Here is a 51,585-nt window from a genome sequence, read left to right as displayed (position 1 = left end):
TGGAGTTCCATCTGCGCAACGCGCGGGCCTGGGCGAACCGGGCCACGGGGGAGGATCTCGCGGCGCAGATCGACCCCGAATTCGTCTTCGGGCCCCAGGTCACGGCCGCGGGCTCCCCGGTCTGAGACGCGGGATCGGCGTCAGGGCTTGCGGCCCACGCCGCACACGATCAGCGCCTCCGACGGGTCGTCGTAGAGCGGGAAGTCGTCGGGGCGCCACTCCGGCAGCCAGACGAGTCCTGGCCTGACCAGGTCGAACCCGTCGAACAGTTGCCGGATGTCCGTCCTGGACCGCAGGGTGAGCGGTGAGCTGGCCCGCCGGTAGACCTCCGTGCCCTTCCTCGCGGCCTCCCGGCGAAGGTCGTGGGTCCCGTGGGAGAGGACCAGGTAGCTTCCCGAGGGCAGGGCGTCCCTGAGTGTGGCGATGATGCGCCGGGGGTCGTCGGCCTCGGTGATGAAGTGCATGATGGCCACCAGGAGCAGGGCCACGGGCTTGGAGAAGTCGAGGTGGTCGTGGATCTCGGGGGCGCCGAGGATCTCCTCGGGCCGCCGCAGGTCGCCGGAGACGACCGTGACCTCCCCCTTCGCCCCTCGTAGGAGGGCCCTGGCGTGTGCCAGGACGATCGGGTCGTGGTCGACGTAGGCGACACGGGCCTCCGGGATGATCTCCTGCGCGACCTCGTGGACGTTGCCCTGCGTCGGCAGCCCGGTGCCGATGTCGAGGAACTGCTCGACGCCCTCGTGGGCGAGGAACCTGACGGCTCTGCCGAGGAAGGCGCGGTTCTCCCTGGCGGCGGTGCGGACCTGGGGGACGGAGGCGAGGATCTCCTCGGCGGCGAGGCGGTCGGCGGGGAAGTTGTCCTTCCCGCCGAGGTAGTAGTCGTACAGCCTGGCGACGCTTGGAGTGTTGACGTCGATCCCGCGGTGCGTCCACTCTTCGTCGGCCACGTTCACCCTCCGCCTGGACAGTCGTGAAGATCTCTAGCCTGAGCGTAATGCCCAATGTGTAGCCATAGGCAATATTTTCAGCAGCAAGCATTACCGGACTTGCGTCCGCCGTACCTGGGGAGATGTGGGAGCGCTACCACGATGCCGCCGCAGTGCTGTCGCAGTGCCGTCGCGGCGGGGCCGCGGGGGTGTCAGGGGGCCGGCCGTACCGGCGCGTGAAAAAGGGGCGGAAGCCCGGGGAAACCCGGGCTTCCGCGCCACGCGAGCCCGCCCGAGGGGGCGGACGTCGCGCTCCTTGCCGGAGGCCGTTGCTTCACGCGAGGGCCTCGGTGAGCCGTCTCAGGGACTCAGCGGTGCCAGCCGCCGCCCCAGACGCGGACCCGGACCGAACGGCTGGAGCTGTCCTCAAGCCTGTCGGTGCCCTCGAAGACGGCGCGGTACTCGCCGCTACGGGAGGCACGGGCCTTGGTGCGGAACTGGCCACGCCAGCCGGTGTCGGCCGAGGCGACCCACTTCCAGGCGCTGGAGCCGCGCGAACGGAAGTAGATGCCGACCTCCTCGCCGCGCGCGCCCGCCCAGTAGCGGTGGTTGCGAACCTCAAGACGGCCGGTGAAGTAGACCGAGCGGCCCTTGCGGACCGAGGTGGGGCTGACGCGGAAGCTGCCGACGCGCGTCTCGGTCTTCGCGGCCTGCTCGTGCTTGACGGAGAAGTTGACCTGGTCGGTGAGCTTCTTGCCGTCCCTGTCGTAGGCGTCGGCGATGGCGAGCCAGCGGCCCTCGAAGTCGTCGCTGTCGAAGCGCGTGCTGAAGCGCCACAGGTCGCCGTCGTGGAAGAGCTTGGCCTCGGGCGCCTCCTGGGCGGCGAGGGTGTTGACGGCCGGCCTGAGGCGGAGCTCGACGCGGATCGCCTCCGTCGTGCGGACCTCGACCGTGACGTTCGTGTCGCGGTCCTCGGTGACCACGACGGGGTTGGGGTTCACGCTGTCGATGTGCACGCTGAGGGACGCGCGCTGGGCGGAGGCCGGGCTCGCGCTCAGCAGGAGGGAGCCGCCCAGGGCCGCGGACAGGAGACCGACGGTGATTCGTTTCATGAAGATTTTTTCCTTTTCCCCGTTACCGAAAACGATCAGAGGCGATCGCTTCCACCTCTATAAGACAGGCAGCTGGGTGCAAAAGTTGCTACAAATCTCAAAAAAGCCCGAAGAAAGTTGCCTTCTAGTAACGTTTGCCGGTAAACCCGCAGGTCAGGGCGGTATCGGTAAGTCTCTCCTTTCTTCGACCTCGAAGTAAATCTTGTCCGTTTTGTCCGGAATATGCTTATTTGGGTGGTTTGGTGGTAAGGGAGTGCGGAGCGACGCGAGATCACGGATAGCGTTTCCCTCATGAGCGCCACCATCGTCGCCAAGGAACTCGCCGCCGGGCACGGCGACCGTGAGCTGTTCTCCGGCCTCGACCTGGTCGTCGCCCCCGGCGACGTGGTCGGTCTGGTCGGGGTGAACGGCGCGGGCAAGTCCACGTTGATGCGGATTCTGGCCGGGGCACTGCCCCCCGAGCACGGATCGGTACGGCTCAGCCCGCCCACCGCCGTGGTCGGCTACCTTCCGCAGGAGCGCGAGCGCAGACAGGGCGAGACGATCGCGGACTTCCTGGCCAGACGCACCGGGGTCGCCCAGGCGCAGCGCGCGCTGGACGCGGCGACCCAGGGACTGGTCGAGGGACGCCCCGGAGCAGACGACGACTACGCCGTGAGCCTGGAGCGGTGGCTCACCCTCGGCGGGGCCGACCTGGAGGAGCGCGCGGAGGAGATCGTCGCCGAGGTCGGTCTCGAAGCCGGGCCCGACCGGCCGATGACGGCGCTGTCCGGCGGCCAGGCGGCCAGGGCGGGAATGGCCTCGCTGCTGCTCAGCCGCTACGACGTCTTCCTGCTGGACGAGCCGACCAACGACCTCGACCTGGACGGTCTCGAACGGCTCGAACGCTTCGTGACCGGGCTGCGCTCGGGCACGGTCCTGGTCAGCCATGACCGCGAGTTCCTCGCCAGGACCGTGAACCGGGTCGTCGAGATCGACCTGCCCCAGCGGCGGATCCGCTCCTACGGCGGCGGCTACGAGGCCTACCTCGCCGAACGCGAACTCGACAGGCAGCACGCCCGTGACGAGTACGAGGAGTACGCGAACACGCTCACCGCGCTCAGGCAGCGGGCCGGGATGCAGCGCGCCTGGATGGAGAAGGGCGTCAAGAACGCGCGGCGCAAGGCCCAGGACAACGACAAGGTCGGCCGGAACTTCCGTACCGAGGCGACCGAGAAGCAGGCGGCCAAGGCCAGGCAGACGGAGCGGATGATCGAGCGGCTCGACGAGGTCGAGGAGCCGCGCAAGGAGTGGGAACTGCGGATGCAGATCGCGGTCGCGCCCCGCGCGGGAGCGGTCGTGGCGACGCTGCGGGGCGCGGTGGCCCGGCGCGGCTCCTTCACCCTGGGGCCGGTCGACCTGCAGGTCGGCTGGGCCGAGCGGGTGGCGATCACCGGGGCCAACGGCTCGGGCAAGTCCACGCTGCTGGCCGCCCTCCTCGGGCGGATCCCGCTGGAGGAGGGCGACGCCTCGCTCGGCCCCGGCGTGGTCGTCGGCGAGATCGACCAGGCGCGTGGCCTGTTCCTGGGGGAGGAGCCCCTGGCGGAGGCCTTCGCGGCCGCGGCAGACGGGATGACCCCGGCGGACGTGCGCACGCTTCTGGCCAAGTTCGGCCTGCGCGCGGCCCACGTGCTGCGCACGGGCGCGACCCTGTCACCGGGGGAGCGCACCAGGGCCGCGCTCGCGTTGCTGCAGGCCAGAGGGGTGAACCTGCTCGTCCTCGACGAGCCGACCAACCACCTCGACCTGGCGGCGATCGAACAGCTTGAGTCCGCGCTCGCCTCCTACCCCGGCACGCTCCTGCTGGTCACCCACGACCGCCGGATGCTCGGCGCCGTGCACACCACCCGGCATCTGCACGTCGCCGGGGGACAGGTGACCGAGCGCTGAGAGCCGCTCACTTCGACAGGTAGACGACCTTCCAGGTGCCGCCGCTGACGCAGTTGAGCGAGGGCTTGGCGGCCTTGGCCTCGGAGCAGACCTTGGCCTCGATCTCGTAGACGTTCCTGCCGGTGAACGTGAAGGACTTGGGCGTGCCGTAGGAGCAGTTGCGGACGCCGTGCTGCTTGAAGGGCAGGTTCCCGCCCGAGGTCCGGTAGGTGACGCGGAAGATCACCCAGCCGCAGGAGGAGCCCCTGGTCAGGTCGTGGACCTTGCCGGAGACACGGGCCGTGGCCGCGGCCGGGATGTCCGCGTGGTCCTCACCGGAGACCGTCAGGGAGCCTGCGGCCCGGGCCCGGTGCCCGGCGGAGTCGTAGGGGCCCCACGGGGAGGAGGCCTTCTGGGAGGCGGCGCTCGCGGCGGCGGGAGCGGCGAGAAGAGCGGTGGCGGTGAGGGCGGCGGCGGCGAGACCGGCGACGGTCCTGACGATCGTCATCGGGATGATCCTTTCCTGCGGTGGTGCCCGTAGTCTGCGCCGGGTCGCTTTCAGACGGGTTGACCGCCCGCTGCAAGCGAGTATCAGGGACATGCCGGGGGCAGGAGCCCGGGACAGGAGGAGGTCGTCATGGAGACGCTGGGAATCGACATCGGTGGGTCGGGCATCAAGGGTGCCCCGGTGGACGTCGCCAGGGGCGAGCTGACCCAGGAGCGGTTGCGGATACCGACCCCGATCCCGTCCAAGCCGAAGGCGGTCGCCGAGGTGGTCGCGGAGATCGTCGCGCACTTCGGCTGGACCGGGCAGGTGGGGGTCACCTTTCCCGGGGTCGTGACCGACGGCGTCGCGCGCACCGCCGCGAACGTGGACCACGAGTGGATCGGCACGGACGCGCGGGCGCTGTTCGCCGGGATGACGGGCCTGCCGACGGTGGTGCTCAACGACGCCGACGCGGCGGGCGTGGCCGAGGTGGCGGTCGGCGCCGCCAGGGGAGAGGGCGGCGTGGTGCTGATGCTGACCTTCGGCACCGGAATCGGCAGCGCGTTGTTCGTCGACGGCCACCTGGTGCCGAACACCGAACTCGGGCATCTGGAGATCAGGGGCAAGGAGGCGGAGAAGCGGGCCTCCGACCACGCCAGGGAGGAGGACGAGCTGAGCTGGAGCAAGTGGGCGGGACGGGTCGAGGAGTACCTGCGCCACGTCGAGGCGCTGTTCTCGCCCTCGCTCATCGTGATCGGAGGCGGGGTCAGCAAGAAGGCCGACAAGTTCCTGCCGCTGGTCAAGGTGAAAACCCGCGTCGTTCCCGCGACCCTGCAGAACGAGGCGGGCATCGTGGGGGCCGCCATGGCCGCGGCTTTGCCGTAAGGCCCTTGTGTCATATGCCGGAAAGGCCGCGAAGATTTGGATCTTCCTTTGACGGACACGCCCTCTGACCTGGGTAGGTAGCGAGAGTTGGCAAGATCGCACCTGCTGGGGGAGACGTGTTGCAGTCGACTGGCGTGCTGGCTCGCTGGGCGGTGGTCGCCGGGGTGGCCGCCCTCGCTGTCGCCGGAGCGGCGGGGACGGCCGTCGCGGACGGGGTGGGCGGCGAGGAGGTACGGCTGTCGCCCTACCGATCCGGACCGGGGGCGGACCTCAGGATCACGGCGTACGACTGTCAAGGGCCCGCCTACGCCCGCTCGGACGCCTTCCAGAACGAGCCCGAGCTGGAGGAGGACGACTCGGGCGTCGCCGTCGGCTGGGCGCAGGTCGACTACGGCGCCCAGAGCGGCCCGCACACCGTCGAGGTGGACTGCCGGGGCGACGGCGGCACCCTCTACGGCGAGTTCTACGTCGTCGACGGGTACGCCCACCGCGCCGTGGGCGGCCTGGCCCTGGCCAGGGGGGCGGCACGGGCGGCCGAGGGCTGGCAGACGGTCCCCCGGCACCGCGAGCCCGGGTTCACCCCGGGCTGGGAGACGGGCGTGGCCGCGGTGCTCGTGGGCGCGGGGGCGCTGGCGCTGCTGCGGCGGCGCGGCCCGGCCGGACGGGGCTGAGGCCGTACCGCGGCGGGAGCGGGCGCGATATTGGAGTGCGGCGGGAGGCGGCCTGGGGCACGATGGGCCGTTGGCCCGTGACCCACGAGCCGAACGTATTCTGGTCGCAGTATGGGAACGCCTCCGTTGACATCTCCACTCGCCGAACTCCAGGCACGCCTGCCCGAGCTCACGCTGCGTGACCAGCGACGGCTACGGCGCAGGCTCGACGGCGCGCGCCGGGTCAGGAACCGCGCGGCGCAGCAGAAGATCGCCGCGGAGATCACCTCCGACATCGAGCGGGCGGAACGCCGGGTCGCCGACCGCCGCGCCGCGGTGCCCGTGGTCACCTACCCCGAGGCGCTTCCGGTCAGCCAGCGCAGGGACGACATCCTGGCGGCGATCCGCGACAACCAGGTCGTGATCGTGGCCGGTGAGACGGGTTCCGGCAAGACGACCCAGCTGCCGAAGATCTGCCTTGAGCTCGGCCGGGGCGTCCGGGGTCTCATCGGGCACACCCAGCCCCGCAGGATCGCCGCCAGGACCGTGGCCGAGCGCGTCGCGGAGGAGCTGGAGACGCAGCTCGGTGAGGCCGTCGGCTACAAGGTGCGCTTCACCGACCAGGTCGGCGAGGACACCCTCGTCAAGGTGATGACCGACGGCATCCTGCTGGCCGAGCTGCAGACCGACCGCGACCTCGCCCAGTACGACACGCTGATCATCGACGAGGCCCACGAGCGCAGCCTCAACATCGACTTCATCCTGGGCTATCTCAAGCAGCTGCTGCCCAGGCGCCCCGACCTCAAGGTCGTCATCACCTCCGCGACCATCGACCCCGAGCGCTTCTCCAGGCACTTCGGCGGCGCGCCCATCATCGAGGTCTCCGGACGCACCTACCCCGTCGAGGTCCGTTACCGCCCTCTCGGCGAGGACGACGACCAGATCCAGGCCATCGGCAACGCGGTGGACGAGCTGTGCGCCGAGGGCCCCGGCGACATCCTGGTCTTCCTGAGCGGAGAGCGTGAGATCCGCGACACCGCCGACGCGCTGTCCAAACGCAAGGACGCCGAGGTGCTGCCGCTGTACGCCAGACTGTCGGCGGCCGAGCAGCACCGGGTGTTCCAGCGGCACTCAGGGCGCCGGATCGTGCTGGCGACCAACGTGGCCGAGACCTCGCTGACCGTGCCGGGCATCAAGTACGTCGTCGACCCCGGCTTCGCCCGCATCTCCCGCTACAGCCACCGCACCAAGGTGCAGCGCCTGCCGATCGAGGCGATCTCCCAGGCCTCGGCCAACCAGCGCAAGGGACGTTGCGGCCGTGTCTCGGAGGGCGTGTGCATCCGGCTCTACGAGGAGGACGACTTCCTCACCAGGCCGGAGTTCACCGACCCGGAGATCCTGCGCACCAACCTCGCCTCCGTCATCCTGCAGATGACCTCCATCGGCCTGGGCGACATCGCGGCCTTCCCGTTCGTCGAGCCGCCGGACCAGCGCCAGGTCAAGGACGGCTACGACCTGCTGCTCGAACTCGGCGCCTTCGACCAGGCCAGGCAGATGACCCCGCTGGGCCGCAAGCTCGCCGGTCTGCCGGTCGATCCCCGCCTGGCACGCATGGTGATCGAGGCCGACCGCAACGGCTGTGTCCGCGAGGTCATGGTCATCGCCGCCGCGCTGTCCATCCAGGACCCCAGGGAACGGCCCGCGGACAAGCAGCAGGCGGCCGACGAGAAGCACCGCCGCTTCGCCGACAAGGAGTCGGACTTCATCTCCTACCTGAACCTGTGGAACCACCTGCAGGAACAGCAGCGGGAGCTGTCGTCGAGCGCCTTCCGGCGGTTGTGCAAGAGCGACTTCCTGAACTACCTGCGCGTGCGCGAGTGGCAGGACGTCTACAGCCAGCTCCGCCAGATGTCGAGGTCGCTCGGCGTCACGCAGAACGACGTCCCCGGCGACGAGCAGAAGATCCACATCTCGCTGCTGTCCGGCCTGCTGTCCCACGTCGGCGTCAAGGACATCGACAGGAAGACCACCAACGACGGTCCTCGCAGGCCCATCACCGAGTATGTCGGCGCGCGTAACGCCCGCTTCGCGATCTTCCCCGGCTCGGCGCTGGCCAAGAAGCAGCCGCTGTGGGTGATGTCGGCAGAGCTGGTCGAGACCTCCAGACTCTGGGCCAGGGTCAACGCCAAGATCGAGCCGGAGTGGGTCGAACCGCTCGCCCCGCACCTGATCAAGCGCACCTACTCCGAGCCGCACTGGGAGAAGAACCAGGGCGCGGTGATGGCCTACGAGAAGGTCACCCTGTACGGCGTGCCGATCGTGGTGCAGCGCAAGGTCAACTACGGCCGCATCGACCCGGAGCTGAGCCGGGAGCTGTTCATCAGGCACGCCCTGGTCGAGGGCGACTGGGAGACCCACCACGCCTTCTTCAAGGAGAACCGCAAACTCCTTGAGGAGGTCGAGGAGCTTGAGGAGCGGGCCCGGCGCCGCGACATCCTCGTGGACGACGAGACGCTGTTCGACTTCTACGACCAGCGCGTCCCCGCCGACGTCGTCTCCGGACGCCACTTCGACGTCTGGTGGAAGAAGACCAGGGGCGACCAGCCCGACCTGCTGAGCTTCGAGAAGTCGATGCTGATCAGCGAGGCGGCGGGCGAGGTCAGCCAGCGCGACTACCCCGACGTGTGGCGCCAGGGCGGCCTGCGCTTCCCGCTGACCTACCAGTTCGAGCCCGGGACCGACGCCGACGGCGTCACCGCGCACATCCCGCTCTCGCTGCTCAACCAGGTCAACGTCGAGGGCTTCGACTGGCAGATCCCCGGCCTGCGCGAGGAGCTGCTCACCGCGCTGATCCGCAGCCTGCCGAAGCACATCCGCCGCAACTTCGTGCCCGCCCCCAACTACGCCAAGCAGGTGCTCCAGCGGGCCAGGCCGACCCAGGAGCCGCTGCTGGCGGTGCTGGAGCGGGAACTGCTCAACCTGACCGGGATCCAGGTGCCCAGGGAGGCCTGGCAGCCCGACCTGGTCCCGGAGCACCTGAAGATCACCTTCCGGGTGATCGACGGCCGCAAGCACAAGCTGGCCGAGAGCAAGGACCTGGCCGAGCTGAAACGGCGGCTCGCCCCCAAGCTCCGTCAGACCCTCTCGAAGGCGGCCGACGGCCTGGAACGTTCGGGCCTGACCGCCTGGAGTGTGGGGGAGCTGCCCAAGACGTTCGAGCAGCGCAGGATGAAGGCCTACCCCGCGCTGGCCGACGAGGGCGCGACCGTGGCCGTGCGGATGTTCGAGACCGAGGTCGAGCAGCGCAGGGCCATGTGGGAGGGCACCCGCAGGCTGCTGCTGCTCAACACCCCGTCCCCGGTCAAATGGGTGCTCGGCCGTCTGGACAACCAGGCGAAGCTCGCACTCAGCCGCAGCCCGCACGCGGGCGCCGTCGCGCTGTTCGACGACTGCGTCGCCTGCGCCGTCGACGAGCTGATGACGAGGTCCGGCGGGCCCGTCTGGGACGGCCCCGCCTTCACCGCCCTGCACGACAAGGTCCGCGCCGAGCTGTTCGACACCACGGCCGAGGTGGTCGACCGGGTCAGGGACATCCTGTCCGTCTGGCACACGGTCGTCACCCTGCTGCCCCAGGGAGCCTCGACTCCGGCCGTGGAGGACATCCGCGACCAGGTGGACGACCTCGTCCACGACGGGTTCGTCACCGAGACCGGCTACCGGCGCCTGCCCGACCTGCTGCGTTATCTCAGGGGGGCCCAGCGCCGCCTGGAGAAGATGCCGGACGACCGTTTCCGCGACGAGGAGCGCATGCACCGGGTCCACGACATCGAGGACGAGTACCACGAGCTGGTGGAGAAGCTTCCCCCCGCCCGCCGTACCGGTGACGACGTCCGGCAGATCCGGTGGATGATTCAGGAGCTGAGGGTCAGCTACTTCGCCCAGACCCTCGGCACGCCGTACTCGATCTCCGACAAGCGCATCCGCAAGGCGATGGAGAAGCTGTGAGCAGCTGATTGATCTTCTTTGTTTCGTGGTGCATTCATGATCGCTTCATGAGTCGTACTCGCTTTGCGCTCTACATTGCTCCCCGAAAGGCCGGATTGTCTGGCTATTTTTCCTGAGGAGCATTGTGAAACCGATTGTGCGTAAGGTCTTAGCGATCATGCTTGTCATGTCGGCGGCCGTGGTCTCCGCCGTCGTGGTCTCCGCCACGCCCGCCCTGGCGGACCGCCCGCCGGCGCGGATCGCCGAGGACTGCGCCAACGCGAGACCCGCGATGCAGGGCGACTACCTGTACTGGGTGCCCGACTGCCGGGTCGATGTGATCTCCGGCACGGAGACGTACGCCGCTCCCAAGGTCGTGGGCCAGGTGGCTCTCGCCTGCAACTCCAGCGGGGGAAGTACGACCGTCAACGCCTCAAGCACCACCTCGACCTCTTTCTCCTTCGGCCTCGACATCGGCGGCAAGCGCAAGTTCGGTGACCTTGAGGGGCAGGTCGGCGCCAAGCTCGGCTGGACCTGGAGCTGGTCCCAGAGCCGGGGCTGGGCCGTCAGCGTGCGCATCCCCGGCTGGTCCGTCGGCTGGATCGAGAGCAGGGACGCGGTGCGCAAGCTGGTCGTGAACATCAAGGCCGACTACGACGACGGCCGTGGCTTCGCCGAGAAGGCCAAGGACCAGGTCATCTACGCCCCGAACCCGAACAAGGACAACCTCTGGGTGCTGCGCAGCAGGCCGCTGACCGACTGGGAGATCAAGAACCGTTGCGGCAACGGCCTCGCCGCCGGCACCGGGCTCAAGGTCACCTCCGTTCCCACCTCCGAGGCCCCGGTCGCCGCCGAGGTCTCGGCGCAGGCGGCCACCTACGGCCCCGACTTCCGCTTCTGGACCAAGAGCCAGGGCCGGCTGCTCAGCACCTACAGCTTCAAGTGCATGACCGTGCACAACGGCGCCTCCGCCGACGGGACCAGGATCGTGCAGAACGATTGCAAGCCCGACCGGCCCAAGGAGCAGCTCTGGGAGACCGTGAAGCGCCCCGACGGCCCGGTCCCCTACGTCATGTACAAGAACTCCAAGACCAAGAAGTGCCTCGACGTCAGCGGGAACGAGCAGGCGGACGGGCTGCCCCTGGAGCTGTACACCTGTGTGCCCACGGCACCGGTGCAGAGCTGGCTGACCGAGTCCGTCACGGCCGGGATGCCGCCCTTCTACGAGGGCCAGCCCGCCTTCTTCCTCAGGAACAAGAAGACCGCCAAGTGCGGGTCCCTGGACTTCTACAACGGCCTGGAGGTCGAGGGCAGCCGGCTGATGCAGTACCCCTGCCACCGCTGACCGGCGAGTCCTGATCCGGGGCGGGCGTACGGCGGGCGGGGCGCCGGGGCCCGTTCCCGGGACGGAAAGTAGGATCGGGGCCGATCGAAGGGGGAGGGCCGTGGTCAAGGCGGTGGTGTTCGACGTGGGGGAGACCCTCATCGACGAGACGCGGATCTGGTCGCGCTGGGCCGACCGGCTGGGCGTCACCCGCTTCACCATGCTCGGCGTGCTGGGCGGGATGGCCGCGCTCGGCAGGTCCTTCGAGGACGCCTTCCAGCTCCTGAGGCCCGGCTTCGACCTTGAGAAGGAGCAGGAGGCCTGGCGGCGGGACGACCCGGACGGGCTGCGGGTCAACTTCGACGCCGACGACCTCTACCCGGACGTACGGCCCGGCCTGGCCGCGTTGCGCGACCTCGGCTACGAGCTGGTCGTCGCGGGCAACCAGCCGCCGCAGGCCTACGACGCGCTGGTCGCGATGGACCTTCCGGTCGACTCCATCCACACCTCCGACGGCTGGGGGGTGGCCAAGCCGGAGCCGGCGTTCTTCGCCAGGGTGGGGGAGGTCTGCGGCCGTGAGCCGGAGGAGATCCTCTACGTGGGCGACCGGCTCGACAACGACGTCCTGCCCGCCCGTACGGCGGGCATGCGCACGGCGCTGATCCGCCGGGGTCCGTGGGGCCACCTGCACGCGCTGAGCCCCGAGGCGGTCCTGGCCGACCACGTGGTCGACGGCTTCCCCGAGCTGGTCGAAGCCCTCTCCTGAGTCCGGGCTCCTTTTCCCCGGGTCTGGGCCGGGTCAGTCCGGCTCGATGTGGATCGCGCGTTCCTCGGCCGACAGGTCGCCGCTGTCGGGGCCGACGTCGGTCGCGTACTCCTCCGAGGTCTCGTCGGGACCGATCCCCTCGTCCGGCGCCACGAGGCGGTCCTCCGGGCGCGGGACGTGCTGACGGTCGGGCGCCTCACGCCAGAGCCGCTCGTCGAGGGTGTCGCGGTGCTCGGGGTCGTCCGGGGCGATCTCGTGCTCGAAGCCGAGGTCGTCGGTCCACTCCTCGACCTCGTTGGCCTGCTCGTCGCTCAGACCTTCACGGTCCGGAGGCATCTCACTCATACTCCCGCCCTACCCGTTTTGTGAGGCGAAACCCCGCCCTGGAAACTGTACCGGTCGGCCGGTACAGTTCGGGCATGCCACGACCGAGTTCGAAGGAACGGCTGCTCGACGCCGCAGCCGAGGTGTTGCTCACCGAGGGGGCCGAGTCGCTGACCCTGGAGGCCGTCGCACGCCGCGCCGGGGTCTCCAAGGGCGGGCTGTTCTACCACTTCCCCACCAAACAGGCCCTGGTCGCCGGGATGGTCGAGCGCCTGGTCGGCGCCTTCGACGCGGCGCTGGCCGGCGCGGGAGAACGCCCCGGCGACGCCCTGCGCGCCTACGTCACCGCGACGATCCCCGAGGCTCCGGAGCCCGCCGGGGGCCTGCCCGCCGACCGGGTCACCGCCGCCCTGCTCGCCGGGGTGCTCGTCGATCCGGCGGGCCTGGCGCCGCTGCGCGAGCGCTACGCGGCCTGGCAGCGCAGGCTCGTCGAGGACGGGGTCGATCCCGCCGTCGCCACCCTCGTGCGCCTGGCCGTCGACGGCTGGTGGGCGGCCCGGCTGCTCGGCCTGGCCGTACCCGAGGCGGGGCTGCACGAGCGGGTCCGCGGACACCTCATGGAGATGATCGACAGGGTGGTCGACAGTGGCCGGTAAGGGTTTCGCCGTGACCAAGAGGCTGATGTTGCTCACCGACGTGGGCTTCCTGGTCTACTTCTCGGTCACGGGTCTGGGGCTCGTCCCGGCCGCCTGGGCCTTCGCCGACTACACCGAGCCGCTGATGGTCTCCTGGAACTGGTCGTTCCTCTGGATCGACTTACTCGCGAGCGCGACCGGCCTGCTCAGCCTCCACCTGCTGCGCCGGGGGGCGCCCGAGGCGGAACGGCTGATGCTCGTCTCCCTGGTCCTGACCTCGGCCTCGGGGCTCATGGCCGTCGCCTTCTGGACGCTGCGCGGGGACTTCTCCCTCGCCTGGTGGATCCCCAACCTCTATCTGCTGCTGTTCCCGATGCCCGCGATCGTCCGTCTCGTCAGGCCGACCGGTCGTATATATCGAAGTTGACTTATATAAGCGACTGTCGATATTTTTTTCTCGTGCACGCGTTCGATGTGCTGGGCGATCCGGTGCGCCGCAGGATCCTGGAGCTGCTCGCCGACGGCGAGATGACCTCGGGTGCGGTGTGCGCGGTCATCCAGCGGGAGTTCGAGATCTCACAGCCCGCCGTCTCCCAGCACCTCAGGGTGCTGCGGGACAGCGGCTTCGCGGACGTGCGTCCCGAGGGGACCCGCCGCTTCTACACCGTGCGGCACGAACCCCTGCGGGACCTGGACGCCTGGCTCGGCCGTTTCCGCGCCTTCTGGGCTCCGCGCCTGGACGCCCTGGCCACCGAGCTGGCCCGGGGCAGGCGCGAGCGGCGCCTGGCCGGACAGGAGCCTCCCGCGAACCCGGCGGAGCCGGAGTCCCCGGCTCCCGACGACAGGAGCAGTTCATGATCGAGACGACCCACCAGATCAACGCCGTACGGCGTCGCGTCGGCACCCGGGTGCTCGACGAGGGCGAGGCCCGGGTCACCGTCATCAGCCAGACCTACGACGCCTCCGTCGAGGACGTCTGGGACGCCTGCACCAACCCCGAGCGCATCCCCCGGTGGTTCATGCCCGTCTCGGGCGACCTGCGGCTGAAGGGCCGCTACCAGCTCGAAGGCAACGCGGGCGGCGTGATCGAGACGTGTGACCCGCCCAACGGCTTCACCGCGACCTGGGAGTTCGGCGGGGGGATGAGCTGGATCGAGGTCAGTCTCGACGCCGAGTCCGACGGCCGGACGCGCTTCACCCTGGAGCACATCGCGCACGTCGACGACGAGCGCTGGGCCGAGTTCGGTCCCGGGGCGGTCGGTGTCGGCTGGGACCTGGCGTTCGTCGGCCTGGCCCTGCACCTGTCGTCCGGGCAGGCCGTCGACCCGGGGGAGGGTGTGGCGTGGACGCTCTCCGAGGAGGGCAGGCGGTTCATCGAGCTCAGCAGCCAGGGGTGGCGCGAGGCGAGCGTCGCGGCGGGCACCGACGAGGCCGAGGCGCGGGCGGCCGAGAGCCGTACCACCGCCTTCTACGCGCCCCCGCAGTGAAATATCCGTTATAACCCTCTGGTCCGAAAGCTCCCGTTACGATGAGCGGCTACTGATCGTTCACAGTGGGGGGATACACGGTGGGGCTCAGGTTGTTGTGCGTGCACGCGCATCCGGACGACGAGGCGATCTGGACCGGGGGGACCCTGGCGAGATACGCCGACGAGGGCGCCACGACCGCCGTCGTCACGTGCACCGGGGCGGACGCGCCCCAGAGGGTCGAGGAGCTCGAACGCTCCCTGGAGATCCTCGGTGCGGGAAAGCCGAGGCTGCTGGGCTACACGGGCCTGGCGAACGGCACCCCGCGCTTCCGCCAGGCGCCGTTCGACGAGGCCGTGGGGCGGGTCGTCGAGCACATCAGGGAGTTCAGGCCCGACATCGTGATCACCTACGACGGATACGGCGCCTACGGTCACCCCGAGCACGTCCACGCGCACCGGGTGACCGTGGCCGCGGTCGAGGCGGCGGGGTACGACCAGCTCTACCGGGACGCGGGTACGCCGTGGCGGCCCCGCGCCCTCTACCTGGCGACCCTCCCGCGCTCCGTCGTGATCGCGCAGTGGCAGGCGGTGTTCGGCACGCCCCCCGAACCGGGCCAGACGTTGCCGGGCGTTCCCGACGAGGAGATCACCACCCGCCTCGACGTCGGGCCGTGGGCCGAACGCAAGCTGGCGGCCATGCGCGCGCACGACTCCGAGGTCAAGCGGGGCGGGTCGCTGACCATGCTCCTGTCCCTGCCCGACGACATGCTGGCGCTCGGCCTGAACAACGAGTGGTACCGCCGCCTGTCCTACGACGGCCCCCAGGAGAGCGCCCTGTCGGCGGACTGACGGCTCAGGTCAGCCAGACGAGGTCGGGGCCCAGGCGCCTGGCGGCGCTGTCGGCGCTTCGCCACCTGCCGTAACCCTGCACGACGCCGACGGTGGCCGCCGTACCGCACGGCAGTTGGAGACCGTAGGCGATCACCTCGGTCGCTCCTTCGTCGATCTCCTGGACCAGTGCGAACGCGCGTACTCCGAAACCGACGTCCCCGGCGGGGGAGTGGGGGACAATCGAGGGGTCGGAACCAGTGGAGTGCTCCATCACGGAGCGCTTCCTTTCGACGTCGGAGGCCGGGACGGGCTGCCCTTCAAGCAGAGCCCGTCCCGGCCTTTCCCTTTTCTTCGCTCTGCCGTGAGTCCGTTCGACTGACGGAGAGCTTCCCGGTGATGTATTCAGCGTGACCTTGTCATTACCGTGTGTATAGTTACACGCACGGGGATCGCTCGACAAGTTGTCCAGCATCTTTGTTTGGAAAGCCCCTTGTGTTGCGTGGATATGCCCGGAAAGGTGGGTTATGGCTGCCGCGAAATGGGTCACGTTGCGTTCCCAATGGCTCGGTCAGCAACTGCGGGAGCTACGTGAGGCCAATGGCCTGATTCTCAAGGACGCCGCCGAATACCTGCAGCGCGACCCCGCGACCGTCAGTCGTTTCGAGACGGGCGGCTACCCCATCCGCCGCCCCGACCTGCTCGCCCTCCTCGACCTGTACGGCGTCGCCGACCCCAGGCGTCGTGAGGAGTTCATCAGGCTCAGCCAGGAGGTCTGGAAGAAGGGCTGGTGGGACGGCTACGCCGGAGAGGTGACCGGGGCGTTCGTAGACTTCGTCTGGCTGGAGTCCCGGTCACTGGAGATCCGAGGCTTCGACAGTATGATCCTGCCCGGTCTGTTCCAGACTTCGCGGTATGCACGGGTGGTGATCTCGACGGTCGAGCGCGGCGCGGCCGAGACGCAGATCGACCGCTGGATCGATTTTCGTATGGGGCGTCAGAAGATTCTCGACGGAGACAACCCGCCGCGTTTCATGTCGATCATCGACGAGTCGGTGCTGCGCCGCGAAGTCGGCGGCAGGGAATGCCAGGCGGAACAGCTCTGCCATCTCGCCGACCAGGCAGCCAGGCCGAATGTGGAGATTCGCGTCCTGCCGCTCAGTGCGGGAGCGCATTCCTGCTCTACGGGCGCGTTCCGGATTTTCACCCTGGGAGAGGGGTTTCCTGGGGTCGGCTATGCCGAAACGCCGAAGGGAGCTATCTACGTAGAATCGCCGGATAGTGAGAGCTTTGTGCGGATGTACGAGGAGACGCTGAAGCTCACGCTCAGCCCCAAGGAGTCAGTTGAATTCATCATCGCGACAGCGGAAGATTTGTCGCGGTAGGCGAGTGGAAGGTAGGGCATGTCCAGCTCTGAGGACCTGGCCCGGGTGGCCTGGCACATCAGCACGAAGAGCGACAACATGGGCGGAAGCTGCGTCGAGGCGGGGCCGTTGCTGGATGGGAGCGGGCGGGTGGCCGTGCGGCACAGTCATCGGCCCGATGGTGAGGTGATCGTCTACTCGCGGGGTGAGTGGGAGGCGTTCATCGGCGGCGTCAAGGACGGCGAGTTCGACTTCCCCGCCTAGTACTCCAGTGACACTTCGCGATCATTGCTCGGATTTGCGCTGGTAGTGGCGGCGCGGCGTGGTTCGACGCGGCCGAAGTGGCTGGCGATTCGGGTCATCGGCTCGTTGAAGATGGCCATCCAGTCGTCAGGGCCTACGCTGTGGCGTGAGGCCACCGCACGATCTTTGGTTGTCTTCACAAACTCCGAATGATCACGCGGTGGCCGTTGCCATGTGACCCGGTCCCACAAGATCGTGAACTGTCACTGGGGTATTAGTCATGGGCTACCGGAACCGTCAGGGCCTGGTGAGTCCCGCCGGATCCCGGCCGAGGTGTCCGGCCCGGCGGCCGGGCACCGGTCGTCGGGTCACTTGACGATGATCTGATGGGTGGCCTGGGCCGGTCCGGTCCCGCCGTCCCCCGCATAGCTCGCGAGGTAGCTGTACCTGCCGGCGTTGGCGGGCGTGTCGGTGAACGTGTACGTGCCGTCGGCGTTCACCCTCACCGGCGGAAGCTTGACGGTCTTACCGCTGGTGCCCTTGGCGTACAGGGTGCGCTGCACGGTGAGCGTGGACCCCGGAGAGGGCGGCCTGTCACCCGCCGCCAGGACGCCGCTCAGGTCCACGGCCGTGCCGGCGACGCCGGACTGCGGCCCTGTCAGGGTGAGCGTGGCTTCACGCTTGACCGTCACGGTGACGGAGGCGCTGCTGCGGCGGTGGCCGTCGTCGCCGTCCCAGAACACCCAGTAGATCACCTCGCCGATGTACGGCGGCAGCTCGAAGACGGGCGTGTCCTGGAAGGTGAACGTGCCGTCCTGCCGCGTCGTCACGCCGGTGATCGGCAGTTTCGTCCAGCCGGGCAGGTACTGGATCACCGTGAGCGGCTTGAGCCCGAGCGCCTCGCCGTCGGCGCGGGTGAGCCGCCCCTCGACGGTGATCGGCGAGCCGGCGTACGCGTCCGCGGGGGCCGTCACCGTGAGCTTGGTGGCCGGTAGCGCGACGCCCGTCACCCGCCACAGCAGCAGCCGGTCCGTGGAGCTGCGCAGCAGTGCGAAGACGTCCGTGCCGGAGAACGCGACGCCGTCCGGGAGCAGTTCGGCGTCCGGCTGGTCGGCAGCGAACAGCTCCGCGCCCGTCGCCGCGTCGTAGAGGGTGAGGTCGGTGCTGCCCCACTGGCGTCCGGCCGCGACGTACGCGCCGTCCGAGCCGAGCGCCACGGCGGACGGGTACCCGTCCCAGCCGTCGCCGTAGGTGCCGGTCGCCGCCAGGGTCCTGGTGTCGTACCTGGTGAAGTGACCGGGGGTGTCGGCCGCGCTGAACAGGGTGCCGCCGTCGGAGCTCAGGGTGAGGTCGCGCAGGGAGTCGATGCGCCACTCCTCGCCGTCGATCGTGCCGCGCAGCGTGGGGGCGCCGTCGCCGAGGTCGTAGACCAGCATGTCGGCGTGGTGCAGGGCGGTCTGGCCGACCACGAGCGTGTCGCCGGCGGCCGCGAGCACGGGAGGCCGCAGGTGCTCGCCCCCGACCGCCACGGGCGCCGGGGCGCTCGCGCTGAGATCCAGGCCGACGACGCCGCCGGGGCCGTTGTCGCATCCGTGCCCCACCCACAACCGCTCGCCCAGCAACGCCAGGGTGGACGGGCAGGGGTGGGCCGACAGGTCGATCCGGCGGGTGACGGCGAGGCTCGCGGTGTCGATCTCGGCGACCTCGTTCGAGCCGGTGAGAGCCGCGTACAGGTGGGTGCCGTCCGCGTTCACGGCCAGCTCTTGGACGCCGGGCAGGCCGGTGACGACACCGCCGGTGAGGTTTCCGTCAGTGCCGGCCACGATGATGCGGTCGCCGACCGGAACGAACACCCGGCCGCCGCCGACGGCCAGGTCGGCGGTGTAGGAGTCGGTGACCCCGAGGTCGGTGATGGTGCCGGCCGCCGAGGCGGCGGGGGCCGTGACGGTGAGCAGGCCGGTGATCAGACCGGCGGCCCCGCAGTAAGCGGCTAATCGGCGAACCAGGGATGGGGACACGAGAGCCTCCTGCCGGGATGGGAAAATATGTTCTAATAACGTCTCATGGGTGCTCCCACGTCAAGATCATTCGGTCGCGCGACACCAAACCGTGATCAAGCACTCTCCGGGGTTAGAGACCGGGACGATTGTCGGTGCCCGCCGACATGGTCGTCGCCATGACGATTCCCCTCACGTGAGTCCGCGCCGTCCGCGGCCACGAGCCAGGCGCTGGACGGGATGACCCTGCGCTGCAGGAAGACCGGCGGCCAGCTGCTGGCGTCCGTGCCCAGGGCCGTGCGGTCCGGCCCGGTCGGTGAGCAGTTCGCGGCGCTTTGAGCACCTGGACGGGCACGAAAAGGAGTGCCGCGCCACCGTGGAGTCATGGATGCTGAACGGGCTGCCGGTGCCTGCCGGACTCCTCGCCGGGGTGTGGCCCGACCCCTGGTGGCGCGCCTGCCTGCGGCACCTGGTGGTCCGCGTGGAGGGGCGGGCCGAGCTGCTGGAGGAGGTGTCCGAGGACAGGCGGGTGAGCGTCAGACCGGCGGACGGCGTCCTGTACGAGTCGCCGCCCGGCGCCCCGGTGACTCCGGCGCACCCCTCCTGCTGGACGCCCCGGGGCCGTGGCGGCGGCTGCTGGCGGAGCATGACGCCGTTCAGGGCATTGAGCAGGTGAGCCGCCGGGTCAATCGCGGGCGAGAGGGCCATGACCCCGAGCCATGTGACCCCGACCCCTCAAGATCTCGAAGTGTCACTGGAGTACTAGGACTTCCCCGCTTGGAACGAAGACGGGCCGTCCTGGTTGGGACGGCCCTCTCGTGGCGGTTCAGGCGGCGGGCAGGCGGCCGTAGTGGTCGTCGAGACGGGTGCGGTACGCGGGCGCCCGGTAGGTGTTCTCGTCGAACTCCGGCGCCCCCTCGATCTCCTCCTTGGTGAGGGCGAGGTGGACGCTGCGGGCGTGCGGGTCGATCCGGGTGACGGCGGCGGCGGGCAGCAGGACCCTCCTGCCGAAGCTCCAGAAGCCGACGTCCACGACCACGAAGCTGTCCCCGGCCACGTTGCTCTCCTCGTCGACGGTGCCGATCACCCCGTCGACGGCCTCGACGTCGAAGCCGATCACACTCAGGCTCTCGTCCTCGAAGACACCGGCACGGTAGGTCCACAGGCTCTCGACGGTCATGTCCGCCCCTCCTCACCGATCATGGGTTGCGCAGGAGACAGGGCTACCCGCGATGACCGGGATAAACGGGCTCGGAGAGCGTTTTCCGATCAGGCCGATGAGGCCGATCAGGCGGGCGTCAGGGCGGCGTCACGCCGTACGAGGGCGGCGTAGTGGCCGCCGGCGGCCAGCAGTTCCTCGTGGGTGCCCCGCTCGGCGACGCGTCCGTGGTCGAGGACCACGATCTGGTCCGCGTCGCGGACGGTCGAAAGGCGGTGGGCGATGGTGATCGTCGTACGGCCCCGCGACAGGGCGTCCAGGGCCTCCTGGACGGCGCGCTCGGTGCGGGTGTCCAGGGCGCTGGTCGCCTCGTCGAGGATCAGCACGGGCGGGTCGCGCAGCAGCGTGCGGGCGATGGCCAGGCGCTGCTTCTCGCCCCCGGAGAAGCGGTGGCCGCGCTCGCCGACGACCGTCTCGTAGCCGTCGGGCAGTGACATGATGTGGTCGTGGATGCGGGCGGCGCGCGCCGCCTCGGCCAGTTCCTCGTCGGTCGCCGACGGCTTGGCGAAGCGGAGGTTGTCGGCGATCGAGGAGTGGAAGAGGTAGGTCTCCTGGGAGACCACGCCGACGACCTCGGCCAGCGTCTCGAAGCTCAGTTCCCGCACGTCCACGCCGTCCACGGTCACCCTGCCGCCGGTCACGTCGTACAGCCGGGGCGGCAGGTAGCTCAGCGTCGTCTTGCCCGAGCCGGTCTCGCCGACCACGGCCAGGGTCGTGCCCGCGGGTACGGTGATGTCCACGTCCGACAACGTCGGGGTGACCTCGGCGCCGGAGCCGGGGGCGGCGTAGGAGAAGTCCACGTGCTCGAAGCGCACCTCGCCGCGCACGTCCTTCAGCGTCCCGGTCCCGGGGGTGATGTCCACGGGCAGGTCGAGATACTCGAAGACACGGCCGAACAGCGCCAGGGAGCTCTGCACGTCCACGCCGAGCCGCAGCAGTGAAACGGCGGGCCGGAACAGGCTCATCTGCAGGGTGGTGAAGGCGACGACCGTGCCGATGGAGACCGTCGAGGCCAGCCCGGCGGCCAGGTAGATCACCGCGGGCATCGCCGACAGGACGATCTGGATGGTCGACTGCCGCCAGCGCCCGGCCATGCTGGAGCGGACCCCCAGGGTGGCCAGTTCGTCGGAGGCGGTGGTGAACCGGCCGGTCAGCTCGGGGGACTGGCCCATCGTGCGGCCGAGCAGGATGCCGCTGACCGACAGCGACTCCTGGACCATCGAGGAGAGGGCGGCCAGTTTGCGCTGCCGCTCCGAGGAGATCTTCCTGCGCTCCCGGCCGACCTTGCGGCTGATCCACACGAAGACCGGCATCAGCAGGAGCGAGACGAGGGTCAGCCGCCAGTCGAGCGCGACCATGGCGATGATCGTCGCGATCACGGTGGTCAGGTTGGAGACGATCGAGGCGGTGGTCGAGGTGACCACCGACTGCATGCCGCCGATGTCGTTGGCGATGCGCGACTGCACCTCGCCGGTGCGGGTCCTGGTGAAGAAGGCCAGGGACATGCGCTGCAGGTGCGCGTAGACGCCGGTGCGCAGGTCGTGCATGACGCGCTGGCCGACGGTGTTCGACATCAGGGTCTGTACGACGTCGAGGACGCTGGTGGCGACGGCGACCGTGATCATGCCGAGCACCAGCAGCACCAGCAGACCGGTCCTGTGGTTGGGGATGGCGTCGTCGAGCACCTCGCGCAGCATGAACGGCGAGGCGAGCGAGACGACCGAGGACAGGGCGATGAGGGCGCCGACCACGGCCAGGCGGCCCCGGTAGGGGCGGAACAGGGTGACGATGCGCCGCAGCGGCGCGCGGGGTTCGTCGGCCATGTCGGGTTCTTCGGTGGAAAGGGGGTCTTTGGTTCGTTCGGGCATGCAACCTCTTTCTGATGTTGACTCAAACAGAGGTTAGCTCATATTCACCATCGGGGACAATGAGATAAGTTCATGGGGTGGAGACGGAACTGGCCGAGCTGCTGCGAGGAGTCGGCCGTCGGCTGCGCCGGGGGTACGGCGCGCGGTTCGGCCCGCTGGGCCTGACACCGGGACAGGTGCGGGCGCTGTGGGTGATCGCCGAGGCCGAGCCGCCGCTCAGGATGGTGCAGCTCGCCGACACACTCAAGATCGTGCCGCGCTCGGTGACCCCGGTCGTGGACGCGCTTGAGGAGATGGGCCTGGTGCGGCGCGAGGTCGATCCGGCCAACCGCAGATCGACTCTCCTGACGCTCACACCGGAGGGCAGGGTCCGTCACGAGCAGGTCCGCGAGGCGCGCAGGCAGGCGGCGGAGGAGTTGTTCTCGGTCCTCACCCCTGAGCAGCAGGAGCAGCTCAGGGAGCTGCTGAGCCTGGTGGAGAGCCGTCCGGCCTGAGGCCGTGGTCCGGTGTCGTCACCGGATAGGATCAAGGAAATCGTCCGTCCCGCGGCCAGGAACCGCCGTCGCCGGATCGGTGGGAGTCGAGAAAAGGCGTTCGGCGAGGAGGCCGATCTCATGCGGCATGTCAGCGACGTGTGCCGGTCGCCGGGTTCGTAGATCACCGTGGCACTGCAACCGCCGCCCGAACTCGCCGCCGTCCTCAACCTTGTCGGGTCCTGGCCGGTGGCCGACGAGGACAGGCTCTACGCGTCCGGACAGCGGTGGATCGCGTTCGCGACGACGACGAGCCGTAACTCCTCGGCCGCCGACGCGTACGTCGCCCGGACCACGTTCCGCAACGACGGCGACGACATCGAGGCGTTCGACCAGGACTGGCGGGACACCTCGGACCGGTCCGGCGACGCGATCGCCGCCGCCATGCTCATCGGCTCCGCCCAGCAGATCTCCGCCATGGCCGTGCTCGCCACGAAGGTGTCGCTGATCGCCGTCGCCGTACGGCTCGCGCAGAACCTGTACCGGCTCGCCGCGGCCTCGGGGCCCACGGCCGGGGTCTCCCTGACGGCCGTGCCCGCCCTCGTGGGCGGCGCCCGCCTGGCCGTACGGCAGATCATCCGTAAAGTGGTCGAGCTGCTTGAACGGAGCGCGCTCCGCCTCTTCAAACGGGCCTCCACGCTCCTGCGGAAGCCGGCCGAGCGGGCAGGGGCCGTGCCGCCCCTGCCGCCGAAGCGCCCGCAGCGTCCGCCCACGCCTCCGCGCGGCCCGGACAACTACCTGGAGGCCGCCGCGGACAAGAGCGTCGACGTCAAGAAGATCACCCCCTATCCGATATGGCGCAGGGATCGCGAGCCGCTCTACCGGGCCGACAACAGGTCACCGGAGGAGGTGTTCGAGCAGGGATTCCACCCCCGGGACCCGTCCATGACCGACCTGGACGACTACGTGCACAGAGGGGCCGACTCCGCCTTCGTGGGGACCAGCACGCGCCGGGACATCGACAACGTCCTGCCCCGCCGTTACACCTACGAGGTGGACGCCCCCGGCGGGATCGACGCCAACCGCACCTTCTCCACGGGCAGCGCCCGCCTGCACCACGAGCAGGAGATCGCCTTTCCCGGCGGCGTGCACCGGCGCTACGTCTCCGGCGCCTGGCCGGAAGGGGTGCCGAAGACGCCGGAGAACTTCATCCCCAATCCCCACTTCGATCCCTATCCCGGCTACTCTCAGGCATGATCAGGAGGATTTGAGTGAACGATGTCCCGCCGCCCCCGCCGCTCACCGACGAGCTGAGGGCCCAGGCGCGGCGCAGTCCCGGGACGTGGCTGTACGCGATCGACCCCTTCTTCGATCCCGGCGGCGAGGTGCCGCCGTACGGTGTCGTCGGCGCGTGGCGGGCCGACGAGCGGGGTGAGATCACCGGGGAGTTCCGCCACAACCCGAACTACCGGCCCTCTCCGGTGGCGCTCGGCTATCCCGAGCCGTCCGACCCCCTGGACGCGGCCGTCCAGCTCAGCGCGACCGGCTACGAGACGGGGGAGAGGATCGTCCCCCTGCTCAGGGAGGCCGAGGTGATCGTGGCCGCCGGTCCCGACGGAGGCGTTCCGGTGTTCGACACGGGTGAGGGCCGGGCGGTGTTCGCCTACACGGCCCACACCCACCTGCCCGGCGAGTTCCCGGAGGGCGCGACGGGCTGGCAGCCGATCCGCGGCGGCGACCTGGTCGCGCTGCTGCCGGTGGACGTCGGTGTCGCGATCAATCCCTCGGGGCCGGCCGGCGTGATACTGCCCCCCGCCGACCTGCGTCGCTGACGCCTCCCGGGCTGGCGGCCGCGGCGTTCAGGAGGCGTTCAGACGGCCCGCGTGATCCGGTCGACCTCCTCCTCGCTCCGCTGCTCCGCCGAGCGGTAGCTCACGGCCATGAACTCGGCGCCGTCGCCCGTCGTCACGTGACGCTCCGCCAGCGACTCGTAGACCTCCAGCGCGTGCCGGGTCACCGCGTGATAGGCCGCACCGACCATGCTGCCCATCATGTCCTCCCCCCAGGGGTCGCCCTCTCCCTCAAGGTAGGCGCGCAGGGCCCGGACCTCCTCCAACTGGCTCGTGCCGGTGCCGGAGAGCCCCGTGCCCGTACTCCGGAGGTCCGCGTGCGAGACGTCCACTCCGTGGTCCGCGGTCATCGCTCCTCCAGGCGCCGTACGGTGGACTCGATCCCCGAGGCGAACTCGTCCAGGCGGCGCGTCACATCGGCGTGAACGTCCTCAAGGCTCTCGGCGAGCCTTCCGGGGTCCGGGATCGCCGCGGGGTCCAGGCCGGGAATGTTCGCGCGGAGGTCGTCGAGGGCCGCGTTCACCGCGGTGAGGATCTCCCGCGCGAGGTCCTCGGAGGCCATCCGCATGACCCGCGGATTGAGGTTCAGCGCGGCCAGTCGCCCGTCGGGGCCGACCAGGACGCCCACCTGGCCGTCCGCCGCCCGGCCACTGCCCTGAAGCGGGTCCCCCTGGTTCTCCGGCGAGGAGAGGGACCGGATGCTCTCCGCAAGCATGTCGTCGAAGCGCTTCCCGTTCTGGTGCACGTTGATCGCTCTCGGTAGGGGAGGAGAAGCCTGACACCGGGAAGCCTACGCGGGCGCATGCCCCGGACCCGGGATCAGGCCAGACGTCTCGTGGTCTCCGCGCCTTCCGTCCCCTCGGTGAGACGCCAGCGGGGACGGCCGCCGACGAAGGTGGCCACGCAGCGGCCCGCCCCCTGACCGAGCAGGGCGGTGTAGGCCGTGCGGGCGCTCGCCTCGACCGCGAAGACGGAGAAGTCGGCGCGGCTCCCCTGGTCGAGGCAGCCGATGCGGTGCGGGCCGTTGGCCATGCCGAGCGCCCTGGCCCCGCCCGTGGTCGCCGCCTCGACGAGGATCCGGGCCAGCTCCTCCCGGCGTGCCATGGGGGCCTCGCGCAGCAGCGCCCTGGCCAGGGTCAGCGGGTCGCCGCCGGTCCTGGTGCCGAAGGCGATCGCCTCGTCGCCGCCGAGCAGCCCCTCGGCGGCGAAGGGGGAGGAGATGGCCACCGCCGTACCCCTGACCCGCAGGAGTTTGCGGTCGGCCTCGTCGAGCGGCATGGAGATCGCGACATGGCAGCCGGGTCCCAGCGCCCCGACCTCGTCGAGGAAGATCAGCGGATGGCGGCCGAGCTCGATGTGCAGGCGCAGGCCGAACGTCCGCGACAGGATGGCCAGGTCCTCCATGACGACCGGGTCGGGGGAGTGGGCGGCGATGCCGACGGTCCCCGGGTGGTCGACCTCGCGGATGGCGGTGATCAGCCGGTCGCGTCCCTCACGCTCCCAGGTGCCCTCGTCCGGGCAGTGTGTCTCCAGGTAGGTGATGCCGCCATGCCGGTCGCGCCGAAGGCGGAGGCGGAGTCCAGGTCGTTCGCGACACCGGCGACCGCGGTGACGCCGTGGGCGAAGGCGGGGCCGTAGGCGCGGTCGAGTCTGAGATGGGCGTCGACCAGACCGGGGACGATCATGCCCGGCCAGCGGGTGGGGGCGACGCCGGGGAAGGCGCTCTCGATCTCTCCGCGCGGTCCGGCTCGCAGCACGCGGTTTCCCCTGACCACGACGGCGCCGTCCTCCACGGGAGGCCGGCAGAGCGGCAGGACGAGCGGCGCGGTGTGGATGGCGACCGCCGGAAGCGCACGCGCACCGGCGACGTGGCCGGCGGGCGTGGGCATAGGCACTCCTGGGTGTTTGTCCCTTTAAGAGAGATTAAGTCTAGCGACCTGATGATCTCAAACGGCCGCGCCGACGAAGTGTGGGAGATTATCTTCCTACACCTGACAGACGACCTTCCTACAGAAGTCGATTGATCGGCGCGAAAGCGATCTATAGCGTCATTTGTCGTGACTCGTCCCCCCAGGTTACTGAAAGCGTTGATCGCGGCCGTCGTGCTGCTCCCGATCGGACTCGCCGCGGCCCCCGCCTCCGCCGATCCGTCGCCCGACCCCGAGCACCCGTGGCGCCTCGACCAGTGGCCCCAGACCCAGCCGTGGCAGCAGGACGAACCCGGCGGTGCCACCGCGCTACGCGGCAGGCCCACCGGACCGCCGCCCATCGACCCGCAGAACTGGAAGAACCCGGACCACATGACGTGGGCCGACTACCGCAAGCCGCCGGGGACCAAGTGGGCCGACCCCTCGGTCAAGGGCTCGAAGCGGACCTTCCGCGGCGCGCTCGTCCTGCTCGACTACGCCAACCAGCCGTTCGTGGTCACCCAGCCCAAGGGCTCGACCGTCTTCAGGAACCCCAGCGCCGAGGCCCACGACGTCCCGCGTGACAAGGTCGCCCAGTTCTACAAGGACTTCCTCAACACCCCGAACCAGCTCAACCGGGGACACACCATTCACGAATACTGGATGGAGGACTCCGGCGGGCGCTACGGCGTCGACCTGACCGCATTCGGCCCGTACGAGATGCCCGGCAAGTCGTACGAGTACGGCATGGAGTTCCAGAGCGGCACCGGCTGCCCGGCCGGGGCGACCTGCAACAAGAACATCAGGACCGACGGGCGGGCCGCCTGGACCTCGGCCGAGGGACAGGATGTCCCCGCGGGCTTCGACTTCGTCTTCTACCTGAGCGCCGGTCAGGACGAGTCGGCCACCTGGCAGGAGTTCGGGTCGATCAAGTTCCCGACCAAGGAGGCGGTGACCGACGACTTCGGCCCGCCCGATGCCGCGCTGCCCAACTGGGCGAGGACCCGCTACGTGGACTGGACCTCCTGGGCGTCGGCCTCCTCCATCTGGCCCAACGCCGGAGGCGGCTCCTCGACCCAGGCGGAGAGCTCCGGGCAGGGCGTCTACGCCCACGAGTTCAGCCACATCCTCGGCATCGGCGACAACTACAACAACCCGTTCGGGGTGCCGCCGCGCCGCGCCTACACCGGTGTCTGGGAGATGCTCAGCCGGGGCAGCTTCAACGGCCCCGGCGGACCGCACAGCCGCTGGCTGATCCCGCCGACCTCGGGTGGCTCCATGGGCGCCCAGCACATGCTCCGCAACAAGATCAAGCTGGAGATGGTCGACGAGCGGAACGTGCTGCGCCTGTCCCGCGACGCCCTGGCCCAGTCGGGTCTCGTCGTGGCCAGGGTGACCGCGCGAGCCGTACAGCCCGGGCCGCGTGACCTGTCCGGCGTCAACATCGCCTTCGGCACCGGAGACCGGAGCCCCGCCTGCGACGTCACGAAGGACCCGTTCTGCGACGGCGGCGGCTACGACAACTACACCGTCGAGGTCGTCGACCGGATGGGCGCCGACTCCTTCACCCCCGACTCGGGTGTGCTGCTGGCCAAGACCAAGAACGTGGACAGCGCGCCCTTCGAGTGGGTCGTGGACGCCAACCCGCAGGACATCGGGATGACCGACTACGTCCTGCCGGACGGCACCGCCGTACCCATCACGATCGGCGACTACCGTCAGCTGTCGGACGCCCTGTTCCACGCGGGCAGCGACTCGGGCTCCGAGTTCGAGTACGTGGACCAGGCCAACCGGCTCCACTTCTACGTCCTCGACGTGGAGCGCGACCGCAAGGGCGTCCTGTCCTACACGGTGGCGATCCGCTCCCTGGACGGCGCCGGTCCCCAGAAGCGCGGGGTACGGCTGCTGCCCGCGGCCGGGCTGCCCACGGACCGGGGACTGTCCACCTGCCGCTTCCCGCTGTTCAACACCGGCAGGAAGGCTCCCGCCCAGGGGAGCCACCCCGAGGACGTGAGCGCCTACCTCGGTGAGGACGTCTACCGCCTGTCGGCGAGCGTCGAGGGCAGGGGCTGGACGGCCACGCTGCCCAACCAGCTCGCGACCGCCGGCTTCGGCGACCGGACCCTCGTGGCCGTCAACGCCCAGCGGGCCTCGGGCGGCTCGCGCCTGGCCAAGGTCACGCTGACCGCGACCTCGGAGAGCGACCCGTCCAAGACCGCCAGGGCGACCTGTCACGTGGTCGGCCTGTGACCTGACCACCCCACGGCCTCCTCGCGAGAGGGCTCTCGCGAGGAGGCCTCTGTGTTCCGCTGCACAGTGATAAATCATCAATTTTCCGAGATATCGCTCTATCGGATGATCAGTCCCTCGGTGGGCGCCCCCGTCCGCCGGGTGTCTGGTTGAATCGAGGCAGAGACGACGCGTCGGCTGAGTCGGGGGGCCGCGCCGTGGTGTGCTTCTCTCCGGAGGGTGTGAATGCCCGGTCCGCCGAAGGTGCCTGCTCGTCGTGACACCGCCTCGCCGAGGCGACGGATACCGCTGGCGGCCCCGGCGGCGCTGGCGATCGCCGCCACCGGCGCCAGCGTCCTGACGGCGCTGCCGGACGTGGTCTCCCTCTCACCGTGGTGGAGGGCCGCGATCGTCATGGTCTCCGGCATGCTGGCCGGGGCGATCGCCTGGGCGACCTCAAGACCGCGCCGGGAGGAGACCGTCGCGGACGACGGGGCGTTCTGGCGCCCGCCCGACCAGTGGCCGCCGAGGCCGGCGCACTTCACCGGGCGCGTGGAGTCACTGGCCGAACTGCGCCGGGTGTTCACCGAACGCCACCGCGACCGCTCCCGCACCGAGCCCCTCGCGCCGCTGGTCATCTCGGTGTACGGCAGAGGCGGGGTGGGCAAGTCCGCGCTCATCGCCAGGTTCGGCCAGGAGGTCGCCGACCGCTTCCCCGACGGGAGGCTCCACGCCGACCTGCGCGGCACGATCGAGGCGCCGGTCCGCCCGGAGGAGGTGCTGATCGGCTTCCTGCGCGCGCTGGGCGTGCGGCTGACCACCGACCCCGGGGGCCTGACCGAGCTGCGCAGGCTCTGGCTGACCTGGACCAAGGGCAAGCGCATCCTGATCGGCCTGGACAACGCCCAGGAGGCGAGCCAGGTCAGGGACCTGATCCCGGCCGACCCCGGATGCGTGGTCATGGTCACCTCCAGGAACCCGCTGTTCCTGCTCAACGCCTACGACAAACAGCTGTCGGTGTTCAGCTCGGCGCAGGGCGTCGAACTGCTGGCCAGGCTGGCCGGAGGCGAGCGGGTCGCCGCCGACCTTGAGGCGGCCGACGAGATCGTACGGATGTGCGACCACCTCCCGCTGGCCATCAGCATCTGCGGCGGGCGCCTGGCCACCCGGGAGAACTGGACCCTGCGCCAGCTGGCCGACCGCCTCAGGGACGAACGGCGCCGCCTGGACCAGCTCGAACTGCGCGGCGGGCAGGACCGGAGCGTGCGGGCCTCGCTCCAGCTCAGCTACGACGACTGCACCGGCATCCAGCGCCGCCTGCTGCGCATGCTCAGCCTGCTCACCGCCCCCGACGTGCCCGGCTGGGTGCCCGGAGAGCTGCTGGCGGCCTCGGAGCTTGAGGGGGCCGACCAGCTTGAGGCGCTCATCGACGCCCAGCTCGCCGACTCCGCAGGCGTCGACTTCTCCGGCGCGATGCGCTACCGCCTGCACGACCTGGTCCGGATCTTCGCCCGCGAGGTGACCTTCGCCCGCGACGACGACGTGCAGAGAAGGGCGGCCATCGAACGGGTGCTGTCCGGTTACCGACGCCGGGCCGAGGGCGCCGCGGTGGCCCGGTGGCCGCAGGACTGGGGCCGCAGCGGCAGGCGGGCGGACCTGGCCGTCTCGGGTGAGCTGACCCAGGCCTCGGCCGCCGACTGGCTCAACGCCGAGCGCCGCACCCTGGTCGCCATGATCCACCAGGCGAAGAGCCTGGAGATGTGGGAGCTGGCCTGGAGCCTGGGCCGTGCCTTCTGCTCGCTGTGTCACTCGCTGCGGGCCTACTGGTCCGACTGGCGCGCGGTCGCCGAGATCGTCTGCGAGGCCGCGACCCGGCTGGACGACCGGCGGGCCCTGGGCATCGCGCTGCTGGACCGGGCCGCGGTCGCCGGCGGGCAGGGCGGCCGCGACAGCGCCAGGCAGGACGCCGAGAGGGCACTGGACATCTTCACCGAGCTGGGGGAGTCGTGGTGGGCGGCGCGGGCGATGCGCTCGGTCGGCATGACCCTGTTCAACGACGGCAACCTCGACCGGGCCCAGGGCTACCTGAACGAGGCGATCGCCGCGTTCAAGGCGGAGGACGACCGCTGGTGGACGGCCAGGAGTCAGCGCAACCTGGCCGAGCTCAGACTCGCCCAGCGCAGGCCGGAGGAGGCCGCAGAGCCGCTTGAGGACGCCCTGGCGGTCTTCCAGCACGACCGTAACCGCTACTCGGAGGCGCAGACCCTGCGTGTCTACGGCGAGGTGCTCGGCGCGACCGCGCGGGCGCTGGAGAGCCAGGGAGAGGCCAAGGCCGCAGGGGAGAACTTCACCCGGGCCGGGTTCAGCCTGGACCGGGCCGCGGAGATGTTCCGGCTGCGCGGAGAGCTGTGGGAGGAGGCCAGGTGCCTGCGCGCGGCCGGCGAGGTGGGCAACCCGGCCAACGGACTGCGCGAGCTGATCTACGTACGGCGGGCCGCCGAGATGCTGACCGCGCTCGGCGACTCCTGGGGCGTGGCCAGGGCCGAGCTTTCCGCGGGACGCGCCCACGGCAGGCTGGGCCGTACCGGGGAGGCGCAGCAGGCGCTGACGCGGGCCGTACGGCAGTTCGAGGAACTGGGCGACCGCTGGTGGATGGCCAGGAGCCTGCGCTACCTCGGCGAGACGCACCTGGAGGCGGGCGACTGCGAGGCGGCCCTGCCCCTGCTCGAACAGGCCCAGGACATCTACCGCAGCCTCGGCAACCAGGGAGGTGTGGGCCGGGTGCTCGAACTCCTCCGCAGGGCGCAGGAGTGCCTGGGGCAGGCGACCTCCTGAGGGCGGTATACGGCGCGACGGTATCCCGGGAAAGGGCATCGCCCAATGGGGGTTGTCATTTGCGGCAATCTGCCCCAGACGTTCACTGCTTGGTCATACCTTGACGTATAAGCTCAGCAGTGATGAACGAACTGACGCGATGGATTCATCTTGAAGGTGCCGTCAACGTGCGCGACCTCGGCGGGCTCGCGACGAAGGACGGCGGGACCACACGCTTCGGCCGGGTGTACCGGTCGGACAACCTGCAGGCGCTGACGGAACGCGACCTCGGCCTGCTCGTCGGCGACCTCGGGCTTCGCCACGTCGTCGACCTGCGCTCGGTGGCCGAGGTGACCCTGGAGGGCCCTGGACCGCTCACCCGCTTCCCCGAGGTGAGCATCCACCATCTCACCCTCTTCGCCGAGGGCGGCGTGAACACCGACGTCGACGCCGACAGGATCGACGCGGACCGGGTGCTTCCCTGGCAGGAGATGGACGAGGACACCCTCGCCGAGCTGCGGGTGACCGGCTACTACTACGGCTACCTTCGCGAGCGCCCCGACTCGGTCGTGGCCGCGCTGCGGGCCCTGGCCCACGACGACGGCGCCGCCATCGTGCACTGCGCGGCGGGCAAGGACCGCACCGGCGTGGTCACCGCCCTCGCCCTTGAGGTCGCCGGGGTCACCCGGGAGGCGATCGTCGCCGACTACGTCGCCACCGGCGACCGCATCGACCACATCCTGGCGCGCCTGCGTTCCAGCCCCACCTACCGTGCCGACCTCGACTCCCGTCCGGACTCCGACCACCGGCCGCGCGCGGAGTACATCCAGCAGTTCCTCGACGTGCTCGACAACCGGTTCGGCGGCCCGCTGACCTGGCTGGGCGCCCAGGGGTGGAACGAGGACGACACCGGAGCCCTGCGCGCACGCCTGCGGGACTAGAGCCCGACGACCAGGCCCTCCGTGGCCGAGCGGCGGGCGGCCTCAAGGACGGTGAGGGTCTCGATCGCCTCCTCGGGGTCGACCGGCGCGGGCGCCCCCTCGCGCAGGCTCGCCACGACGCCACGGTAGAAGTCGAGATAGGCGCCGGGTTCGGTGCGGACCGGATGGAGGTCGTCACCGGCCCCCATCGTGCCCCACCGCTGCGGCGGTTCGTCACCGAAGCCGGGGACGCTCGGGGAGAGCCCGGCGCGCAGCCGTTCCTCCTGCACGTCGAGACCGTGCTTGGAGTATCCGGCCCGTGAGCCCGCGACCAGGAAACGCGGGCCGGGCATGGGCGAGAGCGCGCTCATCCACAGATGGGAGCGGGCGCCCGAGAGGTGCGTCAGCGCGACGAAGGTGTCGTCGTCGGCGGCGACCCCGGGCCGCCGGGCGTCGGACTCGGCGTAGACACGCGTCACCGGGCCGAGCAGGCTCAGCGCCTGGTCCACCAGATGGCTGCCGAGGTCGTACAGCAGGCCACCCACCTCCTCGGCGCCGCCCGACTCACGCCAGCCGCCCTTCGGCACGGGCCGCCACCGCTCGAACCGGGACTCCAGGCGGTTCACCGTGCCGAGCTCCCCCGACGACAGCAGCCGCCGGATCGTCAGGAAGTCGCCGTCCCAGCGCCGGTTCTGGAACACGGTCAGCATCAGGCCGCGCTCACGCGCCAGCTCCGCCAGCCCCCGGGCCTGCGCCGCGGTCGCCGCCAGCGGCTTGTCGACCACGACCGGCACCCCCGCGCGCAGCGCCGCCTCGGCCAGCGGGACGTGGGTGCGGTTGGGGGAGGCGACCACCACCAGGTCGCAGACGCCCCACAGTTCCGCGGCGTCGCCGACCGCCCGCGCGCCGTACTTCCTGGCGACCTCGGCGGCCCGTTCCGGAGAGCGTGTCACCACGGCGGACAGGCTCAGGCCGGGGGTCGCGGCGATCAGCGGGGCGTGGAAGAGCGCCCCGGCGACGCCGTACCCGGCGAGACCGACGCGCAGGGCGGGCACCGTCTCACCCATCGCCGGGCACCCGCCGGGCCCGGTCAGTCACCGCGCTGCTCGTCACGCTCGGCGAGGAAGGCCTCGAACTGGGCGGCGAGCTCGTCGCCGGTCGGCATCTCGGAGGACTCGGCCATCAGGTTCTCGCGCTGCGCGCCCGCCGCGAAGGCGTCGTACTGCTGCTCCAGGCCGGTGATGGCCGTCGAGAGCTCCTCGGAGGCGCTGATCTGCTCGGCGATCTCGCTGTCGGTCCTGGCCGCCGCCTCACGCAGGCCGTCCAGCGGGAACACCAGGCCGGTGCTCCTGGTGACCGCCTCCAGCGCCGTCAGGGCCGCCGCGGGGTACTCCGCCTGGGCGAGGTAGTGCGGGACGTGCACGGCGTAACCCAGGGTGTCGTGCCCCCGGGCGCCGAGCCGGAACTCCACCAGCGCGGCCGCGCTCCCGGGGACCTGGACCCTGCCGAAGGCGCTGTTGTGGCCGGAGACCAGCTCGGGACGGCTGGCGTGGCCGGTGATCCCGAGCGGACGGGTGTGCGGCACGGCCATCGGGATGCCGTGCAGGGTCACCAGCCTGCCGATGCCGAGCCTGGTGACGAGCGTGCCGACGGCCTCGGTGAACAGCTCCCACTCGCGGTCCGGCTCGGGGCCGGTGAGCAGCAGGAACGGGGTTCCCGTCGTGTCGTGGACCAGGTGCAGGGCGAGCTCGTGGCTCTCCACGGACACCCAGCGGTCGGTGTCGAAGGTCATGATCGGGCGCCGGGACCGGTAGTCGAGCAGGCGGTCCACGTCGAACGTGGCCACGACGCGGTGCTCAAGCTCGCCCAGCAGGTGACCGAGGGCGAGCCGTCCGGCGCCGCCCGCGTCTACGAACCCGTCGAAGTGGTAGAGAAGCACCGGATCGGTCAGTTCAGGGATCTCTCCGCTGAGCCGGTAGAGATCCGTCGGGTCGAACACCGTCTCCCAGCCTTTCGTCGGTCGTCTCTCCACAGCATGAACCCCTGGGCCGTCCGGTGAATTCCACGCACCCCGGCGATCACTGGGAACCCTACCGGGGCAGAATGGTTCCCATGCAGTCCGACCCTGAGCTGGAGGAGTTCGCCACCCGCCTGTTCGACCTGGCCAGGGCTGGTGAGACCGACAGACTCCGCGCGTACGTCGAGGCCGGGGTGCCGGCCAACCTGACCAACGACAGGGGCGACACCCTGGTGATGCTCGCCGCCTACCACGGCCACGCCGAGACCGTCAGGGCGCTGACCGCCCTCGGCGCCGATCCCGGCCGGGCGAACGACCGGGGCCAGACCCCGCTGTCCGGAGCGGTCTTCAAGAAGGAGCCCGAGGTGATCAAGGCGCTTCTGGACGCGGGCGCCGATCCGGACCAGGGGACCCCGTCCGCGCGGGAGACCGCCCGGATGTTCGGCCACGAGCAGTATCTGAAATGGTTCGAACGTTACCCTGATTAGTGATGTCTCCTATATGGCGACATATTGAAATCATGTGGCGTTCGGGGATCCTTGACAGGTGGGAACTACTACTACACCTCAGTCCGATCGGCGTCTGCACATCCCCCCGCTGCCCTGCCCCTTCCCGAGTGAGGTGAGTCCCCACGTCGAGAGAGTCGACCGGGAGACCCTGGACTGGCTCATCGCCTCGGGAATGCTCAAGGACGCCGAAACGGTCGAGCGCTACAGACAGGCGAGGTACGGCTGGCTGGGTGGCCGGACCTACCCCTACGCGGAGCACGACCTGCTCCGCCTGGTGACCGACTGGTGCGTGTGGCTGTTCGCCTTCGACGACGCCTTCTGCGAGTCCGACCGCAGAGCCGCCGAGATAGCCCGCGCGCTGCCCCAGTTCTACGCCGTCCTCGAAGGACTGGACGGTGGATACGAGGTCGACGACAGATTCGCCAGGATGCTGCTGGAGATCAAGAACAGGATCTCCGCGCACGCCGACGGCGACCAGCTCGACCGCTGGTGCTCCGTCACGAAGGACTACCTCTTCGCGCAGGTCTGGGAGGCGGCCAACCGTGAGGACGAGGTGGTCCCCTCCATCGAGGACTACCTGTTCATGCGGCGCAGGACCGGTGCCATGCTCACGGTCTTCGCCCTGATCGACATCGCCGCGGGCCATCGCCTGACCCCCGCCGAGTGGCGGCACCCCGCCGTGCGCGCGATCACCGAGAGCGCCAACGACGTCGTCGTGTGGGACAACGACCTCATCTCCTACGCCAAGGAGAGCGAGAGCGGCAACGCCAGGAACAACCTGGTGAACGTGCTGGCCGTACACGGCGGGGTCTCCAGGCAGGCCGCGATGGAGCGGATCGGCATGATGCGCAACAAGGCCATAACCGACATGATCGAGCGGCGCCCCACGCTGGAGGCACTCGGCTCGGAGGCGGTGCACGCGTACGTGCGCGGCCTGGAGTTCTGGATCAGCGGAAGCGTCGACTACTCACTGACCAGTTCCCGCTACACGATGGCCTGGCGGCAGCGGATCGCCGAGGAGTGAACCGAGCGCTCAGTCCTGGGGGAGCCGGTCGTCGCTCTCCTGCTCTCCGAGTGCGAGCTCGATCAGCTCCTCCAGACCCAGCTTCTTGCCCGCGGCGAAGGCCTTCTCGTGCTCCTGCTCACCCAGCAGGCTCTTGCACTCCTTGACGCAGCGGTCGTGCTCGGCGTTGAAGAAGGGCGAACCGAGCTGGGGCATCCCGAACGTGCGCCAGTTCGCCTGGCCACCGCCCATCAGGCGCGAGGCCAGCTCCGGCTGACCGGCCTCAAGCGCCTGCCTGGCGACCACCTCGATCGCCAGGCCGATGCCCAGGACGTCGTGGAAGTAACGCTTGAGACGCAGCGCCTCACGCGCGTTCGTCATGGCCTCGGTGGTCTGGCCCATCGCCTGGTGGACGCTGGCCAGCGCGTAGATGGCGTAGGAACGCAGCCACAGCTCACCGCGCTGGGTGCACACGGTGATGCAGTCGCGCAGCAGTGTCTCGGCCTCGCCGGGGTCACCCTGCATGAGCAGCACCATCGACAGCTCGACGATCGAGGGCAGCAGACCGGGGTTCAGCTCCCGGCCGCTCTTGTGGAACTCGATGGCGACGCCGAGCAGCGCGCTGGCCTTGTGCAGGTCGTTCTGGAGGAAGGCGGCCGTGCCGAGCATCTTGGTGGCCAGGATCACCGCGCCCGAGTCGCCGACGCGCACCGCGTCCGCGCTGCACTGTTCGGCCGCCGCGATGGCGCCGGTGATGTCGCCCTGGGCGCTGTGGATGTAGGAGAGCACCCACAACGCCTTGCAACGCTCGGGACTCGGCTCGGGCGAGAGCTCCAGGGTCTTCTCAAGGTAGAGCCTGCCCTCGCGCGCCAGCCCGCAGGCCACCCACATGAACCACAGCGACGACAGCAGCTTCAGCCCGGAGAGCACCTGACCCGGGGTGTTCAGGCAGTAGTCGAGGGCGACCCTGATGTTGTCGTGCTCGTGACGCATCCGGACGTGCCAGTAGACCTGACGGGGACCCGACCAGGCCTCCTCGCTCCGGTAGGCCAGCTGCAGGTAGTAGTCGCGGTGCCGTTCCCTGATGCGCTCCCGCTCGTCGAGGTGCTTGAGCCACTCCTCGCCGTAGTCGCGCAGCGTGTCGATCAGCCGGTAGCGGTGCCCGGACGGGGTGCCGTCGCTCAGCAGGATCGACTTCTCGACCAGGCTGCTGATGAGGTCCACGATCGTCTCGTGGGGAAGGTTGTCCCCGGCGCAGACGTAGTGGACGGCGTCCAGCTCGAAGTCGCCCGCGAACACCGAAAGCCGCGCCCATAACAGTCGTTCGGCGGGCTCGCACAGCTCGTGGCTCCAGCCGATCGCCGCACGCAGCGTCTGGTGCCTGGGCAGCGCCGTACGGCTGGCGCCCGCCAGCAGGCTGAACCGGTCGGCCAGCAGGTCGAGCATCTGCTCGACGGACAGCGCCCGCAGCCGCACCGCCGCCAGCTCGATGGCCAGCGGGATGCCGTCGAGACGGCGGCACAGCTCGCTGACGGAGCCGACGTTGCGCTCGTCGAGCTCGAAGCCGGGCACCACCGCGCTCGCCCGCGCGGCGAACAGCAGCAGGGCCTCGTTGGTGAAGACGTTCTCGCCCGGCACGCTGCCCGGCACCGTCAGCGGCGGGACGGTGACCGTGTGCTCGCCCCTGGCGTTGAGCGAGTGACGGCTGGTCGCCAGGATGGTCAGGCCGCTCGCGCGGGTCAGCAGCTCCTCGAAGAGCTCGGCGCAGGCCGAGTCGACATGCTCGCAGGCGTCGATGACCAGCAGGACCTCGCGGTCGTTCAGCCACTCGACCAGCGCCTCCTCGGCGGAGCGCGACGACTGGTCGGCGATGCCCAGGGCCGAGTTGATCGTGTGCCTGAGCATCCTCGGGTCACGCTGCCTGGCGATGTCGGCGAACCAGACGCCGTCCTTGAACTGGTCGCGCATCTGGTGCGCGATGCGCAGCGCCGTACGCGACTTGCCGACCCCGCCGATGCCGGTCACGGTGACGAGGCGGTGCTCGCGCAGCCGTTGCCGCAGGATGGTCAGGAGCCTGGTGCGCCCGACGAAGCTGGTGAGCTCGTTCGGGAGATTGCCGTCTCGCCGCCATCCTGATGGCGCTGCCATGGCCGCCTCACGGGGGTAGCTTGACACCTGACCATCCGAATCGTACCCGTCCGGGCGGCCGGCTGTCCCTGAGGCCGCAAAGCGGGCAGGAGTTTCCCCATCCGTCAGCTCGTGGCGCGGAGGAGTCGGCGCGACGCTGGCTAGCATGGACCCGTGACTTCGCTTGAGCCCGACGACCTGCATCCCGACGATCTGCGTCCCGTCGATCTCTCCGACGACGGCCCGCCGATCCTGCCTGACCAGACAGGGGACGACACCGACATCGGCTGGGGCACCTGGCGTGAGCCCAGCGACGACGACAGGCTTCTGGAGGACCGGCCGCCCCACTGGTAGGGGCGGCCGGGGATCACGAAACCACGTCCTTGCGCCGGAACCGGCGGAAGGCGAGGGCGACCAGGACCACCGAGTAGGTGACCGAGACGGCCACGCCCTTGACCATGCCGCCGTAGTCGGGTTGCGGCGCGAGGGCGTCCAGCCACGCCGTGCTCCAGAACGTCGGCAGGAACTCCCGCAGCGAGCCGAGGGCGTCGACCGCCTGCAGGATGCCGCTGACGATCACCAGGCCGACCGCTCCGCCGACGGCGCCCAGGGGCGAGTCCGTGCCGACCGAGAGCAGGAAGGCGAGCGCGGCTACCACGAACTGGCTGACCAGCACGTAGCCGACCACGACTCCGAAGCGGGGCAGCACGTCCAGGGCGGCGACCGTCTCGCCGGTGCCCGGCACCCGCACGTCGTGCCAGCCGAACACCAGGGTCCCGGCGAGCAACGCCATCGCCGGCAGGCAGACGACCGCCGCCGCCGAGTAGGTCAGGGCGACCACCAGCTTCTGCCGCAGCAGCCGGTCGCGGGGGACCGGGGCGGCCAGCAGGTAACGCAGCGAGGACCAGCTCGCCTCACTGGCCACCGTGTCGCCGCAGAACAGCGCGACCGCCACCGCCAGCAGGAAGCTCGCCGAGACCGACAGCGCGAACGCCGCGAAGTTCAGGCCGCCCTCGGTCGCCAGGTCGGACAGGCGCGGCACCCCGGAGGGCTGACCGGACCCGGCGCCGAGCTGGAAGGCGGCCACCAGGATCCACGGCAACGCCAGCAGCAGGCCGAACATCACCAGTGTGCGGCGCCGCCTGAGCTGCCTGGCGAACTCGACCGACAGCGGCAGCGTACGGCCGGGCAGGTAACCGGCCGCCTGGCCCTCGCCCCGCCCCGGGCCCTCGGGGACCTCCTCGACCGGCGAACCGGTCCGCGTCAGGATCTCGCTCATGCCTTCTCCCCGATCAGGTCAAGGAACACGTCCTCAAGGCGGCTGCCGGAGCCGCCACCCGAGCCACCCGAGGTGTGCTCGCCCAGCAGGTCGCGCACCGGGCCCGCGGTGACCAGGCGTCCCCGGCGCATGACCACCACGTGGCTGCAGGTCTGCTCGACCTCGGCCAGCAGGTGGCTGGAGACGATGACCGTACGGCCCCGCGCCGCGTAGGCGATCAGCACCTCGCGCATCTCCCTGATCTGCGGCGGGTCGAGGCCGTTGGCTGGTTCGTCGAGCACCAGCAGGTCGGGCAGGCCGAGCATGGCCTGGGCGATGGCCAGGCGCTGGCGCATGCCCTGGGAGTAGGTCCGGACCGCCCGGTCCAGCGCGGCGCCGAGCCCGGCGATCTCCAGGGCCTCGGCGAAGTGCGCGTCGTGTTCGGGGCGGCCGGTCGCCTTCCAGTAGAGCTCCAGGTTGGCCCGTCCCGTCAGGTGCGGCAGGAAGCCGGGCCCCTCGACGAACGACCCCAGCCGCGACAGCACGGCGGCGCCGGGGGAGATCCGGTGGCCGAAGATCCTGATCTCGCCCGCGTCGGGGTGGATCAGACCCATCATCATCCGCATGGTCGTTGTCTTTCCCGCCCCGTTCGGGCCCAGCAGGCCGAGCACCTGGCCGCGTTCCACGGTGAAGGACAGGTCGTCGACCGCCCGTTCGCCGTTGCGGTAGGCCTTGGTCAGGCCGTCGATCCGCAGCGGGACGTCGGCCAGGGACGGATCGTGGTCCGTACGGCGGCGCCTGCGCCCGGTGAGCAGCAGGACCGCGGCGGCCACGACGGCGGCTGCGGGCAGCGCCCACGTCCACCAGGACGGGCCGTTCTGCGGGGTCCGCAGCGCGGCGTCCACCGGGACGGTCAGCGTGGGCGCGGCCAGCTCCACCTGGTAGACGGCAGGGGCGGCCGGGGTGCTGTAGCCGAGGTCGGTCGTGGTGAAGGCGACCCGCAGCCGGTGCCCGGCGTCGAAGCGGTGGTCGACGGCGGGCAGCGCGACGGTGGCCTCGCCCGTACCGTCCGGGGAGAGGGCGACGCGCACCGGGGCCACCAGGCCGTCGGGCAGGATCGGGGCCTGGCCACCCGGTCCGGCGTCGTAGAGCTTGGCGAACAGCGTCACGCCCTCCTCGGAGACCTTGCCTCCGGTGCCTCCGGTGCCTCCGGTGCCCTCGGCCCGCACCCGGACCCGGACCGTCGAGCTGCCGGTGACCTGGAGCGGGGCGGTGAGCGGGGCGGAGTCGAAGTGGGCGCTCTGGCCCGCCATCTCGGTGGACAGGCTCACCCCGGGCGAACCGCCGAGGCCGCCGAACCCGGGGACGGAGGAGATCGAGGAGGGGGAGCCGCCCGGCGGGTTGGCGACCGGCTGGGCGGGCCCGGTCAGGGCGACCTGGGTCGTCGCGGCGCCGTACAGGCCGGGGTAGGCGGGGGCGGTGGCGTGCAACTGGACGGGACGGCGGGTGCCCGGGTCGCGCCCGCCGTCGCGGGTGACGGTGAACGGGACGGTGGCCTGCCCGGCATCCCCCTTCAGATAGCGGGCGAACCAGGCGGTGGTCCGCTCGTGGATCCAGTCGGCCTCGCCGTCGCCGCCGTCGTGGCCGCCGTCGAACCAGGCGACGGCCACCGGGGCGCCGGTCGCGGCCACGGCCCTGGCGTTGGCGTCGGCCTGGCCCAGGGGGAAGAGCGAGTCACGCGTCCCCTGCAGCAGCAGGGTGGGGACCTTGATCCTGCCGGGCACGGAGACGGGGCTCGACCTGCGCAGGGTCTCGATCGCCTCCGGCGTCGCCCGGCCCGTCTCGGCGATCCGCTGGTAGACGTCGCACAACTCGGGCAGGAACCGGCCGCACCTGACCTCCTGCGCGCTCGCCGGAGGCGCCTCGCCGGTGGGGGTGGCGCCCCGCAGCGGGCCGGGAGCGGGGGAGGTGCCGCCCCTGCTGAAGAACAGTCCGGCCCACATCCGCTTGAACACCCCGTTCAGCGGGCCCCGCCCGCCCGCCTCGGGGAACAGCGCGTCGGCCAGGTCGTGCCAGGTGATCTGGGGGACGATCGCGTCGATCCGGTTGTCGTACGCGGCGGCCATCAGCGCGATGGCGCCGCCGTATGAGCCTCCCGCGACGCCGACCTTCGGGTCTCCGGCCGCGTCGAGACTGACCTCGGGCCGCCTGGCCAGCCAGTCGAGGAGCTGCCGCACGTCCTTGACCTCGTAGTCGGGGGAGTTGAGCGCGATCTGTCCCGTCGAGCGGCCGAAGCCACGGGCGGACCAGGTCAGTACGGCGTAGCCCTCCCCGGCCAGCCGTACGGCCGCCTCGCGCACGCTCTCCTTGCTGCCGCCGAAGCCGTGGGCCAGCAGCACCGCGGGGGCCCTGCCGCCCCCGGCGGGCGGGAAGAACGTGGCGTCCAGCGTGACCTGCTGGTCGTCACGGGGACCGTCGAGCACCGTGACGCTCTGTTCCCGGGGGTGTGTCCCCTGGGCCGACGGCCACAGGACCCAGGTGATCACGGCGGCCACCAGTACGGTGACCAGCGTGATTCCGGCGACAGGCTTGCCCGCGAGCTTCATGCGGCGAGCTTACTGAGGGCAGCCTGAGAGCGACCTGAGACGGTCCGACAGTGAGAACATAGGGGGCAAGTGGCGACAAAAGCCCCTGAAGGGTGCAAGCATCTTCGTATGGGACTAACCCCTGCCGATCTCTCAGGGATGTTCCTGATTGCGGACCAAGGTAAAGGACGGGCATCATTTCGCGCGTGAAGTTCGTCGTGAGTCCAAAACGAAGCGCCACACAGGCCATCCAGTGGGCCCTGCCCTACTGGACCAGGGGAAAAGCGGGCAGGCAGACCCCGGAGGACCTGTTCCGGGTGCTCTATTTCGGCTGGCTGGTCGCCTTCTCCTTCAAGGTCCTGGGCGCCTCCTGGGACGTCTCCTGGCACTTCAAGTGGCTCCGTGACGACCTGGCGCCGCCGCACCTGCTCAACAGCGTCGGCACCGCCATCGCGCTCACGCTCACGATCATCCACCTCTACACCGGTTACGGCGTGGACAGGACCGCGCAGCGGCTCATCGGCTGGGGAACCGCGGTCTTCCTCATCGCCGTCCCGCTGGACCTGATCAACCACCGCGTCAACGGGCTCGACATCACCTCGTGGAGCCCGTCGCACATGATGCTCTACATCGGCACGCTGCTGATGGTCTCCGGTGTGACCAGGGGATGGTTCACGGGGGCGCCTCCCGGGCGCACCCGCACACTGGTCCTCGGCGCCCTGGGCGTCTTCCTGCTGGAGAACGTCTGGTTCCCGGCCCAGCACCAGGAGTACGGCGTGTTCGGCATCGCCGCCTGGGACCGGGGCCGGCCCGAGGCCGAACCCATCCTGCTGCAGTTCGCCGCCGACCAGATGGGCCGCGCCATTGACCGGGACATGGTGGTCAAGTTCTCGCTCCCGGTGCCGGACGAGCTCTACCCGGTCTACGGGGTGGCCGCGGCCATGATCGTCCTGGTCGTCGCCCGCGCGATGACGGGACGCGTCCTCACCGCGACCGCCGTCGCCGCCTCCTACGTCGCCTACCGCGCCGTCATCTGGCCGCTGCTCGCCGTGACGGGCTTCCCGCGCTCGGCGGTGCCCGTCTTCCTGATCGCCGGGGCGCTCATGGTCGACCTGGCGTTCCTGATCAGGAACCCGGTGCTGCGGGCGCTGGCCGGATCGCTCGCGGTCACCGTCGTGGTGGGTCAGGCGCTGCGCCTGCAGAGCGCCGCCTACCTCACCCCGCCGCTGGTCTCACCGATGGTCCTGGCGGCGGGCGGGGTCCTGCTGGCGGTGCTCTGGCTGGGCGCCGAGTGGGCGCTGACCCGCTTCAGGCTCCGGGCTCAGGACATGGAGGCCGTGGTCAGGGCGACCGCGAACCCGTAGGCCAGGCCCATCACGGTGAGTTCCGCCGCCGCCCACGCGACGACGGCCGTCCCCTGCCGCGCGGCGATGCGCGGCAGCAGGCGGAACCTGATGTGGGCGGCGAACGGGATCAGCAGCCCCACGCACACGGCCTTGGCGATCACCAGCAGCCCGTAGTGCCCGTCGAGCAGGGCCCCGGGCAATTCGACCCCCTGGGTCAGGGCCATCGAGGCCAGGCCGTTGACCAGCCCGGAGACGCTCACCAGCACCAGGGCCAGCGTCGCCAGCCTGGAGAACCTGGGCAGGACCCCGGCCAGCAGCTCACGGTCCCGCGCGACCAGCAGCATGATGGCCAGCAGCCCGCCGGTCCACGCGGCGGAGCCCATCACGTGCAGCTCCATCGAGATCATGATCGGGTCGTGCCATATCGAGTTCACCGCGTGCCCGGTGACGGGGATCGGCAGCAGCCCGAAGAAGGCGATCACGATCCGCAGCTCGGCGGGCACCTTCTCCCCGAACCGTACGGCCAGCAGCCCGACGCCCGCGTAGGCGAGGGCGCAGGCGGCGCTGAAGAGCATCCCCTGGCCCGCGCCGACCTCGCTGACGTATGAGGCGATCATGGCCGGGGTGGGGACGGCCCCCGGGTTGAGCTGGGCCGTCTGGAAGACGATGACGACCAGCGCCAGCACCGCCCACGCCCAGGCGAACGTCACCGCGGCCGGTCTGGCCCTGCGCATCACCGGTTCGGTGCGCTCGGGGTCGTCGAAACCGAGGATCCTCGGCAGCACGCTGAGCCCGACGACCGCCACCGCCGCCAGGTCGAGCAGCACCCGCAGCACGGGCAGGCCGTACTCGACGACCGTGCCGGGCACGGCGATGCCCGGCACGGCGGCCTCCGCGGTCAGCGTCGTCGCGGCCAGTACGGCCAGCAGCGCGCCGGAGACGAAGCCACCGGCCACCAGCCTCCTGACCGATCCGGCCTCCGAGGAGCGCTCCAGCGTCGCGGTCACCGGGTCTCCTCCCGTCCTCCGCTGCGGCGCATCGCGACGACGGTCGCACCGCCGAGCAGGACGAGGGCGGCCACGATCCACAGCACGGCCATCCCGGCGCCGCCGTTCTGCGCGGCCTCGGCGGCCTGGGCGCTCAGGTCGAGCTCCTGGGCCGGGGCGCCGGAGGCCTCAGGGGCGCCTGGGGCGGCCTGCGCGGGGGAGCCGGTGCCGGCCGCGGTCAGGGTGAAGGTCACCTTGTCAGAGACCGGGTGGCCGTCAGAGGACAGGATGCGGTAGCCCACCACGTACTGCCCGGCGGGGCCGAGCGGCCTGACCCCGACGCTCACCTTCGCGCCGGAGACGGCGGTCTTGCCCTCCTCCCAGCGGGTCTCGCCGGGGCCGGTCACGCTGATCTGCGCGAAGCCCTGCCGTACCGGCTGGTCGAAGGTCAGGGTGATCCGCCCGGGGGCCGTGGCCAGCGAGGCGCCGTCCTCGGGGTCGCTGCCGACCAGGATGTTGTGGGCCCGCGCCGGGGTGACCACGCTCAGGAGCACGGTGCCCGTGAGCAGCAGGACAGTCAGTAGCCGCCTCACCGATCGTGGCCTTCCTGTGGGTTCGTCGTGTTCCGGTAATGCTCCCATCTTGGTGGGCGGGGGCGGGAATCGGCCACGGAACAGCCGCAGGCGGCGGAAAAGACGGGGGCGCCCGGCGATCCGTGGCAGGAATGGATCGCCGGGCGCCGATGGGAGAGGTGGCTAGTTCAGGCGCTGCCAGAGCGCGGGCACGTTCGTGGGCTCCCATCCCACGGCGGAGGTGTGCGCCTGGCGGCACTCGTAGTTGACGCCCGAGAAGGTGACCCGGGTGCCGGAGGAGTAGGACGTCCCCGCCTTCCAGGCCGGGTAGTTCCCGGTCGGGGTGACCGTCGGGGTGACGGTGGGCGTCACGGTGGGCGTAACGGTCGGGGTGACCGTCGGGGTCACCGTGGGCGTCACCGTCGGGGTGACGGTGGGCGTCACGGTGGGCGTAACGGTCGGGGTGACGGTGGGCGTGACGGTCGGAGTGACGGTCGGAGTGGGGGTCGCGCAGACGCCGAGGTCGGTCCAGACGGAGTTGGTGCCCGGCTCGTTGTTCTGGGTCCACCACTTGGCCTGCCACAGGTGACCCTTGTGCGAGACCTTGGCGCCGCCGTTGTAGACCTCACCGGCCGACCACGGGGGAGCCGAGCAGTCGCCGCCGGGGCCGCCGCTGCCGGTCGGCGTCGGCGTCGGGTTGACCACCACGCCGCCGCGGGCGTAGTCACCGGTCAGGCCGTAGGTCTTGCCGCCGAAGCTCACGGTGAAGTTGGCCGGGGCCGGGGCGGGCAGGTAGTAGACGTAGTCCATGCTCAGCGACGCGCCGGGCGCCAGCGACTCGTTGGCCTTCAGCTTGAAGGAGATCCGGTTGAAGTCGCCCTTCAGGCCGCCGATGTTGTTGCCGCCGCCGTGCTCGCTGCTGATCACGGTCAGGCCGTAGCCGGACTGGTCCTTGGCCGTCTTCGGAGCGGAGCTGGCGTAGTCCCACTGGAACTCGGCGCCGCCGGGGATCGTGGTCTTGGAGTTGTTGGTGACCTTCAGCTTGCCGGTGATCGGGTAGTTGCTGTCACCGGAGGGGAACCCGCTGATGTCCACGCTCACGTCGAGCTTCTCGTTGGGGATGCTGACCTTCGCCCGGGTCGCGCCGTACGGCGTGGCCGTCTTGAAGGCGTCGTAGACCTGGCTGGTGAGCGTGTTGCCCATGAACCACTCGCTCTTGGCGGAGTCCCAGGCGTAGTCGCCGGCCAGCTCCCAGATCATCAGGCCGCCGATGCCCTTGTCCTTGACGTAGTTGGCCTTGACGCCGATGGACTGGTCGTCCTCCATGGACAGGAAGACCTTCTTGCTGTCGTTCCACAGCCAGGGCGCGACCAGGGTCGGGTTGTAGTTGCGGGTGTAGGTGCCGGTCAGCTTGTCGTCGGCCTTGTTGGGGTCGAGACCGTAGGCGGGGCCGTACGATCCGGCGCGGCCGTCCAACAGGTTCTTGGCGTGCCAGAGCGGGTTGCCGCCGCCGCCGACCTCGCTGTTGTTCTCCAGGTCGTGCCAGAGGTTGTCGATGCCGCGCGCGCCGTCACCACAGGTGGTCAGGCCGATCGGGCAGCCGCTGGTGCTCTTGGAGATGCCCCACAGGCCGTTGGTGCCGCCGGTGACGTTGCGCCATCCCCGGGTGTAGTACGGCACGCCGATGTTGATCCGGCCCGCCTGCATCGCACCGCGGAAGTAGTGGTAGGCCCAGTCGGTGTTGAGGTAGCCGATGCCGCCGTACGCCTCGGTGTTGTAGACGTTCCACTTGGCCAGCTCGGCGTCCTTGCCGTCGTCGTAGAGGGCCGCGTTCGGGCCGACGAACTCGTTCCAGGCGCCGTGCAGGTCGTAGGACATGATGTTGACGTAGTCCAGGTACTGGGTGACCTGGAAGGTCTCCATGCCGCGCAGCAGGTAGCCGGAGGAGGGCGCGGCGACCGAGAGCAGGTAGTACTTGCCGTCGGCGGCCGAGGCCGCGTTGAGCTTGTCACGCAGCGTCTTCATCAGCACCGCGTAGTTCTTCATCAGCGAGGCGCGGCGGGCGTTGCCGACCTGCCAGTCGAGCGGGTTGCCCGCGTCCTTCATCGACGTCGGGTACTCGTAGTCGATGTCGACGCCGTTGAAGCCGTACTTCCTGATGAAGGCGACCGAGGAGTCGGCGAAGGCGTTGATCCCGGCCGTGTTGGCCGAGCCGTCGGCGTTGGTGGTCATCGTGTAGAAGCCACCCGACGGCTTGCGCTCGCCCGTGTCGTCGATGTACCCGCCGGTCTCCGCCCAGCCGCCGACGCTGATCAGCGTTTTGACGTTCGGGTTGGCCTTCTTGTACTTGTTCAGCAGGTTGAAGTGCCCCTTGTAGGGCAGCGCCGGGTCCATGGTGTCGATCCCCGGCCACTCCATGCCGGTGGAGGGGTTGTCGGCCCCGTCACCGCCGACCGAGATCTTGTTGTCCGCGCCAACGTGCGCGAACGCGTAGTTGATGTGGGTGACCTTGTCCCAGGGGATGTTCTTGGCCAGGTAGGAGGGCTGGCCGTTCTTGCCGGTCCGCCAGCTCGTGAAGTAGCCGATGATGCGGCGCGGGTGGTCCGCGCCCATCTTCTCCCGGCCCGACTCGTCGTAGACCTGGCAGTAGGGCACGTCGAGGCCCGGGGTGGTGTAGAGACCGTCGGGGCGGCACGACGTGTCGTCGGCCGCGGCGGTGGCCGTGCCTGCGAGCGCGCAGGCGATCAGGGCGAACGACGCACCGGCCGCCGCGAGGCCCGCGCGTAAGCGTGAGGACATGGGAGAGCTACCTCCGAATGAGGAAACACAGCAGTTACCCCAACCCCGAGGCCCCCCACGGGTTGTTGATTTTGGAAACTATGCGCTCCCACCAGGTCCGTCAATGCTTTCTTTTAAGAAAGTTTCCTGATAGTTAGTTGGGGGTGGCTCTGCTGGGCCACGACGGGCCACGGCCTGTCCCCCGTGACCGCGCCGTCCAACGACCCCGGACCCGCGTGGAGCGCCGGGACGGCCCGTGCCCGTGTCCAGTGGATTCGCGCTCCGGGAAACCCCCGGCGACTCCGGCGGCCCTCCGGCTCGGTACCCCCGTGACCGGACGGGCCGCGTTCAACGTTCTCCGCGCCGAGGGGCGCCCGAGGGGCGGTCGGGGGTTGAGGGGTGACAGGACCCTTACTCCGGGGTGAGGTCATTCACTCAACGTGGTATTCGGGCCACTCCACCACGGACTACGCGTCCCTCCGGTAGCTGGGCGTAATGGAATGCTGCTGGCATGGCAGCGGTCTCCGCTCCCCGCCCCCTCATGGGAGCCGTGCTTCTGTTGTTCGTCAGCGCCGCCTGGGGGTCGGCCTTCCCGCTGATGAAGGACCTCATGGCCCGCGTACCCGTCGCGGACCTGCTCACCGAGCGCTACGCCGTCGCCGCGATCGCCCTGCTCGCCCTGCGGCCACGCTGCCTGCGCGGCCTGCCGGAGAAGACCTGGCTGACCGGCGTCCTGCTCGGCCTGATGTTCGGTGTGGGACAGACGGCGCAGGCGATCGCGCTGCACGACCTGCCCTCGTCGGTCTCCGGGTTCACCGTCGGCTCCTACGTGGTGATCACCCCGGTCCTCGGGCTGATCCTGCTCGGCGCGGAGGTCCCCTTCCGCACCTGGGTCGCGGTCGCGCTGGCCACCGCCGCGATGACGATCTTCACCCTGCTCAGGGGGGCGGAGGGCGGGTCGGTACCGCTGCTCGCCCTGGCCGTCACGCTGCTGTCGGCCGTGCTGTACGCAGGACACACCCTCGTGCTCGGCGACTTCGAGGGCGCCGGACGCGACGCCTACGCCCTCGCGGTGATCCAGCTCGGCGTCATCGCGCTCATGACCGGGGTGCTGGCCGTGCCCGACGGCCTCACCCTGCCCCGGACCGCCGCCGACTGGGCCGCCATGGCCCACCTGTCGGTCGTGGCCTGCGCCCTGGGGTTCCTGGCGCGCTCCTTCGGCCAGGCCCACGTGCCCGCCGCCCCCGCCGCGGTGATCCTGTCCGCCCAGCCCCTCTGGGTCACCGCCCTGGCCATCACCCTGTACGGCGAACGCCTCACCTGGACCGTCCTGGTCGGCGGCGGCCTGATCGCCCTGGCCATGCTCCTGGTCCTGGTGCCCCGCCGGGCCCGTTAACGGCTGAGGGGAAGGCGCAGGACGAACCGGGCACCCCGCTCGCTCTCCTCGATCACCAGGGTTCCGCCGTGCGCCTCGGCGACCTCCCTGGCGATGGGCAGCCCCAGTCCGGTGCCCCCGGCGTCCCTGTTACGTGAGGCGTCGAGCCGGGCGAAGCGGCGGAAGACCACCTCCCACTGGTCGCGGGCGATCCCCGCGCCGTCGTCGAGCACTTCGAGCACGGCCGTGTCCCCCCGGGCGGCCACGGTCACCGTGACCCGCGAGGTCGCGTGCCGTTCCGCGTTGTCCAGCAGGTTCGTCAGCAGCCGCACCAGCCGCAGGCGGCTGCCCTGCACCACGACGCCGGGCTCCGCGCGGCAGTTCATCTCGACACCGCGCCTGCGGCGGGTCATCTCCTCCCGGCACAGCTCGCCCAGGTCGACCGGCTGGCGGGCCATGGGCGCGCCGGAGTCGAGCCTGGCCAGCATCAGCAGGTCGGAGACGATGGCCTGGAGCCGGTCCAGGCTGGCGAGCATCTCCCCGGCCTTCGCCTTCCAGTCGGTGTCCTCCGGGTAGTGCAGTGCCTCCTCCACCTGCGCCCGCATCGCGGTCAGCGGGCTGCGCAGGTCGTGCGAGGCGTCCGAGGCGAACCTGCGCTGCTGCTCGGCCGCCGCCTCAAGCCGGTCGAGCGTCTGGTTGATCGTGATGGCCAGCTGTTTGATCTCCCCCGAGTCGGACGGGACGGGCACCCGGCGGCCGAGGTCGGTCGCGGTGATCTCCGCCAGTTCGCCTCTGATCGAGTCCACCGGGGCCAGCGCCCTGTTGACCGTCTGGTAGGCGCCGACCCCGGCCAGCAGCACCAGCGTCACGCTGACGCCGACGATGCCGGCGAACAGGCCGGGATGGACGTACCAGGGAACGACGTCGTCGGCGGCGTAGATGATCCAGTCGCCGCCCGCCTGGTGGACCCGGAAGGCCACGACGACCATGCACCTGCCGGGGAACTCGGGGCTGTCGCACACCTGCCTGTCCGCGCTGACCTCTCCCGGCGGGGGGACGAAGTTCGCCATCCGCGGCTTTCCGTGCAGGTTGGGCGTCGAGGACAGGACCTGGCCCGACGGGTCGAGCACCTGGACGCCGTCCAGGGTCCCCTGGGGCAGCCCGGCGGGTAACTGCTCCCGGACGGTCAGGTTGATGGTCTCCAGAGCGGCGTTGGCGATCTCCTGGGCCCGGAAACTGCCCGCCAGGCCGTACAGGGAGAAGGTGGCGACCAGGGCGAGGGTGAGGCCGGACAGGGCGGCCACGGTGACGGCGATCAGTGTCAACCGGGTCCGCACCGACCAGGCGCCCTTGGTGACCACGCCAGCTTCCCCCGAGGTCCGACGATCTTCCTAGGCGGACTAATTGCCATTTCCTGGCCATTCATGGCCAAGGGGGGGCAAAGTTCCGAACCCCTTCCATTGCGGAGTGTTGGTCCGCGCGGAGGGCCGTGGGGGACGGCCCGGCACGGCGGCCCAGGGATCGCGGGCCCGTCAGACGGTCTCGTTCTTCAGCACGGAGGTGATCAGCCCGGCCAGCAGTCTCGTCCGCGCGGGCATCTCCCCGACGATCACGTGCTCGTGCGGCGCGTGCGCGCCGCCGCCGACCGCGCCGAGCCCGTCGAGCGTCGGGCAGCCGACCCCGGCGGTGAAGTTGCCGTCCGAGGCGCCGCCGACCGCGGCCCCGCGCAGCGGCTCCATGCCGAGATCCGCGGCGATCGCGCAGGCCAGCTCGAACAGCCGCGCCGAGGACGTCTCCTCAAGCGGAGGACGGTTCGGCCCCCCGCTCACCTCGATCCGCGCCCCGGGAACCCGGGGGAGCAGCTCACGGACCAGCCGGTCGATCCGGTCCTGCTCGGCGACGCTCGGCACCCGCACGTCCACGGAGACCCCCGCGGTCGCGGGCACCGTGTTGACCGTGGTCCCGCCGGACAGCACGGTCGGGGTCACCGTCGTCGGCCCCTCGCCCATCGTGCTGAGCGCCAGGATCTGGTGGGCCAGCTCGATCCCGGCGTTGACCCCCTTCTCCGGTTCGAGACCCGCGTGGGCGGCCCTGCCGTGCACGGTGATCCGGTAGTCGGAGGTGCCCTTGCGCGCGGTCTTGAGCGCGCCGCCGTCCGCGCTCGCCTCAAGGACGAAGGTCGCGGCGCACCCGCGCGCCGACTCCTCGATCAGCTCGCGCGAGGTCTGCGAACCGACCTCCTCGTCCCCGGTCACCAGCACGCACACCCCCTCGGGTGAGGGCAGGGAGGCCAGGGCGTGGAAGGTCTGCACCAGCCCGGCCTTCATGTCGAAGACACCGGGACCCCGGGCGATCCCGTCGTCGAGCGACCACGGGTGCTCACGCAGCGTGCCGATCGGCCAGACGGTGTCGTGGTGGCCGACCAGCAGGACCCTGGGCGTGCCGAAGGTCCAGCGCAGGTGGGGGACACCGCCGATCACGATCGTCTCGGGGCGCGCGCCGAGCCTTCTGAACCCCTGGTCCGCGACCACGGCGGCACTGCGGGCCAGTGCCTCGTGGTCGGCGGAGAAGGATTCACAGACGACGAGTTCCTCCAGGTCGTCGAGCATCAGATCGAGGTTCATGCGGGCCTTCCCAGTTCGGAGCGGAACAACCGCAGGACATTGTCGCCGAGGATCTTGACGATCTCTTCGTCCGAGAATCCATGTTTGAGCAGGGTTTCTGTCACCAGAGGCAAACCGGAGGGTCCGGCCAGGCCGGGGATGGCGGCTGTGGCGTCGAGTCCGTCGGGGGCGGTGTCCTCGCAGCAGGGTGGGGTGGTGTCGTGGATGACTTCGCGGACGAAGTC

48 protein-coding genes and 1 pseudogene are annotated in these 51,585 nt (G+C 70.3%); 26 read left to right on the top strand and 23 right to left on the bottom strand.

Going from position 1 to position 51,585, the window contains the following annotated elements; translation table 11 throughout:
• Positions 1-125 (top strand): annotated as a pseudogene (locus ABT340_RS41650) (ATP-binding protein); the annotation flags it as partial.
• Between the two features lie 15 nt (positions 126-140).
• Here ABT340_RS41650 and ABT340_RS41645 read toward each other — a convergent pair.
• Complete coding sequence (locus ABT340_RS41645) at positions 141-947, bottom strand: SAM-dependent methyltransferase (protein ID WP_352016475.1); 807 nt, start codon at positions 945-947, stop codon at positions 141-143.
• A gap of 347 nt (positions 948-1,294) precedes the next feature.
• Entirely contained in the window at positions 1,295-2,038 is a 744-nt protein-coding gene (locus ABT340_RS41640) for a hypothetical protein (RefSeq protein ID WP_352016474.1), read from the bottom strand.
• A gap of 291 nt (positions 2,039-2,329) precedes the next feature.
• Between ABT340_RS41640 and ABT340_RS41635 the strand changes: the two genes are divergently transcribed.
• A complete protein-coding gene (locus ABT340_RS41635; protein ID WP_352016473.1) occupies positions 2,330-3,967 on the top strand; it encodes an ABC-F family ATP-binding cassette domain-containing protein in 1,638 nt (545 codons plus the stop codon).
• Between the two features lie 7 nt (positions 3,968-3,974).
• Here ABT340_RS41635 and ABT340_RS41630 read toward each other — a convergent pair whose 3' ends face one another.
• On the bottom strand, positions 3,975-4,454 hold the full coding sequence (locus ABT340_RS41630; protein WP_352016472.1) for a hypothetical protein: 480 nt from the start codon (positions 4,452-4,454) through the stop codon (positions 3,975-3,977).
• A gap of 129 nt (positions 4,455-4,583) precedes the next feature.
• On the opposite strand from ABT340_RS41630, the gene ppgK reads away from it, so the two are divergent.
• The 5 genes from ppgK to ABT340_RS41605 all read left to right on the top strand — a co-directional run bounded on the left by ppgK (position 4,584) and on the right by ABT340_RS41605 (position 12,042).
• A complete protein-coding gene (ppgK, locus tag ABT340_RS41625) occupies positions 4,584-5,318 on the top strand; it encodes a polyphosphate--glucose phosphotransferase (protein WP_352016471.1) in 735 nt (244 codons plus the stop codon).
• A gap of 116 nt (positions 5,319-5,434) precedes the next feature.
• Complete coding sequence (locus tag ABT340_RS41620; RefSeq protein ID WP_352016470.1) at positions 5,435-5,989, top strand: hypothetical protein; 555 nt, start codon at positions 5,435-5,437, stop codon at positions 5,987-5,989.
• A gap of 111 nt (positions 5,990-6,100) precedes the next feature.
• A complete protein-coding gene (gene hrpA, locus ABT340_RS41615; RefSeq protein ID WP_352016469.1) occupies positions 6,101-9,973 on the top strand; it encodes an ATP-dependent RNA helicase HrpA in 3,873 nt (1,290 codons plus the stop codon).
• A gap of 166 nt (positions 9,974-10,139) precedes the next feature.
• Entirely contained in the window at positions 10,140-11,297 is a 1,158-nt protein-coding gene (locus ABT340_RS41610) for an RICIN domain-containing protein (RefSeq protein WP_352016468.1), read from the top strand.
• 100 nt (positions 11,298-11,397) lie between these two features.
• Positions 11,398-12,042, top strand: a complete 645-nt coding sequence (locus ABT340_RS41605; RefSeq protein ID WP_352016467.1) for an HAD family hydrolase — start codon at positions 11,398-11,400, stop codon at positions 12,040-12,042.
• A 33-nt stretch (positions 12,043-12,075) separates the two neighbouring features.
• Here the strand turns inward: ABT340_RS41605 and ABT340_RS41600 are convergent, their stop codons facing one another.
• Positions 12,076-12,387: a DUF5709 domain-containing protein gene (locus ABT340_RS41600; RefSeq protein ID WP_352016466.1), complete on the bottom strand. Its 312-nt coding sequence runs from the start codon at positions 12,385-12,387 to the stop codon at positions 12,076-12,078.
• Between the two features lie 74 nt (positions 12,388-12,461).
• Here ABT340_RS41600 and ABT340_RS41595 point away from each other — a divergent pair, with 74 nt between their 5' ends.
• From ABT340_RS41595 to ABT340_RS41575, 5 genes are all read left to right on the top strand, one after another.
• The gene (locus ABT340_RS41595) at positions 12,462-13,022 is read left to right on the top strand and encodes a TetR/AcrR family transcriptional regulator (protein ID WP_352016465.1); all 561 of its coding nucleotides are present in this window, start codon (positions 12,462-12,464) and stop codon (positions 13,020-13,022) included.
• 10 nt (positions 13,023-13,032) lie between these two features.
• Positions 13,033-13,428, top strand: a complete 396-nt coding sequence (locus ABT340_RS41590) for a DUF5360 family protein (protein ID WP_352016464.1) — start codon at positions 13,033-13,035, stop codon at positions 13,426-13,428.
• A 32-nt stretch (positions 13,429-13,460) separates the two neighbouring features.
• Positions 13,461-13,859, top strand: a complete 399-nt coding sequence (locus tag ABT340_RS41585; protein WP_352016463.1) for an ArsR/SmtB family transcription factor — start codon at positions 13,461-13,463, stop codon at positions 13,857-13,859.
• Positions 13,856-14,488: an SRPBCC family protein gene (locus ABT340_RS41580; protein WP_352016462.1), complete on the top strand. Its 633-nt coding sequence runs from the start codon at positions 13,856-13,858 to the stop codon at positions 14,486-14,488. Before ABT340_RS41585 ends, ABT340_RS41580 begins: the two co-directional genes overlap by 4 nt.
• A 101-nt stretch (positions 14,489-14,589) precedes the next feature.
• Entirely contained in the window at positions 14,590-15,318 is a 729-nt protein-coding gene (locus ABT340_RS41575) for a PIG-L family deacetylase (protein WP_352016461.1), read from the top strand.
• Between the two features lie 4 nt (positions 15,319-15,322).
• Here ABT340_RS41575 and ABT340_RS41570 read toward each other — a convergent pair whose 3' ends face one another.
• On the bottom strand, positions 15,323-15,571 hold the full coding sequence (locus ABT340_RS41570; RefSeq protein ID WP_352016460.1) for a hypothetical protein: 249 nt from the start codon (positions 15,569-15,571) through the stop codon (positions 15,323-15,325).
• A 253-nt stretch (positions 15,572-15,824) separates the two neighbouring features.
• Between ABT340_RS41570 and ABT340_RS41565 the strand changes: the two genes are divergently transcribed.
• Both ABT340_RS41565 and ABT340_RS41560 read left to right on the top strand, forming a co-directional pair.
• The gene (locus ABT340_RS41565; protein ID WP_352016459.1) at positions 15,825-16,682 is read left to right on the top strand and encodes a helix-turn-helix domain-containing protein; all 858 of its coding nucleotides are present in this window, start codon (positions 15,825-15,827) and stop codon (positions 16,680-16,682) included.
• An 18-nt stretch (positions 16,683-16,700) separates the two neighbouring features.
• Positions 16,701-16,925: a DUF397 domain-containing protein gene (locus tag ABT340_RS41560; protein ID WP_352016458.1), complete on the top strand. Its 225-nt coding sequence runs from the start codon at positions 16,701-16,703 to the stop codon at positions 16,923-16,925.
• A gap of 347 nt (positions 16,926-17,272) precedes the next feature.
• On the opposite strand, the gene ABT340_RS41555 is transcribed toward ABT340_RS41560, so the two are convergent.
• Positions 17,273-18,922 (bottom strand): hypothetical protein, encoded by a 1,650-nt coding sequence (locus tag ABT340_RS41555; protein ID WP_352016457.1) that lies wholly within the window; start codon positions 18,920-18,922, stop codon positions 17,273-17,275.
• A 355-nt stretch (positions 18,923-19,277) separates the two neighbouring features.
• Here ABT340_RS41555 and ABT340_RS41550 point away from each other — a divergent pair, with 355 nt between their 5' ends.
• Positions 19,278-19,577, top strand: a complete 300-nt coding sequence (locus tag ABT340_RS41550; protein WP_352016456.1) for a DUF4132 domain-containing protein — start codon at positions 19,278-19,280, stop codon at positions 19,575-19,577.
• Between the two features lie 150 nt (positions 19,578-19,727).
• Here ABT340_RS41550 and ABT340_RS41545 read toward each other — a convergent pair whose 3' ends face one another.
• Together ABT340_RS41545 and ABT340_RS41540 are read right to left on the bottom strand one after the other, a co-directional pair.
• Positions 19,728-20,081, bottom strand: coding sequence for a PRC-barrel domain containing protein (locus tag ABT340_RS41545; RefSeq protein WP_352016455.1), 354 nt, complete (start codon positions 20,079-20,081; stop codon positions 19,728-19,730).
• A 107-nt stretch (positions 20,082-20,188) separates the two neighbouring features.
• Complete coding sequence (locus ABT340_RS41540) at positions 20,189-21,943, bottom strand: ABC transporter ATP-binding protein (RefSeq protein WP_352016454.1); 1,755 nt, start codon at positions 21,941-21,943, stop codon at positions 20,189-20,191.
• A gap of 122 nt (positions 21,944-22,065) precedes the next feature.
• Here ABT340_RS41540 and ABT340_RS41535 point away from each other — a divergent pair, with 122 nt between their 5' ends.
• The 3 genes from ABT340_RS41535 (at position 22,066) to ABT340_RS41525 (ending at position 24,293) form a co-directional block, all read left to right on the top strand.
• Positions 22,066-22,482: a MarR family winged helix-turn-helix transcriptional regulator gene (locus ABT340_RS41535; protein WP_352016453.1), complete on the top strand. Its 417-nt coding sequence runs from the start codon at positions 22,066-22,068 to the stop codon at positions 22,480-22,482.
• A 168-nt stretch (positions 22,483-22,650) separates the two neighbouring features.
• Positions 22,651-23,718 (top strand): scabin-related ADP-ribosyltransferase, encoded by a 1,068-nt coding sequence (locus tag ABT340_RS41530; RefSeq protein WP_352016452.1) that lies wholly within the window; start codon positions 22,651-22,653, stop codon positions 23,716-23,718.
• 14 nt (positions 23,719-23,732) lie between these two features.
• Positions 23,733-24,293 carry a type VII secretion system-associated protein gene (locus ABT340_RS41525; protein ID WP_352016451.1) on the top strand — a complete coding sequence of 187 codons (561 nt, stop codon included), beginning with the start codon at positions 23,733-23,735 and terminating at the stop codon, positions 24,291-24,293.
• A 38-nt stretch (positions 24,294-24,331) separates the two neighbouring features.
• On the opposite strand, the gene ABT340_RS41520 is transcribed toward ABT340_RS41525, so the two are convergent.
• The 4 genes from ABT340_RS41520 to ABT340_RS41505 all read right to left on the bottom strand — a co-directional run bounded on the left by ABT340_RS41520 (position 24,332) and on the right by ABT340_RS41505 (position 26,200).
• Entirely contained in the window at positions 24,332-24,661 is a 330-nt protein-coding gene (locus ABT340_RS41520) for a hypothetical protein (RefSeq protein ID WP_352016450.1), read from the bottom strand.
• Entirely contained in the window at positions 24,658-25,056 is a 399-nt protein-coding gene (locus ABT340_RS41515) for a YbaB/EbfC family nucleoid-associated protein (RefSeq protein ID WP_352016449.1), read from the bottom strand. The genes ABT340_RS41520 and ABT340_RS41515 overlap by 4 nt, the downstream gene beginning before the upstream one ends.
• Positions 25,057-25,130: 74 nt before the next feature.
• On the bottom strand, positions 25,131-25,715 hold the full coding sequence (locus ABT340_RS41510; protein ID WP_352016448.1) for an amidohydrolase family protein: 585 nt from the start codon (positions 25,713-25,715) through the stop codon (positions 25,131-25,133).
• A 71-nt stretch (positions 25,716-25,786) separates the two neighbouring features.
• Positions 25,787-26,200, bottom strand: coding sequence for a hypothetical protein (locus ABT340_RS41505; protein WP_352016447.1), 414 nt, complete (start codon positions 26,198-26,200; stop codon positions 25,787-25,789).
• A 168-nt stretch (positions 26,201-26,368) separates the two neighbouring features.
• Between ABT340_RS41505 and ABT340_RS41500 the strand changes: the two genes are divergently transcribed.
• From ABT340_RS41500 to ABT340_RS41490, 3 genes are all read left to right on the top strand, one after another.
• Positions 26,369-28,468: a M6 family metalloprotease domain-containing protein gene (locus tag ABT340_RS41500; protein WP_352016446.1), complete on the top strand. Its 2,100-nt coding sequence runs from the start codon at positions 26,369-26,371 to the stop codon at positions 28,466-28,468.
• 225 nt (positions 28,469-28,693) lie between these two features.
• Complete coding sequence (locus tag ABT340_RS41495; protein WP_352016445.1) at positions 28,694-31,282, top strand: tetratricopeptide repeat protein; 2,589 nt, start codon at positions 28,694-28,696, stop codon at positions 31,280-31,282.
• Between the two features lie 122 nt (positions 31,283-31,404).
• Positions 31,405-32,202, top strand: a complete 798-nt coding sequence (locus ABT340_RS41490) for a tyrosine-protein phosphatase (protein WP_352016444.1) — start codon at positions 31,405-31,407, stop codon at positions 32,200-32,202.
• Here ABT340_RS41490 and ABT340_RS41485 read toward each other — a convergent pair.
• Both ABT340_RS41485 and ABT340_RS41480 read right to left on the bottom strand, forming a co-directional pair.
• Positions 32,199-33,248, bottom strand: a complete 1,050-nt coding sequence (locus ABT340_RS41485) for a Gfo/Idh/MocA family oxidoreductase (RefSeq protein ID WP_352016443.1) — start codon at positions 33,246-33,248, stop codon at positions 32,199-32,201. The two genes, ABT340_RS41490 and ABT340_RS41485, sit on opposite strands and share 4 nt — an antisense overlap.
• 23 nt (positions 33,249-33,271) lie before the next feature.
• Positions 33,272-34,180 (bottom strand): proteasome assembly chaperone family protein, encoded by a 909-nt coding sequence (locus ABT340_RS41480; RefSeq protein ID WP_352016476.1) that lies wholly within the window; start codon positions 34,178-34,180, stop codon positions 33,272-33,274.
• Positions 34,181-34,284: 104 nt separating this feature from the next.
• Between ABT340_RS41480 and ABT340_RS41475 the strand changes: the two genes are divergently transcribed.
• Together ABT340_RS41475 and ABT340_RS41470 are read left to right on the top strand one after the other, a co-directional pair.
• On the top strand, positions 34,285-34,686 hold the full coding sequence (locus ABT340_RS41475) for an ankyrin repeat domain-containing protein (protein ID WP_352016442.1): 402 nt from the start codon (positions 34,285-34,287) through the stop codon (positions 34,684-34,686).
• Between the two features lie 133 nt (positions 34,687-34,819).
• A complete protein-coding gene (locus tag ABT340_RS41470) occupies positions 34,820-35,731 on the top strand; it encodes a 4-epi-cubebol synthase (protein WP_352016441.1) in 912 nt (303 codons plus the stop codon).
• 9 nt (positions 35,732-35,740) lie between these two features.
• On the opposite strand, the gene ABT340_RS41465 is transcribed toward ABT340_RS41470, so the two are convergent.
• Entirely contained in the window at positions 35,741-37,858 is a 2,118-nt protein-coding gene (locus ABT340_RS41465; protein ID WP_352016440.1) for an ATP-binding protein, read from the bottom strand.
• A gap of 153 nt (positions 37,859-38,011) precedes the next feature.
• On the opposite strand from ABT340_RS41465, the gene ABT340_RS41460 reads away from it, so the two are divergent.
• Positions 38,012-38,191, top strand: a complete 180-nt coding sequence (locus ABT340_RS41460) for a hypothetical protein (protein WP_352016439.1) — start codon at positions 38,012-38,014, stop codon at positions 38,189-38,191.
• A gap of 13 nt (positions 38,192-38,204) precedes the next feature.
• Here ABT340_RS41460 and ABT340_RS41455 read toward each other — a convergent pair whose 3' ends face one another.
• Both ABT340_RS41455 and ABT340_RS41450 read right to left on the bottom strand, forming a co-directional pair.
• On the bottom strand, positions 38,205-39,116 hold the full coding sequence (locus tag ABT340_RS41455) for an ABC transporter permease (RefSeq protein ID WP_352016438.1): 912 nt from the start codon (positions 39,114-39,116) through the stop codon (positions 38,205-38,207).
• The gene (locus ABT340_RS41450; protein ID WP_352016437.1) at positions 39,113-41,701 is read right to left on the bottom strand and encodes an alpha/beta fold hydrolase; all 2,589 of its coding nucleotides are present in this window, start codon (positions 41,699-41,701) and stop codon (positions 39,113-39,115) included. Before ABT340_RS41450 ends, ABT340_RS41455 begins: the two co-directional genes overlap by 4 nt.
• A gap of 185 nt (positions 41,702-41,886) precedes the next feature.
• Between ABT340_RS41450 and ABT340_RS41445 the strand changes: the two genes are divergently transcribed.
• The gene (locus tag ABT340_RS41445; RefSeq protein WP_352016436.1) at positions 41,887-43,044 is read left to right on the top strand and encodes a hypothetical protein; all 1,158 of its coding nucleotides are present in this window, start codon (positions 41,887-41,889) and stop codon (positions 43,042-43,044) included.
• Here ABT340_RS41445 and ABT340_RS41440 read toward each other — a convergent pair.
• The 3 genes from ABT340_RS41440 to ABT340_RS41430 form a co-directional block, all read right to left on the bottom strand.
• The gene (locus ABT340_RS41440; RefSeq protein ID WP_352016435.1) at positions 43,002-44,033 is read right to left on the bottom strand and encodes a CopD family protein; all 1,032 of its coding nucleotides are present in this window, start codon (positions 44,031-44,033) and stop codon (positions 43,002-43,004) included. The genes ABT340_RS41445 and ABT340_RS41440 overlap by 43 nt on opposite strands.
• The gene (locus ABT340_RS41435; RefSeq protein ID WP_352016434.1) at positions 44,030-44,605 is read right to left on the bottom strand and encodes a copper resistance CopC family protein; all 576 of its coding nucleotides are present in this window, start codon (positions 44,603-44,605) and stop codon (positions 44,030-44,032) included. Before ABT340_RS41435 ends, ABT340_RS41440 begins: the two co-directional genes overlap by 4 nt.
• A gap of 162 nt (positions 44,606-44,767) precedes the next feature.
• Positions 44,768-47,383 (bottom strand): chitinase C-terminal domain-containing protein, encoded by a 2,616-nt coding sequence (locus ABT340_RS41430; RefSeq protein ID WP_352016433.1) that lies wholly within the window; start codon positions 47,381-47,383, stop codon positions 44,768-44,770.
• A 490-nt stretch (positions 47,384-47,873) separates the two neighbouring features.
• On the opposite strand from ABT340_RS41430, the gene ABT340_RS41425 reads away from it, so the two are divergent.
• On the top strand, positions 47,874-48,758 hold the full coding sequence (locus ABT340_RS41425) for a DMT family transporter (RefSeq protein WP_352016432.1): 885 nt from the start codon (positions 47,874-47,876) through the stop codon (positions 48,756-48,758).
• On the opposite strand, the gene ABT340_RS41420 is transcribed toward ABT340_RS41425, so the two are convergent.
• The 3 genes from ABT340_RS41420 to ABT340_RS41410 form a co-directional block, all read right to left on the bottom strand.
• Entirely contained in the window at positions 48,755-50,098 is a 1,344-nt protein-coding gene (locus ABT340_RS41420; RefSeq protein WP_352016431.1) for a sensor histidine kinase, read from the bottom strand. The genes ABT340_RS41425 and ABT340_RS41420 overlap by 4 nt on opposite strands.
• 171 nt (positions 50,099-50,269) lie before the next feature.
• A complete protein-coding gene (locus tag ABT340_RS41415; RefSeq protein ID WP_352016430.1) occupies positions 50,270-51,361 on the bottom strand; it encodes a M20 family metallopeptidase in 1,092 nt (363 codons plus the stop codon).
• A partial coding sequence (locus tag ABT340_RS41410; RefSeq protein ID WP_352016429.1) for a membrane dipeptidase occupies positions 51,358-51,585 on the bottom strand: 228 nt, incomplete at its 5' end. The genes ABT340_RS41410 and ABT340_RS41415, both read right to left, overlap by 4 nt.

Origin of the sequence: Streptosporangium sp. NPDC000239 (assembly GCF_040300765.1) — a bacterium.
Lineage (GTDB): Bacteria > Actinomycetota > Actinomycetes > Streptosporangiales > Streptosporangiaceae > Streptosporangium.
The sequence above is the reverse complement of the archived record's forward strand: the minus strand, read 5'-3'. Positions and strand labels throughout refer to the sequence as shown.

What these genes read in the sequence shown, in the direction of transcription:
- ABT340_RS41505 (WP_352016447.1), bottom strand. Translation starts at nt 26,200, where the DNA reads ATGCCCACGCCCGCCGGCCACGTCGCCGGTGCGCGTGCGCTTCCGGCG.
- ABT340_RS41545 (WP_352016455.1), bottom strand. Translation starts at nt 20,081, where the DNA reads ATGACCGTCGAGAGCCTGTGGACCTACCGTGCCGGTGTCTTCGAGGAC.
- ABT340_RS41580 (WP_352016462.1), top strand. Translation starts at nt 13,856, where the DNA reads ATGATCGAGACGACCCACCAGATCAACGCCGTACGGCGTCGCGTCGGC.
- ABT340_RS41495 (WP_352016445.1), top strand. Translation starts at nt 28,694, where the DNA reads ATGCCCGGTCCGCCGAAGGTGCCTGCTCGTCGTGACACCGCCTCGCCG.
- ABT340_RS41610 (WP_352016468.1), top strand. Translation starts at nt 10,140, where the DNA reads ATGTCGGCGGCCGTGGTCTCCGCCGTCGTGGTCTCCGCCACGCCCGCC.
- ABT340_RS41565 (WP_352016459.1), top strand. Translation starts at nt 15,825, where the DNA reads ATGGCTGCCGCGAAATGGGTCACGTTGCGTTCCCAATGGCTCGGTCAG.
- ABT340_RS41475 (WP_352016442.1), top strand. Translation starts at nt 34,285, where the DNA reads ATGGTTCCCATGCAGTCCGACCCTGAGCTGGAGGAGTTCGCCACCCGC.
- ABT340_RS41455 (WP_352016438.1), bottom strand. Translation starts at nt 39,116, where the DNA reads ATGAGCGAGATCCTGACGCGGACCGGTTCGCCGGTCGAGGAGGTCCCC.
- ABT340_RS41540 (WP_352016454.1), bottom strand. Translation starts at nt 21,943, where the DNA reads ATGGCCGACGAACCCCGCGCGCCGCTGCGGCGCATCGTCACCCTGTTC.
- ABT340_RS41630 (WP_352016472.1), bottom strand. Translation starts at nt 4,454, where the DNA reads ATGACGATCGTCAGGACCGTCGCCGGTCTCGCCGCCGCCGCCCTCACC.
- ABT340_RS41640 (WP_352016474.1), bottom strand. Translation starts at nt 2,038, where the DNA reads ATGAAACGAATCACCGTCGGTCTCCTGTCCGCGGCCCTGGGCGGCTCC.
- ABT340_RS41560 (WP_352016458.1), top strand. Translation starts at nt 16,701, where the DNA reads ATGTCCAGCTCTGAGGACCTGGCCCGGGTGGCCTGGCACATCAGCACG.
- ABT340_RS41430 (WP_352016433.1), bottom strand. Translation starts at nt 47,383, where the DNA reads ATGTCCTCACGCTTACGCGCGGGCCTCGCGGCGGCCGGTGCGTCGTTC.
- ABT340_RS41450 (WP_352016437.1), bottom strand. Translation starts at nt 41,701, where the DNA reads ATGAAGCTCGCGGGCAAGCCTGTCGCCGGAATCACGCTGGTCACCGTA.
- ABT340_RS41490 (WP_352016444.1), top strand. Translation starts at nt 31,405, where the DNA reads ATGAACGAACTGACGCGATGGATTCATCTTGAAGGTGCCGTCAACGTG.
- ppgK (WP_352016471.1), top strand. Translation starts at nt 4,584, where the DNA reads ATGGAGACGCTGGGAATCGACATCGGTGGGTCGGGCATCAAGGGTGCC.
- ABT340_RS41425 (WP_352016432.1), top strand. Translation starts at nt 47,874, where the DNA reads ATGGCAGCGGTCTCCGCTCCCCGCCCCCTCATGGGAGCCGTGCTTCTG.
- ABT340_RS41595 (WP_352016465.1), top strand. Translation starts at nt 12,462, where the DNA reads ATGCCACGACCGAGTTCGAAGGAACGGCTGCTCGACGCCGCAGCCGAG.
- ABT340_RS41415 (WP_352016430.1), bottom strand. Translation starts at nt 51,361, where the DNA reads ATGAACCTCGATCTGATGCTCGACGACCTGGAGGAACTCGTCGTCTGT.
- hrpA (WP_352016469.1), top strand. Translation starts at nt 6,101, where the DNA reads ATGGGAACGCCTCCGTTGACATCTCCACTCGCCGAACTCCAGGCACGC.
- ABT340_RS41600 (WP_352016466.1), bottom strand. Translation starts at nt 12,387, where the DNA reads ATGAGTGAGATGCCTCCGGACCGTGAAGGTCTGAGCGACGAGCAGGCC.
- ABT340_RS41635 (WP_352016473.1), top strand. Translation starts at nt 2,330, where the DNA reads ATGAGCGCCACCATCGTCGCCAAGGAACTCGCCGCCGGGCACGGCGAC.
- ABT340_RS41520 (WP_352016450.1), bottom strand. Translation starts at nt 24,661, where the DNA reads ATGACCGCGGACCACGGAGTGGACGTCTCGCACGCGGACCTCCGGAGT.
- ABT340_RS41570 (WP_352016460.1), bottom strand. Translation starts at nt 15,571, where the DNA reads ATGGAGCACTCCACTGGTTCCGACCCCTCGATTGTCCCCCACTCCCCC.
- ABT340_RS41485 (WP_352016443.1), bottom strand. Translation starts at nt 33,248, where the DNA reads ATGGGTGAGACGGTGCCCGCCCTGCGCGTCGGTCTCGCCGGGTACGGC.
- ABT340_RS41465 (WP_352016440.1), bottom strand. Translation starts at nt 37,858, where the DNA reads ATGGCAGCGCCATCAGGATGGCGGCGAGACGGCAATCTCCCGAACGAG.
- ABT340_RS41510 (WP_352016448.1), bottom strand. Translation starts at nt 25,715, where the DNA reads ATGGAGGACCTGGCCATCCTGTCGCGGACGTTCGGCCTGCGCCTGCAC.